General features: G+C 72.7%; 50 protein-coding genes (1 of these 50 cut by a window edge). 17 read left to right on the top strand and 33 right to left on the bottom strand.

The features are described 5' to 3' along the window. The 3 genes in view from L6241_RS13615 to L6241_RS13605 are tightly spaced (at most 32 nt apart) and all read right to left on the bottom strand, a layout consistent with a single transcriptional unit that may run on beyond the window. A protein-coding gene (locus L6241_RS13615) for a LamB/YcsF family protein (protein ID WP_368246711.1) crosses the window boundary here: on the bottom strand, positions 1-435 show its 5' portion. 354 nt of this gene lie to the left of the window's left edge; 435 of the gene's 789 nt are visible here — the first part of the coding sequence; it begins with the start codon at positions 433-435; its stop codon lies off the left edge, out of view. Next, positions 432-839, bottom strand: a complete 408-nt coding sequence (locus L6241_RS13610) for an MmcQ/YjbR family DNA-binding protein (protein WP_368246710.1) — start codon at positions 837-839, stop codon at positions 432-434. The genes L6241_RS13615 and L6241_RS13610 overlap by 4 nt, the downstream gene beginning before the upstream one ends. Before the next feature lie 32 nt (positions 840-871). Then, the gene (locus L6241_RS13605; protein WP_368246709.1) at positions 872-3,082 is read right to left on the bottom strand and encodes a DUF4185 domain-containing protein; all 2,211 of its coding nucleotides are present in this window, start codon (positions 3,080-3,082) and stop codon (positions 872-874) included. Between the two features lie 83 nt (positions 3,083-3,165). Here L6241_RS13605 and L6241_RS13600 point away from each other — a divergent pair, with 83 nt between their 5' ends. Beyond that, positions 3,166-4,023, top strand: a complete 858-nt coding sequence (locus L6241_RS13600; RefSeq protein WP_368246708.1) for a transglutaminase family protein — start codon at positions 3,166-3,168, stop codon at positions 4,021-4,023. A gap of 30 nt (positions 4,024-4,053) precedes the next feature. Here the strand turns inward: L6241_RS13600 and L6241_RS13595 are convergent, their stop codons facing one another. The 19 genes from L6241_RS13595 to L6241_RS13505 all read right to left on the bottom strand — a co-directional run bounded on the left by L6241_RS13595 (position 4,054) and on the right by L6241_RS13505 (position 25,830). Continuing rightward, positions 4,054-4,932, bottom strand: coding sequence for a DUF429 domain-containing protein (locus L6241_RS13595; RefSeq protein WP_368246707.1), 879 nt, complete (start codon positions 4,930-4,932; stop codon positions 4,054-4,056). Then, the gene (gene purB, locus L6241_RS13590; protein WP_368246706.1) at positions 4,932-6,341 is read right to left on the bottom strand and encodes an adenylosuccinate lyase; all 1,410 of its coding nucleotides are present in this window, start codon (positions 6,339-6,341) and stop codon (positions 4,932-4,934) included. Before purB ends, L6241_RS13595 begins: the two co-directional genes overlap by 1 nt. Before the next feature lie 48 nt (positions 6,342-6,389). Next, a complete protein-coding gene (locus tag L6241_RS13585) occupies positions 6,390-6,896 on the bottom strand; it encodes a low molecular weight protein-tyrosine-phosphatase (protein WP_368246705.1) in 507 nt (168 codons plus the stop codon). Next, positions 6,893-7,930, bottom strand: a complete 1,038-nt coding sequence (locus L6241_RS13580; RefSeq protein ID WP_251720356.1) for a 2-dehydropantoate 2-reductase — start codon at positions 7,928-7,930, stop codon at positions 6,893-6,895. Before L6241_RS13580 ends, L6241_RS13585 begins: the two co-directional genes overlap by 4 nt. A 93-nt stretch (positions 7,931-8,023) precedes the next feature. Continuing rightward, positions 8,024-9,625 (bottom strand): alkaline phosphatase, encoded by a 1,602-nt coding sequence (locus tag L6241_RS13575; protein WP_368246704.1) that lies wholly within the window; start codon positions 9,623-9,625, stop codon positions 8,024-8,026. 90 nt (positions 9,626-9,715) lie between these two features. After that, complete coding sequence (locus tag L6241_RS13570; protein WP_368246703.1) at positions 9,716-9,985, bottom strand: hypothetical protein; 270 nt, start codon at positions 9,983-9,985, stop codon at positions 9,716-9,718. Positions 9,986-10,088: 103 nt separating this feature from the next. Then, on the bottom strand, positions 10,089-10,805 hold the full coding sequence (locus L6241_RS13565) for an AIM24 family protein (protein WP_368246702.1): 717 nt from the start codon (positions 10,803-10,805) through the stop codon (positions 10,089-10,091). A gap of 137 nt (positions 10,806-10,942) precedes the next feature. Then, positions 10,943-13,294, bottom strand: a complete 2,352-nt coding sequence (locus L6241_RS13560; RefSeq protein ID WP_368246701.1) for an MMPL family transporter — start codon at positions 13,292-13,294, stop codon at positions 10,943-10,945. Positions 13,295-13,373: 79 nt separating this feature from the next. Continuing rightward, complete coding sequence (locus L6241_RS13555) at positions 13,374-13,925, bottom strand: TetR/AcrR family transcriptional regulator (protein WP_368246700.1); 552 nt, start codon at positions 13,923-13,925, stop codon at positions 13,374-13,376. Positions 13,926-14,160: 235 nt separating this feature from the next. After that, on the bottom strand, positions 14,161-15,009 hold the full coding sequence (locus tag L6241_RS13550) for a M56 family metallopeptidase (protein WP_368246699.1): 849 nt from the start codon (positions 15,007-15,009) through the stop codon (positions 14,161-14,163). Beyond that, complete coding sequence (locus L6241_RS13545) at positions 15,006-15,416, bottom strand: BlaI/MecI/CopY family transcriptional regulator (protein WP_068272040.1); 411 nt, start codon at positions 15,414-15,416, stop codon at positions 15,006-15,008. The genes L6241_RS13550 and L6241_RS13545 overlap by 4 nt, the downstream gene beginning before the upstream one ends. Further along, a complete protein-coding gene (gene cydC, locus L6241_RS13540) occupies positions 15,409-17,094 on the bottom strand; it encodes a thiol reductant ABC exporter subunit CydC (RefSeq protein WP_368246698.1) in 1,686 nt (561 codons plus the stop codon). The genes L6241_RS13545 and cydC overlap by 8 nt, the downstream gene beginning before the upstream one ends. Further along, positions 17,091-18,749 (bottom strand): thiol reductant ABC exporter subunit CydD, encoded by a 1,659-nt coding sequence (gene cydD, locus L6241_RS13535; protein ID WP_368246697.1) that lies wholly within the window; start codon positions 18,747-18,749, stop codon positions 17,091-17,093. The genes cydC and cydD overlap by 4 nt, the downstream gene beginning before the upstream one ends. A gap of 7 nt (positions 18,750-18,756) precedes the next feature. After that, complete coding sequence (gene cydB / locus L6241_RS13530) at positions 18,757-19,821, bottom strand: cytochrome d ubiquinol oxidase subunit II (RefSeq protein ID WP_191564346.1); 1,065 nt, start codon at positions 19,819-19,821, stop codon at positions 18,757-18,759. A gap of 21 nt (positions 19,822-19,842) precedes the next feature. Continuing rightward, the gene (locus tag L6241_RS13525) at positions 19,843-21,309 is read right to left on the bottom strand and encodes a cytochrome ubiquinol oxidase subunit I (protein WP_251720341.1); all 1,467 of its coding nucleotides are present in this window, start codon (positions 21,307-21,309) and stop codon (positions 19,843-19,845) included. 259 nt (positions 21,310-21,568) lie between these two features. After that, on the bottom strand, positions 21,569-22,840 hold the full coding sequence (locus L6241_RS13520) for an MFS transporter (protein WP_368246696.1): 1,272 nt from the start codon (positions 22,838-22,840) through the stop codon (positions 21,569-21,571). Positions 22,841-23,093: 253 nt separating this feature from the next. Further along, positions 23,094-23,918, bottom strand: a complete 825-nt coding sequence (locus L6241_RS13515; protein WP_368246695.1) for an amino acid ABC transporter ATP-binding protein — start codon at positions 23,916-23,918, stop codon at positions 23,094-23,096. After that, a complete protein-coding gene (locus tag L6241_RS13510) occupies positions 23,918-24,925 on the bottom strand; it encodes an amino acid ABC transporter permease (protein WP_368246694.1) in 1,008 nt (335 codons plus the stop codon). The genes L6241_RS13515 and L6241_RS13510 overlap by 1 nt, the downstream gene beginning before the upstream one ends. Next, positions 24,925-25,830, bottom strand: a complete 906-nt coding sequence (locus tag L6241_RS13505) for an ABC transporter substrate-binding protein (RefSeq protein ID WP_368246693.1) — start codon at positions 25,828-25,830, stop codon at positions 24,925-24,927. Before L6241_RS13505 ends, L6241_RS13510 begins: the two co-directional genes overlap by 1 nt. Before the next feature lie 223 nt (positions 25,831-26,053). Between L6241_RS13505 and L6241_RS13500 the strand changes: the two genes are divergently transcribed. The 6 genes from L6241_RS13500 (at position 26,054) to L6241_RS13475 (ending at position 32,093) form a co-directional block, all read left to right on the top strand. After that, entirely contained in the window at positions 26,054-26,446 is a 393-nt protein-coding gene (locus tag L6241_RS13500) for a phage holin family protein (RefSeq protein WP_068272060.1), read from the top strand. After that, positions 26,446-27,522: a histidinol-phosphate transaminase gene (hisC, locus tag L6241_RS13495; RefSeq protein ID WP_252975934.1), complete on the top strand. Its 1,077-nt coding sequence runs from the start codon at positions 26,446-26,448 to the stop codon at positions 27,520-27,522. The genes L6241_RS13500 and hisC overlap by 1 nt, the downstream gene beginning before the upstream one ends. A gap of 164 nt (positions 27,523-27,686) precedes the next feature. Continuing rightward, positions 27,687-28,925, top strand: a complete 1,239-nt coding sequence (locus L6241_RS13490; RefSeq protein WP_224767056.1) for a thiamine pyrophosphate-dependent dehydrogenase E1 component subunit alpha — start codon at positions 27,687-27,689, stop codon at positions 28,923-28,925. Further along, entirely contained in the window at positions 28,925-29,914 is a 990-nt protein-coding gene (locus L6241_RS13485) for an alpha-ketoacid dehydrogenase subunit beta (RefSeq protein ID WP_368246692.1), read from the top strand. Before L6241_RS13490 ends, L6241_RS13485 begins: the two co-directional genes overlap by 1 nt. A 1-nt stretch (position 29,915) precedes the next feature. Further along, on the top strand, positions 29,916-31,304 hold the full coding sequence (locus L6241_RS13480; protein WP_368246691.1) for a dihydrolipoamide acetyltransferase family protein: 1,389 nt from the start codon (positions 29,916-29,918) through the stop codon (positions 31,302-31,304). A gap of 120 nt (positions 31,305-31,424) precedes the next feature. Then, positions 31,425-32,093, top strand: coding sequence for a GPP34 family phosphoprotein (locus tag L6241_RS13475; RefSeq protein ID WP_368246690.1), 669 nt, complete (start codon positions 31,425-31,427; stop codon positions 32,091-32,093). 78 nt (positions 32,094-32,171) lie between these two features. On the opposite strand, the gene L6241_RS13470 is transcribed toward L6241_RS13475, so the two are convergent. From L6241_RS13470 to L6241_RS13460, 3 genes are all read right to left on the bottom strand, one after another. Beyond that, on the bottom strand, positions 32,172-33,860 hold the full coding sequence (locus L6241_RS13470) for an alpha/beta hydrolase (protein WP_368246689.1): 1,689 nt from the start codon (positions 33,858-33,860) through the stop codon (positions 32,172-32,174). A gap of 128 nt (positions 33,861-33,988) precedes the next feature. Further along, a complete protein-coding gene (locus L6241_RS13465; protein ID WP_368246688.1) occupies positions 33,989-34,897 on the bottom strand; it encodes a serine hydrolase in 909 nt (302 codons plus the stop codon). Then, positions 34,894-35,727: a LysR family transcriptional regulator gene (locus tag L6241_RS13460; protein ID WP_368246687.1), complete on the bottom strand. Its 834-nt coding sequence runs from the start codon at positions 35,725-35,727 to the stop codon at positions 34,894-34,896. The genes L6241_RS13465 and L6241_RS13460 overlap by 4 nt, the downstream gene beginning before the upstream one ends. A gap of 97 nt (positions 35,728-35,824) precedes the next feature. Here L6241_RS13460 and L6241_RS13455 point away from each other — a divergent pair, with 97 nt between their 5' ends. Together L6241_RS13455 and L6241_RS13450 are read left to right on the top strand one after the other, a co-directional pair. Next, entirely contained in the window at positions 35,825-37,786 is a 1,962-nt protein-coding gene (locus L6241_RS13455; RefSeq protein WP_368246686.1) for a penicillin-binding transpeptidase domain-containing protein, read from the top strand. Then, positions 37,783-38,520, top strand: coding sequence for a hypothetical protein (locus L6241_RS13450; RefSeq protein ID WP_368246685.1), 738 nt, complete (start codon positions 37,783-37,785; stop codon positions 38,518-38,520). The genes L6241_RS13455 and L6241_RS13450 overlap by 4 nt, the downstream gene beginning before the upstream one ends. A gap of 29 nt (positions 38,521-38,549) precedes the next feature. Here L6241_RS13450 and L6241_RS13445 read toward each other — a convergent pair whose 3' ends face one another. Next, positions 38,550-40,544 carry an FG-GAP-like repeat-containing protein gene (locus L6241_RS13445; RefSeq protein ID WP_368246684.1) on the bottom strand — a complete coding sequence of 665 codons (1,995 nt, stop codon included), beginning with the start codon at positions 40,542-40,544 and terminating at the stop codon, positions 38,550-38,552. A gap of 101 nt (positions 40,545-40,645) precedes the next feature. Between L6241_RS13445 and L6241_RS13440 the strand changes: the two genes are divergently transcribed. Beyond that, entirely contained in the window at positions 40,646-42,676 is a 2,031-nt protein-coding gene (locus tag L6241_RS13440; RefSeq protein ID WP_368246683.1) for a cytochrome c oxidase assembly protein, read from the top strand. Positions 42,677-42,683: 7 nt separating this feature from the next. Here the strand turns inward: L6241_RS13440 and L6241_RS13435 are convergent, their stop codons facing one another. Continuing rightward, a complete protein-coding gene (locus tag L6241_RS13435) occupies positions 42,684-43,415 on the bottom strand; it encodes a hypothetical protein (RefSeq protein ID WP_368246682.1) in 732 nt (243 codons plus the stop codon). Between the two features lie 135 nt (positions 43,416-43,550). On the opposite strand from L6241_RS13435, the gene L6241_RS13430 reads away from it, so the two are divergent. After that, positions 43,551-43,772 carry a hypothetical protein gene (locus L6241_RS13430; RefSeq protein ID WP_368246681.1) on the top strand — a complete coding sequence of 74 codons (222 nt, stop codon included), beginning with the start codon at positions 43,551-43,553 and terminating at the stop codon, positions 43,770-43,772. Between the two features lie 105 nt (positions 43,773-43,877). Then, positions 43,878-44,138 (top strand): DUF6458 family protein, encoded by a 261-nt coding sequence (locus L6241_RS13425; RefSeq protein ID WP_123092409.1) that lies wholly within the window; start codon positions 43,878-43,880, stop codon positions 44,136-44,138. 176 nt (positions 44,139-44,314) lie between these two features. Here L6241_RS13425 and L6241_RS13420 read toward each other — a convergent pair whose 3' ends face one another. Beyond that, positions 44,315-45,664 (bottom strand): 6-phospho-beta-glucosidase, encoded by a 1,350-nt coding sequence (locus L6241_RS13420; RefSeq protein WP_368246680.1) that lies wholly within the window; start codon positions 45,662-45,664, stop codon positions 44,315-44,317. A 103-nt stretch (positions 45,665-45,767) separates the two neighbouring features. Between L6241_RS13420 and L6241_RS13415 the strand changes: the two genes are divergently transcribed. The 4 genes from L6241_RS13415 (at position 45,768) to L6241_RS13400 (ending at position 49,994) form a co-directional block, all read left to right on the top strand. Continuing rightward, a complete protein-coding gene (locus tag L6241_RS13415) occupies positions 45,768-46,871 on the top strand; it encodes a carbohydrate kinase family protein (RefSeq protein WP_123092407.1) in 1,104 nt (367 codons plus the stop codon). Positions 46,872-46,937: 66 nt separating this feature from the next. After that, positions 46,938-48,293 carry an extracellular solute-binding protein gene (locus L6241_RS13410; RefSeq protein ID WP_368246679.1) on the top strand — a complete coding sequence of 452 codons (1,356 nt, stop codon included), beginning with the start codon at positions 46,938-46,940 and terminating at the stop codon, positions 48,291-48,293. A gap of 58 nt (positions 48,294-48,351) precedes the next feature. Continuing rightward, positions 48,352-49,194 (top strand): carbohydrate ABC transporter permease, encoded by an 843-nt coding sequence (locus tag L6241_RS13405; protein ID WP_191681497.1) that lies wholly within the window; start codon positions 48,352-48,354, stop codon positions 49,192-49,194. Further along, the gene (locus tag L6241_RS13400; protein WP_368246678.1) at positions 49,191-49,994 is read left to right on the top strand and encodes a carbohydrate ABC transporter permease; all 804 of its coding nucleotides are present in this window, start codon (positions 49,191-49,193) and stop codon (positions 49,992-49,994) included. Before L6241_RS13405 ends, L6241_RS13400 begins: the two co-directional genes overlap by 4 nt. A gap of 105 nt (positions 49,995-50,099) precedes the next feature. Here L6241_RS13400 and L6241_RS13395 read toward each other — a convergent pair whose 3' ends face one another. The 5 genes from L6241_RS13395 to L6241_RS13375 all read right to left on the bottom strand — a co-directional run bounded on the left by L6241_RS13395 (position 50,100) and on the right by L6241_RS13375 (position 54,330). Next, positions 50,100-50,612: a hypothetical protein gene (locus L6241_RS13395; RefSeq protein ID WP_368246677.1), complete on the bottom strand. Its 513-nt coding sequence runs from the start codon at positions 50,610-50,612 to the stop codon at positions 50,100-50,102. Positions 50,613-50,664: 52 nt separating this feature from the next. Next, positions 50,665-52,119, bottom strand: coding sequence for a hypothetical protein (locus L6241_RS13390; RefSeq protein ID WP_368246676.1), 1,455 nt, complete (start codon positions 52,117-52,119; stop codon positions 50,665-50,667). Positions 52,120-52,199: 80 nt separating this feature from the next. Then, positions 52,200-52,844: a hypothetical protein gene (locus L6241_RS13385; protein WP_368246675.1), complete on the bottom strand. Its 645-nt coding sequence runs from the start codon at positions 52,842-52,844 to the stop codon at positions 52,200-52,202. Positions 52,845-53,158: 314 nt separating this feature from the next. Next, positions 53,159-53,800: a hypothetical protein gene (locus L6241_RS13380; protein ID WP_368246674.1), complete on the bottom strand. Its 642-nt coding sequence runs from the start codon at positions 53,798-53,800 to the stop codon at positions 53,159-53,161. A 107-nt stretch (positions 53,801-53,907) separates the two neighbouring features. Further along, entirely contained in the window at positions 53,908-54,330 is a 423-nt protein-coding gene (locus L6241_RS13375; protein WP_368246673.1) for a MarR family winged helix-turn-helix transcriptional regulator, read from the bottom strand. A 71-nt stretch (positions 54,331-54,401) separates the two neighbouring features. On the opposite strand from L6241_RS13375, the gene L6241_RS13370 reads away from it, so the two are divergent. Beyond that, the gene (locus L6241_RS13370) at positions 54,402-56,222 is read left to right on the top strand and encodes an ABC transporter ATP-binding protein (protein WP_368246672.1); all 1,821 of its coding nucleotides are present in this window, start codon (positions 54,402-54,404) and stop codon (positions 56,220-56,222) included. The last annotated feature ends 335 nt before the right edge of the window (positions 56,223-56,557 follow it).

The raw sequence follows: 56,557 nt of genomic DNA, 5'->3' as shown, positions 1-56,557 counted from the left end.
CGCGACGACGGCGGCGACGACGGCGGCCGCCTGCCCCTCGTGGGTGACGACGGCGTTGTAGAGCGCCCCGTGCGGCTTGACGTAGCGCACCTGCGTTCCCTCCGCCCGGGCGACGCCCTGCAGCGCGGACAGCTGGTAGAGGACGCTGTCCTCGAGCTCCGCGGGGTCGATGTCGACGAAACGACGCCCGAAGCCCAGCAGGTCCGGGTAGGAGACCTGGGCGCCGACCGCGACCCCGCGCTCCGCGGCGCGGCGGCACACCCGCCGCATGTGCGTGGGGTCGCCGGCGTGGGCCCCGCACGCGACGTTGGCGCTGCTCACGACCTCGAGCAGGCCGTCGTCGTCGGTGAGCCGCCAGACGCCGAGCCCCTCGCCGAGGTCGGCGTTGAGGTCGACGGTTCGGCCTGCGGGCTGCGCCGCGGTCGGGGTGCTCATCGCCCGAGGTGCTCTCGCACGAGCCGGGCCGGTGCCCGGCTGGCCCAGGCGTCGGTGAGGACCTCCTCGAGCTCGGCGCGGGTCAGCCGGGGCAGGTCGCGCTCGCGGAGCAGGACGGTGCGCGGGCTGCGGTCGACGTGGGGCGTGGTGAAGAAGGGGGAGTCGTCGGCGACGAGCGCCCCCTTGTCCTGCTGCCCGGGCACCGAGATGGCCATGACGTCCTCCATGAGCGCGCCGGTCTCGGGGTCGACGGCATCGCGCTGCTCACCGCGCCAGATGACGAAGCCCTTGTCGCGCACCTTGTACGTCGGCTTGTCCCCCCACGACGTGCCGAGGGTGACCTCGGGCAGCGCGCTCGCGATGTCGTGCACGTCCTGCACGCCGGCCGGCTCGTCCCCGCTCATGCGCTCGACGCTACCGCTGCGGACCGACGCCCTCACCGCGGCAGACGGACCCTCACGAAGTGCGGGCGGTAGCGCAGCGGGTCGGCGAGCACGCGCCCGACGTCGGTGTCGTTCGTGCTGTAGGAGGCCACCACGCTGCCCGACGCCGGGAAGAGGGTCGGGTGGGCGAGCGGCATGTAGCGCAGCTGCCCGGTCGCGCCCTGCGCGACCGGGGCGACCACGGTGCCCGACGACCACGGGCCGGTGGGTGCGTCGGCGGTCCACACGGTGATGTCGCTGCCGAGCAGGTCGTTGCGCTTGCTCAGCGCGTACCAGCGCTCGTCCTGGGTGAAGACGCTCAGCGTCTGCGAGACCCCGTCGCGCGCCGGGATCATCTCGCGAGCGTCGTCCTCGCGCACCGACCACCCCGAGCCGTCCCAGTAGCGCCAGCGCGCCTGGTGGAGGAGGTCGTCGGGCCGGACCCGGGCGACGCGGAGGGAGTACCCCCACGCCTGGTCCGTGCCCGGGTTGGCCGTGCCGAAGACGTACAGCCACCGGTCGTCGCCGCTGCCCACGAGCGTCGTGGCGGCGCCCCACGTCGGGTGCTCGCGGCCGGCGCGGTCCGGCCCGATGTCGCGCTGCTCGAGCAGCTGCGGGGTCCCGCCGAGCGGCACGACGAAGACGGCGACCGACAGACCGAGGTTCTCGAAGTCGAAGGCGTCCGACCCCGTCGTGCGCACCCGCTGGGTCGTCACGTAGAGCAGGTCGTACCCGGTGCGGTGGTCCACGACCGTCGACATCGGCCAGTAGCCGACCGGGCTCTCGCCGGGTCGGGCCCGGTCGGGTACGAGCGCTCCGCCGGCCTCGGGCACGACCGCCCGGATGCAGCGCTTGTCGGTGACGAGCATCGAGTTGCGCACGTACCTCGGCCCCGCCGGACCCTCGCGCAGCGTGTCGCCGAAGAGCCACGCCCGCCGGCCGTCCTGGAGCAGCGCGTCGGCCCCGACGTCCCCACCGCGGAAGTCGTCGGTGCCGCGCAGCCCGGCGATCCGGTTGAGGTCGGCCACCGACGTCACCGGTCCCGAGCGCACGCAGTCCGCGCTCGCGGCGAGCGAGGCGAGGCGGGGTGCGGCGGCGACCTCGGAGCGCGGCACGACGACGGCGAGCGCGAGCATCGCGGCGGTGAGCGGCACGACGACGCCGAGGACGCGCACCCGCCACCCTCGGACCCCGCCGACCTGGCGCAGCCCCTCACCGCCGACCGGCGCCGGCACGTCATGACGTCGCCGGACCACCCGGGCGAGGGTGATGACGAGCAGCGACGCGACGAGCCAGACGAGGACGACCGTCACGGGGACGACCGCGAGCTCGCGGTGCAGGCTCACCGCGGTCGCCGCATCGACCCCGGCCCCGGGCACGCCGAGGGCGGCGAGGTCCGACCACGGCCGGCCGACGAGGGTCGGGTCGACGCGGGCGAGCACCGGGGCGCCGGTGGCGAAGAAGGCGACGACGGCCAGCCCGAGCCCCGCCCACCCGAAGAGCGCCTCGAGGGCGAAGGTGAGGGCCGCGCCCGTCCCGGCGACCGCGGCCGGCACGAGGACCTCGGCCCACGTCCCGCCGCGCAGCGCGAGCTGGCCGATGACCGCGCCGCCGACGACGGAGAGCGCCCCGACGACGAGCGTGCGCCGCAGCCCGTGCCGCAGGTCGCGGGCGACGGGACCGTCACGCAGGCTCGTGCCGACGGCGAGGACGAAGCCGAGGAGCAGGGCGAGCGCCACGGCGAGGCGGGCGGCCCCCTGGCGCTCGTCCGCGTCGGCGGGGCCGACGACGTCGACGGCGACGAGGCGGTCGATGCGCCGCTCGACCTCCTCGACCCGGTCGCGGATCGCGGCGTCGAGGAGGTCGTCGTTGCTCGACGCGAGGAGCAGGCGGTCGGTCGACCCGTCGAGGTCGACGACGAGGGCCGCGCGAGCGGACCCGTCGGCCAGGGCCGCACGGGCGCTCTCCTCGTCGGCCACGGCGTGCAGGTCGAAGGGGTCGCCCGGCAGGTCGTCGTACTGGCGGGCGACGCTCTCGGCGACGACCGGGTCGCCGACGACGACGGCGGGCACGGCGTGGGGGACGAGGTCGTCGGACCCGGCGAGGACGAGCGCGGCCCAGGCCACCTCGGCGACGACGACGAGCGCGAGGAGCGCGGAGACGACGGGCGGCGAGATCTGCCGCCAGCGCGGGCGGTCTGGTGCCGTGCTCGCGATCGTCGTCACCCCCTTCGCCTTCGTCCGGTCCCGCGAAGCCTAGGCGGGACACGGCTTTGACCAGGCCCCCGCTGCTGGGGGAGGCTCGCGCCATGACGCAGACCCCCCTGGCAGCATCGAGCGACCCCACCCCGATGATCGCCAGGGTCGGTGCGAAGTTCGCCTACGCGACGACGTCCGTCGACGCCGCGCTCATGTCCTTCGCCGTCTCCGACGCGCACGTCGTGCTCGACGAGACGATCCTCGTCCACGCGGCCGGCGAGCAGGTCGAGCCGGTCGAGCTGCGCGGCGACCACGGCACGCGCCTGCACCTCGTCGAGGGCGTGGGTACCGGCTGGCTCGAGGTCACCTACGAGGCGACCGTCGACATCACCCGGCCGACCGACGCGCCCACAGGCCTCGGTGTCGAGCTGGACCGCTGGCTGTACACGCGGCCCAGCCGGTACGCCGAGTCCGACCGCCTCGGGGCGGTCGCCGCCCGGAGCTTCACCGGTGTGCGGGGTCGTGACCTCGTCGACGCCGTCGCGGCGTACGTCTACGACAACTTCGCCTACGTCTCCGGCAGCTCCCGGGGCACCGACGGCGCGGTCGACACCCTCCTCGCCGGTCGCGGCGTGTGCCGCGACTTCGCCCACGTCGTCGTCGCCCTGCTGCGCGCCCGGGGCGTGCCCGCCCGCCTGGTCTCGGTCTACGCGCCGGGACTGGAGCCGATGGACTTCCACGCGGTGGCCGAGGCCTGGGTCGAGGGCGCGTGGCACGTCGTCGACGCGACCCGCCTCGCCCCCCGTCAGTCGCTCGTGCGCATCGCGACCGGTCGCGACGCCGCAGACACGGCCTTCCTCACGACGAGCAACGGCACGATGCGCTTCAACCGCCAGGAGGTCACCGCCGCGCTCGTCGAGGGTGACCTGCCCACGGACGACCACACCAAGGGCGTGCGCCTGGCCTGAGCCGCCCGCCGGGAGCGCCCGGTGGCTCGGTCAGACCCAGATCGCCGCGGCGATCCCGTCGCTCGCCGTCTCGGGCGGGTCCGGCAGGCTGTGCGCCGCGCCGGTCGCGTACCGGTGCGCGGTCCAGGCGACGGCGACGGCGTCCAGGACGTCGTCCGTGCCGTACCCGCTGCCCGAGAGCACGCTCGGGGGGAGCAGACCGACCTGGCGGAGCACGTCGAGCCGGGCGGCGACGCCCTCCTCGGTGCGCTTGCCCGGTTGCACCGGCGCGCCCGCCATCGCCGCGAAGCTCACCTCGGGGTGCACCTCGAGCACGCGCACGGTGGGGCGCGAGCGCACGTAGCGGTCGGCCTCGAGCACCTTGGGCGTGAGGGCGAAGGACTGGGCCGAGACGCCCTGCCCGGTGAGCGGGCGGTTGATCGCGTCGGCGGCGGCCCGGTCCGGCGCCGACCAGGCAGGCCGGGTCATCGTCGTGAAGACGCTCGACGCCTTGCCCGGCAGCGCCTGGCGCGCGAGGCGGTCGGCGGCGCGCAGCCCGGAGTCCGGCAGCCCGATGGGGATGTCGACACCGACGACGACGAGCTCGGGGTGCTGCTCACGGACGGTCTCGACGAGCGCCTCGAGCGAGCCGGCGACGACGACGGAGGGTCGGGGGCGACCCGGTGCGAGGACGGCGCCGACCCACCCGGAGCGGCAGCCGTCGACGCCGAGGACGGCGGTCGTCACCTCGAGCGGGGCGAAGGGGGACTCGACGTCGGCGTCCTCGAGGGCCGCGACGGCCCCGGCGTCGCCCCCTTCGTCCGGCGCGTCCACGAAGACCGGCCGCAGGTCGACGCCCAGGGCGTCGGCGAGCCGGCGCAGGGCGCGGGCGGCCTCGACGAGCTCGACCGCCGGGTCGCCCGCCACCATCAGCGCAGGTGGTCGACGAGCTCGGGCGCCAGGCCGACGTAGGTCGCCGGGGTCATCGCCGCGATCCGCTCCTCGACCTCGGGCGGCAGGCCGAGCCCGCGCACGAAGGTCACGAGGTCCTCCTGGCCGATCCGGCGGCCGCGCGTCAGCTCCTTGAGGCGCTCGTACGGCTCGTCCATGCCGGGCACGCCCTGGGCGCCGAGGGCCCGCATCGCCGACTGGACCGGCTCGCCGAGCACCTCCCAGTTCGCGTCGAGGTCGGCGGCCATCGCCTCGGGCACGGCGTCGAGACCGGCGAGCCCGCGGGCGACGTTGTCGAGGGCGAGGATCGAGTGGCCGAGCGCGGTGCCGATGTTGCGCTGCATCGAGGAGTCGGTGAGGTCGCGCTGGAGGCGGCTCTGCACGAGCGTCGTCGCGAGGACGTCGAGCAGGGCGTTGCTCACCTCGAGGTTGGCCTCGGCGTTCTCGAAGCGGATGGGGTTGACCTTGTGCGGCATCGTCGAGGAGCCGACCGTGCCCTGGCCGCGCACCTGGGCGAAGTAGCCCATGGAGATGTAGGTCCAGACGTCGGTGCACAGGTTGTGCAGGATGCGGTTGAAGCGGGCGATGTCGGCGTAGAGCTCGGCCTGCCAGTCGTGGCTCTCGATCTGCGTCGTCAGCGGGTTCCACGTCAGGCCCAGGCCCTCGACGAAGGTCCGGCTGATGTCCTGCCAGTCGGCCTCGGGCACGGCCGCGAGGTGCGCGCCGTAGGTGCCCGTCGCGCCGTTGATCTTGCCGAGGTGCTCGGCGCCGGCGACCCGGGTGACCTGACGGCGCAGGCGGTGGGCGAGGACGGCGAGCTCCTTGCCCATCGTCGTCGGGGTCGCGGGCTGGCCGTGGGTGTGCGCGAGCAGCGGCAGGTCGCGCAGGTCCTGGGCCATCGTCGTCAGCGCGGCGAGGAGCGACTCGGCGCGGGGGAGCCAGACCTGCTCGACGGCGCCCTTGACCATGAGGGCGTAGGAGAGGTTGTTGACGTCCTCGCTCGTGCAGCAGAAGTGGATGAGCTCGGCGAGACCGCGGTCGGCCTCGGCGGGCGTGATCTGGCGCAGCCGTGCCTTGAGGAAGTACTCGACGGCCTTGACGTCGTGCTGCGTGACCTTCTCGGTCGCCGCCATCTCGTCGATCTCGTCGGGCCCGAAGGTCTGCACGACCTCGCGCAGCGCGGTGACCTCGTCGTCGGTCAGGCGGCGCACGCCGGGCACGACCTGGCGCTCGGTGAGGTGGATGAGCCACTCGACCTCGACGTGCGTGCGCATCCGGTTGAGCGCGGGCTCCGAGAGGTGGTCGACGAGGGGGGCGACGACGGGGCGGTAGCGCCCGTCGAGGGCTCCGAGGGCGATCGGCGGGGTCGCTGCGGCGAGGCTCTGCATGGGGTCATCCTCCCAGGACGTCGCGGTGGGGGCGACGCGGTGTCCGCGCTAGCGGTCGAGCTCGCGGCGCACGTGCTCGACGACGCCGCGCGCGGCCGGGACGACCTCGGCGTACGTCCGCTCGAAGTCGGCGTCGTCGCCGTACCAGGGGTCGGCCATCTCCTGCGCGGCCTCGGCGAGCCCGGCGGCGTCGAAGGAGCGCAGCATCCTCACCTTCGCCTTGTCCTGGGGCGTCGGCGCCAGGCGGCGCAGCGTCGAGTAGTGGCCGTGGTCGGCGGCGAGGACGAGGTCGAGCTCGGCGAACCACCGCCGCTCGAAGGCCCGGGCGCGGTGCAGCGCGTGGCTCGGGTGGTCGTGGCCGTGGCGGCGCAGCACCTCCAGGGTGCGCGGGTCGGCGGGGTTGCCGACCTCCCAGGCGGTCGTGCCGGCGGAGTCGACGACGACCGCCTCGCCGAGGCCCTCGTCCTCGAGCAGCTCGCGCAGCACGAGCTCGGCCATGGGAGAGCGGCAGATGTTGCCGGTGCACACGACGCAGATGCGGTAGGCGCGGCTCACAGCCCGACCGCCGCGCGCAGCTCGCCACCGGTGTACGTGCGGTGCTCGCCGTCGGAGATCGACTGGCCCTCGGCGGCGACGACGAGCTCGACGAGCCGCTCGCTCACGGGGGTGGCGATCCCGTAGCGCTCGCCGAGCGCGACGACCATGCCCTGCAGCTCGTCGATCTCCGTGCGCCGGTGGCGGCCGAGGTCGTCGGCCATCGAGCTGCGCGCCTGCGGCGTCACCGCGAGCGAGGTGCGGGCCAGCCCGGCGAAGACGGGGGTCGGGCTGCGCAGCACCGTGGGCATGAGGGCGGCGGGCAGGGGGCCCATCCGTGAGGGGGTCACCCCGGCGGCCTTGCTCACGGCGAGCGCCTCGGCCTGGCAGGCGGCGAGCACGCGGCGGTAGTCGGGGTCGCGCAGCTCGTCGCGCAGGGGCCGCCCGGACAGGGCGTTGACCGCGTTGTTGAGGTTGAGCAGCAGCTTGTTCATGAGCACCGGGCGCATGTCCGGCTCGACGGCGACGGAGAGCCCGCCGCGTCGCGCGGTCCGCACGAAGGGGTCGACCCTCGGGTGGTCCTTGACGGTGATGCCGCCGCTCGTCGTCGCGAGGTAGACCGCGTCGTCCGTCGCGACGACGTTGTGGTGCACGACCGCCGAGAGCACGAGCGGACGGCTGGCCCGCGAGGGGAAGGCGCGCTGCAGGCCCTCGTCGAGGACCTGGGCGTTGCGCACGCCGTTCTGCAGCGAGATGACGACGGTGTCGGTCGTGAGGTACGGCCCGATCTGGGCCGCGATGTCGTGGTTGGTCACCGTCTTCGTCGTCACGAGGACGACCTCGGCGCCGGAGACGGCGCTCACCTCGGTGTCGAGGTGCAGCCGGTCGGCGGGCACGTGCCAGGCGGCGCCGCGCATCGTCGTCGCCGTGAGCCCCCGCTCGCAGATCGCGTCGACGACCCGGGCCCGGCCGACGAGGGTGACGTCGGCGACCGACGCGAGGTGGGCCCCGACGTAGCAGCCGATGCTGCCTGCGCCGACGACCGCGATGCGCACCCGTGCTCACCCCCTGCCGTCGGCGTCATGACGCCGTGCGGCGCCGCGGCCGATCCTAGCCGCGGCGCCGCACCGCGCCGGTGAGGCGGGGTCTCAGCGCGTGCGCTGCAGCCCGCGCTGCCCGTCGTGCAGCTCGAAGGACGCCTGCGTGTACGCGGCGGCGTCCGTCGACGTCACGCTCGGCAGCGAGCGGTAGTCGACGCTCATCTTCTCCTTGGTGATCGCGGTGCGCACGTACCCGCGCTGGTCGGCGGAGAAGCGCAGGTGCGGGTTGAGCGCCATGTTCGGGCTCTGCCACGTCGGGCTGCCGTTGCCCGTCGAGGTGATCGAGCTGCACACGAGCTCGGAGCCGACGACCGGCGAGTCGGTGTCCTGGTAGTCCAGACGCAGGTCGTTGGCCCAGTGCTTGTGCACGTCGCCGGTGAGCACGACGGGGTTGCGCACCCCGGCGTCGACCCAGCCCTGGGTGATCCGCCGGCGCGAGGGCACGTAGCCGTCCCACCCGTCCATCGAGGTGCGGTACGACGGGCCGGCGAGCGCGTCCTGCTCGGCGAAGAAGACCTGCTGGCCGAGCACGTCCCAGCGGGCCCGCGAGCGCTCGAAGCCGTCGAGCAGCCAGCACTCCTGCGCCATGCCGGGCAGCGACCGGGTCTCGTCGAGGCGCTCGTCGCAGTCGGTCGTCCAGCCGTCGCCGCAGGCCTGGTCGTCGCGGTACTGGCGCGTGTCCATCATGTGGAAGGTCGCCAGACGGCCCCAGTGCAGGCGGCGGTAGATCTTCATGTCCGCACCGCGCGGCACGGAGGCCCGGCGCAGCGGCATGTTCTCGTAGTACGCCTGGAAGGCCTGGGCGCGGCGCCGCACGAAGCGGGCGGTCGTGTCGTTCCACTGCGCGGCGTCGGAGTTCTCCGGCACGTCGTCGGCCCAGTTGTTGTCGACCTCGTGGTCGTCCCACACGACGAGCCACGGCGCGGTGGCGTGGGCGAGCTGCAGGTCGGGGTCGGACTTGTACTGGGCGTGGCGCTGGCGGTAGCTCGCGAGGTCGACCGTCTCGGGGCCGTCGTGGTCACGGACGTTGCCCGTGGGGGAGAGGTAGGACTGCTTCGTGTACTCGTACTGGTAGTCGCCGAGGTGGAGCACGAGATCGGGCTGGTCCTGCGCCAGACGCCGGTACGCGGTGAAGTACCCGTGCTCGTACTGGCTGCAGCTGGCGAAGGACATCGCGAGCACGGCCGGCATCTCGTGCCGGGCGGGGGCGGTCATGGTGCGCCCGACGGGGCTGAGGTGGCCGCCGACCCGGAAGCGGTACCAGTACTCGCGACCGGACTGCAGCCCCCGCGGCTCGACGTGCACCGCGTAGCCGCTCTCGGCGCGCGCCTCGACGACGCCGCGCTCGACGACGCGGCGCATCTGCGGGTCGCGGGCGATCTCCCACCGCACCGCGTACGGGCGGCGGGCCATCCCGCCCAGCCCGTCCTCGGCGGTGGGGTCGACGGCGAGCCGGGTCCACAGGACGACGCTGTCGGGGAGGGGGTCGCCGGAGGCGACGCCGAGCTCGAAGGGGGACACCCGCGGGCTCGCCGAGCGGGCGAGCGGGCGGGTGCCGGGGGCGCCGGTGGCGCTGCCGGGGGCGGCGAGGACGGTGAGGGCTCCGGCGGCGGCGCCACCGGACAGGACGGTGCGGCGGGTGATCTCCATGACCGCGATGCTCGTGCGCCGGGGTGCACCCCTGGCGCCCTGCTGATGACCACCGCGTGAGCGGCTGGTCAGGGTTTCGTCAACTGCGGCTCAGGCCGCGACGCTCCCGCTGCTCTCTCCGTGCTTCTTGCACGTGGCGGTCCACTGCTGCCCCTCGCTGGTCACCGTGAGCTCGCGGCGGCAGGTCGTGCAGTACGTGGGCGGGGTGGTGGCCAGGGCCTGGGTGCAGGCGGAGTGGCCGGACTTGTTCGCGCTGCGGCCGCAGTGGGCGCAGTACGTGGCGGCGACGACCGGGGGGATGGCCCCGAGAGTGTCGGGGTCGGAGTAGCCGGAGTCGGCCGCGTACGGGATGTCGGACATCTCGTCCTCTCGTGTGTCGGTAGGGCCCGGCCAGCGTACGTCGCCCCTCGGGCGGCGCCTACCCGCGTGCTGCGGGGGCGCCGCCCAGGGCGGGCCGACCGGGTCAGCCGCCGAGGATGTCCCCGAGCGAGCTGCTGCTGCTCTTGTGCCCGCCGTCGACGACGGACTCGGCCGGCTGCACGAGGACGTAGCCCTGGCCGCCGAAGGCCATCTGGAAGGTCTCCCCGGTGCCGCCGCGCACCATCGACTTGAAGCCGCCCGTGTCGACGCGGATGTCCATCGACACCCCGGCCGTCCACAGGACGACCGCCTGGGCGTCGCCGAAGGTCGGCGCCGTCGCGACGTCGAGGGCGACGGGCTCCCCCTTCGTCGTGATCGCGACGTACCCGGTGCCGCGCAGGGTGACGTTGTACAGACCGCCCGTCATCGCCGCGCCGCGGGCCTGGATGCGGTGGATGTCCCACTGGATCGAGTCGGAGAAGGCGAGGATGTTCGAGCCGTTGACGGAGATCATGTCGTTCTCGAGGTACATGACCTGGACCTCGGAGGCGGCGTCGGCGACGAAGAGCTCGCCGGCTCCGGTGGCCCGCATCATCTTCACGCCCTCGCCGGTGGCGGCGGCCTTGAACATCTTGCCCAGCCCGCCGGAACCGGTGTTCTCGAAGCGGATGTCGCCCTGGTAGGCGACCATCGAGCCGGTCTTGGCCCAGACCGGCCCGTAGCCCATCTGGATCTTCAGCAGCTTCTTGTTCTGCAGCGAGAACTGGTCCTGCGTCTTCTGCTCCTTGAAGTCCGTGAAGAGCGAGCCGTGGATGGGCATGAGGGCGACCCCTTGTGTGCGTGAGAGGCGGCCCCTGCGGCCGCCGGAGGTCAGCCTAGGACCCCCTTCGGTCCCCCGGTAGGGGGAGCGCTGCCCGGTCGAAGGGGTGGCTGACCCCACCCCTTCGACCGGTCGGCTCAGTCGCCGTGGCGGGGGGAGTAGCCCCCGCCCGCGGTCTCCAGCTCGCTCTCGTCCTCGTCGGCCACCGGGCCGGCGTGCCGACCGCCCTCACGGGCGAGCGACTCGCCCTCGACGTCGACGTTCGGCAGGACCTTGTCGAGCCAGCGCGGCAGCCACCACGCCTTGTCGCCGAGGATGAACATCGTCGCGGGGATGAGGACCTGGCGCACGAGGAAGGCGTCGAGCAGGACCGCGACCGCGAGCGCGAAGCCGATGGACTTCACGAGGGTGTCGTCCTGCAGGACGAAGGCGGCGAAGACCGAGATCATGATCGCCGCCGCGGCGGTGACCACCCGGGCGCCGAAGCGGAAGCCCTCGACGACCGCGGCCGGGGCGCTCTCGCCGTGCACGTAGGCCTCGCGCATCCGGGTGACGAGGAAGACCTGGTAGTCCATCGCCAGCCCGAAGACGATGCCGACGACGAGCATCGGCAAGAAGCTCATGAGCGGGGCCGGGTCGACGAGCCCGAAGAGGCCCTCCTGGAAGACGAGGACGGTCGCGCCGAGGGTGCCGAGCACCGAGAGCAGGAAGCCCAGGGTCGCGGTGAGCGGCACGAGGACCGAGCGGAAGACCATCATGAGCAGGACGAAGGCGAGCCCGACGACGACCGCGAGGTAGGGCACGAGTGCGTCGAGCAGGCGCTCGGAGACGTCGACCTGGATCGCGGTGAGGCCGGTGACGCCGACGGTCGCGCCCGTCTGGTCCTCGATGCCGCCCTGGCCGTCGCGCAGCGAGTGCAGCAGGTCCTCGGTGGCGACGTCGTCGCCGCTCGTCGTCGGGGTGACGAGCACCATCGCGCCGGTGCCGTCCTCGTTGACCTGGGCGACCTGGGCGTTCTCGACGCCCTCCTGCCCGGCGGCCCACTGGGTGACGGCGCCGAAGGACTCCTGCGCCGCCTTCGGGTCGGCGACGTCGCGGGCGTCGACGACGACGAGCAGCGGCGACTGGCGGCCGGCGCCGAAGCCCTCGGTGACGAGGTCGGCGGCCTTGCGCTGGGTCGTGTCCGTCGGGGCGGTCGAGTCGGTCGGCAGACCGAGGTGGATGTCCTTCATCGGCACCGCGAGGGCGACGAGGAGGGCGACGACGGCCAGCGCCATGACGACCGGCTTGCGCTGGACGACGTGCGCCCAGCGGGTGCCGTTGTTGACGATCTCGCCCTCGGTGACCATGTGGTCCTGGCGGACGCGGCCGGCGAAGGCCTTGCCCTTGAGGGCGCCCATGAGGGCGGGGATGAAGGTCAGCGAGACGAGCACGGCGACGAGCACGGTCCCGGCCGCGGCCAGACCCATCGAGGTGAGGAAGGGGATGCCGACGACCGAGAAGGCGGCCAGCGCGATGATCACCGTGAGACCGGCGAAGACGACGGCGGAGCCGGCGCGGCCGACGGCCAGGCCGATGGCCTCCTCGCGGTCGGCGTGCCGCAGCTCGGCGCGGTAGCGCGAGAGGATGAAGAGCGAGTAGTCGATGCCGACGGCCAGGCCGAGCATCGTGGCCAGGATCGGGGTCGTCGTGCCGATCTCGGTGAAGACCGTGGCGATCGAGACGCCGAGGACGCCGATGCCGACGCCGACGAGGGCCGAGAGGATCGGCATGCCCGCGGCGACGATCGAGCCGAAGGTCAGCACGAGGACGACGAGCGCGAAGGCGATGCCGATGAGCTCGCTCGTGCCGCCGGTCTCGGGGATGCCCTGCATCGCCGAGCCGTTGACCTCGGCCTGCAGGCCGGCGTCGCGGGCGGTCTGCAGGTCGGCCTCGATGGCGTCGCGGGTGGACTGCTCGACGTCACCGACGGAGTCGACGTCGAGGTCCCACGACAGGGTGCCGATCCGGCCGTCCTCGCTGAGCGGCGAGACCGCCCTGAGGTTGGCGTCGGTGACGGCCTGCGGGGTGCGGTTCTGCTTGCCCGCGTCGGTGAGCTGCTTCTCGACGCCCGCGGCGGCGTCGACGGGGGAGACGATCGCCTCCTTCGCGGTCTGCGCGTCGGTCTGCGGGGTCTCGCGCAGGTCGGCGAGGAGGGCGTCGAGCGCCTTCGCGTTCGCCGGGTCGGTGAGCTTCTCGCCCTCCGGAGCGGCGACGACGACGGTGACCGTGGCCTCGTCGAGGGCGTCGCCGGAGCCGGGGAAGAGCTCGTTCTGCAGGTCCATGGCCTGCTCGGAGGGGATGCCGGGGATCGAGAAGGTGTCGACCATCGGCTTGCTCTGGGTCGCGGCGACGGCGCCGAGGGCGACGACGAGCGCGATCCAGATCGCGAAGACGGCGGGCCAGCGGCGATAGGCCGCCTTGCCGAGCCGGTAGAGGGCGTGGGCCATGGGTGGGTCTCCTGATGTCGAGCGGTGGACTGAGGTCCGTGGCGGCGACGTCGGCGCTACGGCGGGGGGCGAAGGGGGGTTACGAGTCCGCGGTCTGCGGGTGCGGGTGCGGGGCGACGATCTCGTCGACGAGGGGGAGCAGCTCGCGCAGGCGGGTGTTGAGCGTCGTCGTCGAGCTCTCGCCCGTCGTCTCCTCGCCGGCGTGCCGGACGAGGCCGAGGGTGAGGTCGAATGCGAGACGAGCGGTCTCGGGGGTGATCCCCGGACGGTCGGCGCTGCGCAGGACGAGGTCTTCGAGGACCTCGGCGAGACCGCGCATGGCGGCCTCGGCGAGAGCCGGGTCGGAGAGCAGGACGCGCTGGAAGCGGCGCAGATCTGCTGGGCCGGGCTCGTTGGCGGAGATGAGCGACATGGCGAGGTGCACCGCGTCGTGGAGGAGGCGGCCGGTGGGACCGCCCTGACGGAAGAGGACGAGCGCGTCCTCGTCGACGACCGGGCGCGGGCCGAGGACGGCCTGCTCCTTGGACTCGACGTGGTTGAAGAGGGTGCGTCGCGAGACGCCGACCCGCTCGGCGAGATCGGCGAGCGTCCACCCGTGGTAGCCGTGCTCGAGGGTCAGCTCCTGCGCCACGTCGTGGATCTGACACGGCCGTGCCGACCGCCGCCTGCTTGCACTCTCGCTCACAAGGTGCAATTTTGCACCCTCATCCCCGAAGTGCAAAATCCTGTCCACCCTCCCGCCCTGTGCCGGTCGAGGCGCGGAGGAGGACGTGTCGCTGGTCGAGGTGCGAAGGGGGAAGCCTCCTTCGCTGGTCGAGGTGCGAAGGGCGCCCCGCGCCCGAGCCTCGAGACCCCCGACCGGACGCTCAGAGCGTCGTGACGAGCACCACGAGCGGCATCAGGTACACGAGCGTGACCAGCGCGTAGACCCCGGCGGCGTGCCACTGCGGGGCCGGGTCGTCAGCGAGCAGCTCCATCCGGGCCTGCACGAGCCCGTGCTCGGCGACCCCGAGCATGGCCTCGGGGGTGCGGGACCCGGCGAGGCGCACGAGCGCCCGGGCGAGCGGCACGTCGCCGACGTGCTGCCGGGCGGCGCGGTCGGCGAGCACCTCGACGAGGAGCCGCACCTCGGTGAGCGCGCGGCTCGAGCGCAGCCACCGAGGGGCCGTGCTGTGGGTGACGGTGAAGTACTCCAGCAGCAGGTCGTGCCGCTCGGCGAGGTGCGCCCGCTCGTGCGCGAGCACCGCCTCGAGCTCGTCCTGCGGCAGCTCGCGCAGGGTCGCGCTCGACAGCACGACGCGGCGGTGCCGGCCGGGCACGCAGTAGGCCGTCGGCGTGTGGTGCTCGACGACCGTCACCCTGCGGTCGAGCTCGTCGCCGACGAGGTCGAGCAGGTCCTCGTGCCGGCGGCGCGCGGCCCGCAGCGTGGTCCCGACGACGTGCCCGTTGACGAGCAGCATGCTCAGGGTCAGCGCGCTCGCGACGAGCGCCAGCAGGGCGGCCGCCGTGTCGAGCCCGTGCCGGGTGAGCGGCCACAGCGTGACCGCCGCGATCGGCCCGGCGGCGACGACGCAGATGACACCGGCGAGCGCGGTGGCCTGCCACAGCATGAGAGCCGGTCGGGGCGAGCGGCGCAGCCCGGGGTGGGCGCTGAGCACCCGGGGGGCGGCGGTGACGAGAAGCACCCCCAGCGCGACGAGCAGGATCGCGGTCATCGCCCTCGTCGAGGCCCCTTCGTCGCCCGCTCCTCGACGGCGTCGAGCGCGGCCCGCAGGCTCGCGAGCTCGCCCGGCGAGGCCTCCTCGATGAAGTGCAGGATCGCGGTCGTCCGCTCCTCGTGGGGCAGCCCGTCGAGCGGGCCGCGCATCGCGTCGGCGGTCATCTGCTCGCGGCTCGACGCCGCGCGGTAGCGCCAGGCGCGGCCGTCCTGCTCGCGCTCGAGCGCCCCCTTCTCGGTGAGCCGGGTGAGCACGGTCATCACGGTCGTGTACGCGAGGGTCTTGCCGGTCTCGACCCGGTCGAGGACCTCTCGCACGGTGAGCCCGTGCTCGCCGTCGTGCGCCCAGAGGACGTCCATGACCGATCGCTCCAGCGATCCCAACGAGCTGCGCGAGCTAGGCATGTGCAGCCACCTTCTCTCTCGTCGTGGGGCGGTCGAGCTCGACCACCCGGCCGGCGAGGTCGACGCCGGTCCCGTGGTGCGAGACGAGCACCACGGTACGTCCTGCGGCTGCGCTCATGAGATCGGCCAGGACCGCCCGGGCCGTGGGGTGGTCGAGGTGAGCGCCGGGCTCGTCGAGGAGCAGCACGGGCCGCTCGGAGAGCAGGGCCCGCGCGATCGCCAGGCGGGTGCGCTCGCCGCCGGAGATCCCGTGCCCGGAGGTGCCGAGGCGGGTGTCGAGCCCGTCGGTCAGGGCGGCGACCCAGTCGCCGAGACCGGCGGAGCGAAGGGCGAGCAGCAGCTCCCCGTCGTCGGGGGCGGGCTCGTCGGGGCGGCGGGCCAGCCGCAGGTTCTCGCGCAGCGTCGTCGCGAAGACGTGGGGCTCGTCGTCGACGACCGCGACGAGCGAGCGCACGGCGGCCGCGGGCAGCTCGGCGACGTCGCGGCCGTCGACGAGGTAGCGCCCCTGCACCGGGTCGAGGTGCCGGGCGAGGACGGCGAGGAGCGTGGACTTGCCGCTGCCGTTGGCGCCGACGAGGGCGACGTGCTCGCCGGGCTCGACGACGAGGTCGACCGGCCCGAGATGGGTCCGGCCCGCCGCCCACGACGCCGCGACGCCGCGCAGCTCGAGACGGGGTGCCCGTCCTGCGTCGGCGAGCACGGCGCCCGCGGCGGCGTCTGCGTCGTCGGCGTCGCGCACGGCGGGGGCCTGGTCGAGCACCGCGTCGAGCCGGCGCTCGGCGGCGCGCGAGCGGGCCAGCGCGCGGACGGCGTCCGCGAGCACGCCGAGCGCCTCCCCGGTCGCGACGGGGGTGAGCACGAGCAGCGCCTGCACCGGCGGGGGGACGTCGCTGGCCGCGGCGACGAGCGCGCAGCCCAGGGTGCCCGCGGCCGTGACGAGCAGGACGGCTCCCGTGACGAGACCGCGCCCCCGCGCCTGGCGCACGACGACCCGTCGCAGGGTGCCGTGCGCGTCGCGCAGCCACTGCGCGGCGTCGCCCTCGCCCCCGACGGCACGCAGCTCGTCGGCACGCCGGGTCGCGAGGTGCGCGACCCGGGCCACCTCGGCGCGAGCCTGCAGCACCTCGTCCTGCGAGGCGGCCTCGAGACGGTGCCCGAGGGGGACGAGCGCGGCGCACGCGAGCAGCATGGCGACGAGGACGAGCCCTGAGGCCGGCTCCAGCGCGGCGGTGAGCACGCTCGCGAGCACTCCCGCGGCCAGCGCCCCGAGCAGGGGCACGGTGACCCGGACCGGGGCCTCTGTGACGTCGGTCAGGTCGTCGACGACCCCGGTGAGCAGGTCGGCCCGCCCTCGGCGGCCGAGCCGGGCGGGGGTGAGCGGCACGAGCCGCGCGTACGTCTCGGCGCGCCTGCGGGCGAGGTCGTCGAGGGCGGCGTCGTGGCTGCGCAGCCGCTCGAGGTAGCGGAAGACGGGTCGCCCCAGCCCGAAGGTGCGCACGGCGACGACGGCGGTGAGCAGCAGCATGATCTGCGGCCGCTCGTCGGCCCGCACGACCAGCCAGCCCGACGTCGCGGTGAGGGCGACCCCGCAGGCGGAGGCCGCGCCGCCGAGCAGGCCCGCGACGACGAGTCGCCGGTCGACACGGACGATGCGGTTGATGCGGTTGATGCCGCTCACGTGAGCGCACCCCCCTTCGCCGAGGTATGGGTATCTGCCTCCCGGGCCCCCTCCTGGGGCACCAATTGCCATACCTCGGCGGGAGGGCGAAGGGGGGAGAGCTCGACGTGGTGGTCGGCGAGGGCCAGCAGCTCGGGTCGGTGGGTCACGGCGACGACGGTGCGCTCCTGCGCGAGGAGGGTGATCGCGGCGTGCACTGCGGCGGTCGCCTCGTCGTCGAGGTGGGCGGTCGGCTCGTCGAGCAGGACGACGCCGGCGGGAGAGAGCAGCGCCCGGGCGAGGACGAGCCGGGCCCGCTGGCCCGCCGACAGCCCGAAGCCGTCGTCGCCCACGGGGGTGTCGAGCCCGTCGGGCAGCGCGGCCACGACACCCTCCATCCCGACGGCCCGCAGCGCCGCCCATGCCTCGGCATCGCTCGCGTCGCTGCCAAGCACGAGGTTGCCGCGCACCGTCGGGGCCGCGAAGAACGGCCGTTGGGTGACGAGGTGGCTCGAGAGCGCGTCCACGGAGCCCGAGGTCGGGGTGCGCAGCCCGGCGAGCAGCTCGAGCAGGGTCGTCTTGCCCGTGCCCGACGCGCCGGTGACCACCGTGAGCCCGCGGCCCGCGTCGAGATCCAGGCCCCGCAGCACGTCGCGCTCGCTGCCGGGGTAGCGGTAGCCGAGCCCACGGGCCCGTACGTCGCCCCCGGTCGTGAGCGCCGGCGTGGCGGTGGTTGCCGACCCGCCCTCGAGCTGGTCGACGACGTCGCGCAGCGCCTCGGCCCCGTCGGCCGCGCTGTGGTACTCCGTGCCGACGCGGCGCACCGGCCAGTACGCCTCGGGCGCGAGGAGGATCGCGAGCAGGCCGGCGGACAGCTCGATGCTGCCGTGCGTGAGCCTCAGCCCGACGAGGACGGCGACGATCGCCACGGAGATCGTCGCGAGGAGCTCGAGCGCGGCGGAGGAGAGGAAGGCGAGCCGCAGGGTCTGCATCGTCGCCAGGCGGTGGCGCCGGCTCACCTGCTCGATGCTCGCGACCTGGCGCTCGCCGCGTCCGTACCCCACGAGGGTCGGCAGGCCCGACATGACGTCGAGGAAGTGGCCCGACAGGTCGCTCAGCGCCCGCCACCGGCGCTGCGTGTCCTCGGCGGTCGTCATCCCGATGAGGGCGGCGAAGAGCGGGAGCAACGGGAGCGTGAGCACGACGACGAGGGCGCTCGGCCAGTCGGTGAGGACGAGCGCGACGAGCGCCATCGGCGGCACGACCGCGGCGCTCACGAGCGTCGGCAGGTACCTCGCGACGTACGGCTCGACGCTCGCCGCCCCCTGCGCGGCGAGCGTGAGCGCGGTGCCCGAGGCCGGGCGCTGCTCGGCCGGGCGGGTCAGCCAGACCCCGACGAGCTGCTCGCGCAGCGCGGTGCTCACCGTCGCCCCGGCCCGGGCGGCGACCTGCTCGCCCATGGCGGCCAGCCCCGCGCGTGCCGCCAGGGTCACCCCCACGGCGAGGGCCGGCGCGCCGAGCGGCTGGTCGCGCACGACGGCGACGACGAGCGCGGTGACCGCCCAGGCCGTCCCGATCGTCGCGAGCCCGGTGAGCACGCCGATGCCCGCGAGCAGGGCGACCGGGCCGCGTGCCCGGGGCACGAGACGCAGGAGACGGGGGTCGAAGGGGGCCATCGTCGCCTCAGTGCACCGACGCCGCGGCGGCCGGGATGTGGTGGGTGCTGATCCGCTTGCGGAAGACCCAGTACGTCCATGCCGTGTACGCGAGGACGACGGGGGTGAAGATCAGTGCCGCCCACGTCATGATCTGCAGCGTCAGCGGCGAGCTGGCGGCTGCGTCGAGCGTCAGGGCCGGGTCGTCGCCGCGGCCGTTGATGGCGTTGGGGAAGAGCATGAGGAAGTACGTCGCGACCGTGAGCACGATCGTCGTGGCGGTCCCGACGAAGGCCCAGCCCTCCCGGCCGCGGGCGTTGGCGGCCAGGGCCGCGAGCAGCGCGACCGCGGCGACCACGGTCGTCACCCATGAGACGGTCGAGCCGCGCTCGGCGCCGAGCCAGCCGAGCAGCACGACCGCGAGCACCGCGGCGAGGACGCCAGCGCGAGCGGCGACGGCGCGGGCGCCCTCGCGCACCTCTCCCTGCGTCTTCAGCGCGAGGAAGTGCGCGCCGTGGGTGAGGCAGAGGACGGTGATGGTGATGCCGCCGAGGAGGCTGACGGGGTTGAGCAGGCTGAGGAGGGTGCCCGAGAACTCGGTGTAGGTCGTCGAGCCGGCCAGGTGGGCGGTCATCGGCAGGCCGTGGACGAGGTTGGTCAGGCCGGTGCCCAGGAGCAGCGGCGCGGCCACCGAGCCGCCGACGATGCAGGCGTCCCACCCCCTTCGCCAGGCCTCCGAGTCCCGCTTGTGGCGGTACTCGAAGCCCATGTTGCGCACGATGAGGCCGACGAGGACGAGGAGGAGGGCGAGGTACATGCCCGAGAACATCGTCGCGTACCAGTGGGGGAAGGCGGCGAAGGTCGCGCCGCCGGCGGTGAGCAGCCACACCTCGTTGCCGTCCCAGAAGGGGCCGATCGAGGTGAGCAGGACGCGGCGGCGCTTCTCCTGCTCGGGGGCGCCCGGCGCGTCGCCGCGCGCGGTCCCGCCGAGGACGGGCACGAGCATGCCGACGCCGAAGTCGAAGCCCTCGAGGACGAAGTAGCCCGTCCACAGGACGCCGAGGAGGATGAACCAGAAGGTCGTGAGTTCCATGGTGAGAGTCCCTGGGTGCGATCAGTAGGCGAAGGCGAGCTCGTCGTCGTCCTCGAGCTGTCGTGGCTCCTCGAAGGGCTCGGCGCCCTTCGCGATGTAGGCGAGGAGGAGCTTGACCTCGATGACGGCGAGGGCGCCGTAGAGGAGGGTGAAGACGGTCATCGAGATCCACACGTCCGCGGTCCCGACGGAGGGCGAGACGCCCTGGGCGGTCGTCATCTCGCCGTGGACGACCCACGGCTGCCGGCCGACCTCGGTGAAGATCCAGCCGAAGCTGTGCCCGACGACGGTGGCGACCGGGGCGAGCACGAGGAGCGGTTTCCACCAGCGCTGCATCGGCACGCCGGCCGCCCGCCGACGGGTCGCGACGAGGACGAGCGCGGCGACCCCGGCGGCGAAGAGCCCGGCGCCGATCATGAGCCGGAAGTTCCAGTAGGACATGGCGATCGGCGGGATGTAGGTGTCGGCCTGGGTGAGCTCGCCGTCGGCGAAACGGGCCCGGTACTCCTGCTCGAGCTCGGTCATGCCCTGCACCTGGCCGTCCCAGCTGCCCGTGCCGAGGTAGGACAGCAGGCAGGGGATCTCGATGACGTGCTTCGGGTTCTCACCGCCGAGCCCGGCGATCGTCAGCACCGAGAAGGGGGCGCACTGACCGTCCGGCGGGGTCTCGTAGAGCGCCTCCGCGGCGGCCATCTTCATCGGCTGCACCTCGGTCATCACCTTGCCCTGGAGGTCGCCGGACACGGCGACGCCGAGACCGGCGACGAGGGTGACGACCGCGCCGAGGCGGGTGGCGCGGCGCCACATCGGGATCTCGCCGGGCCCGCCGACGCCGGGCAGCGTCGAGGCCTCGCCGCGGTGCGCCTGGCGCATCTTGTGCAGCGCGACGGCCATGACGACGGCGCCGCCGACCATGTAGCTGGCCGCGATGACGTGGGGGAAGGTGACGAGCTGCACCTCGTTGGTGAGCACCGCGACGAAGTCGGCCATCTCGGCCCGCCCGGTCTCGGGGTTGTAGCGGTAGCCCACGGGGTTCTGCATGAAGGAGTTCGCCGCGAGGATGAAGTACGCGGAGAGCAGCGTGCCGATGTGCACGAGCCAGATGCACGCGACGTGGAGGCGCTCGGGGATCTTGCCCCAGCCGAAGATCCACAGCCCGAGGAAGGTCGACTCGAGGAAGAAGGCGAGCAGCGCCTCGAGCGCGAGCGGGGCGCCGAAGATGTCACCGACGAAGCGGCTGTAGCTGCTCCAGTTCATCCCGAACTGGAACTCCTGGACGATGCCGGTGACGAGACCGAGCGCGAAGTTGATCGTGAAGAGCTTGCCGAAGAACTTCGCCAGCCTCATGTCGTCCTCGTCGCGCTTGCGCAGCCATCGGCTGTGGAACCACGCGACGAGCGCGGAGAGACCGATGGTGATCGGCACGAAGAAGAAGTGGTAGACGGTCGTGATGGCGAACTGCCACCGCGCGAGGTCCACGGTGTCCACGGGCTCCCCTTGTCCTACGACGGAGTAGTACTACATGTCGTCGTACACACTACGACATGACGTAGTAGTCGCCCAACCGACCCGCCTACCACGCCGTACGTGGGGTGATCACGACCCGTACGGCGTGGTAGCCCGCGACGAAGGGGGAGGGGTAGCCGGGTCGGCCGGGTCGAGGTGCGAAGGGGGGCGTGATGGTCGAGGTGCGACGCGCCCTCAGGGCCCGGGCCTCGAGACCACCACCCCCCACGCCCCCACGCACCTACGCCCGAGGCGCGACGTACCGCACGAAGGCCGATCCCGGCCGCGCGAGCACCAGCGTGAGCACGACGACGAGCCCACCGCCGAGCGCGGTCGTCGCACCGGCTCCCAGCGCCGGCGACACCGCCCCGTGCAGCACGTCGGCGACCCGCGGCCCGCCCGCGACGACGACGAGGAAGACCCCTTGGATCCGGCCGCGCATCGCGTCCGTCGCCGCGCTCTGCATCATCGCGGTCCGGAAGGCCGCCGAGACGACATCGGCAGCACCGCCGAGCGCGAAGAACCCCGCCGCGACCCACAGCATCGGCCCCAGGCGCCCGCCGGCGGACATGACCGCCAGCCCCATCCCGACCATCGCGCCGCCCCACACGACGACCGCGGCCGCGACCGCCACGCCGTGCCGCTCGACCCGGGAGACCCATCCGGAGAAGACCCCGCCGAGGAAGGCCCCGACCGGCATCGCGGCGAAGAGGACGGCGAAGGCGAGCCCCCCTTCGCTCGGTCCGCCGAAGTCGAGGTGCGCCATCTCGGGCACGAGCGCGCGGGGCATCCCGAAGACCATCGCGACGAGGTCGAGGACGAAGGACATGAGCAGCACCGGGTGCCCGCGCAGGTAGACCAGGCCGTCCCACACCGAGCGCAGCCCCGGGCTGGACGGCAGCGCGTCGGCCTCGCGCTCGACCGGCAGCGGCGGCAGCCCGACGACCGCCCACAGCGTCGCGAAGAGCGTGATCGTGTCGAGCAGGTAGAGCCACGCGTAGCCGATGAGGGGGATGAGCGCGCCGCCCATGAGCGGGCCCGCGATGGCCCCGGCCATGAAGACCGTCATCGACAGCGAGCTGGCGGCCGGGCGAAGGGGGGCCGGCACGAGCCGCGCGATCGCGGCACCTCGGGTGGGCTGGTTGACGGCGAAGAAGGACTGCTGGAGCGCGTAGATCGTGAGGAGCAGCCAGACGTCGGTGCTCCCCGCGAGCGCCTGGAGCCACAGGGCGGCGGAGGTGAGGATGAGCCCCCACGTCGTGATCGTCAGCAGCAGCCGGCGGTCCATGTGGTCGGCGAGCGAGCCGCCCCACAGCCCGAAGACGAGCAGCGGGACGAGCCCGAAGAGGCCGGTGAGCCCGACGTAGGCCGAGCTGCCGGTCATGCCGTAGATCTGCGCCGGCACCGCGACGACGGTCAGCTGGGCCCCCACGACGGTGACCGCCTGCCCGACGAAGAGCCGCCGGTACTCCGGGATCTGCAACGGCCGCGTGTCCGCCAGCAGCCCCCTCACCCGTCGCACCGCAGCACCCTACGTGTCACCTCGAGGGCCCCGGCCCTTCGAGGCTCGCTGGCGCTCGCACCTCAGGGACCGAGCTGTCGCTGGTCGAGGTGCGACGCGCCCTCTGGGCGCGAGCCTCGAGACCACCGGCGCGAAGGGGGGGCTCGCCCTTCGTCGCGCCCCGGGACCGAGACGCCGGCCCGGCAGACGCGAGTCGCCGCCACCCACGGCGGGGTGACGGCGACTCGGGTCGGTCGGTGACCGGTCAGACGACGAGGTCGCGGGCGGCGGCGGCCACCTGCTCGTGCTCGCTGCGCAGCCGGGACAAGAAGGCCTTGGTCCGGTTGTGCTGGGGGTTGTTGATGACCGTCGTGGGGTCGCCCTGCTCGACGACGACACCGCCGTCCATGAAGACGACGCGGTCGGCGACGTCGCGCGCGAAGGCCATCTCGTGGGTGACGACGATCATCGTCATGCCCTGGGCGGCGAGGTCGCGCATGACCTGGAGCACCTCGCCCACGAGCTCGGGGTCGAGCGCCGAGGTCGGCTCGTCGAAGAGCATGAGCTTGGGCTTCATCGCAAGCGCCCGGGCGATCGCCACGCGCTGCTGCTGGCCGCCGGAGAGCTGGGCCGGGTAGGCCGACTCCTTGTCGGAGAGGCCGACCGTGTCGAGCAGCTCGATCGCCTCGGCGCGCACCTCCGCCTTCTTGCGGCCCTGCACCTTGACCGGCGCCTCCATGACGTTCTCGATCGCCGTCATGTGCGGGAAGAGGTTGAAGCGCTGGAAGACCATGCCGATCTCGCGCCGTTGGGCCGCGACCTGCTTGTCCTTGAGCCGGTGGAGCTTGCCGTTCTTCTCCGTGTACCCCGCGAGGTCTCCGTCGACCCAGATGCGGCCGGCCTGGATGTCCTCGAGCTGGTTGATGCACCGCAGGAAGGTCGTCTTGCCCGAGCCGGACGGCCCGAGCAGGCAGACGACCTCGCCCTCGTCGACGTCGATGTCGATGCCCTTGAGCACCTCGTTGCGACCGAAGGCCTTGTGCACGTTGACCGCGTGGACGAGAGGCATGGTGCGTGCGCTGCTGGTCATCAGGCGCCCTTCCCGAGGATCCGGTTCTTCGCCAGGGTGGTCTTGGCCTGGGTGCGCGTCGCGCCGTACCCGCGGCTGTAGTGACGCTCGATGTAGTGCTGGGCGACCATGAGGACGCTCGTGAGGATGAGGTACCACAGGCAGGCCGCGACGATCGTCGGCATGATCTTCAGGGTCCGGTTCCCGATGGCCTGGGTCTGGAAGAACAGCTCGGTCGTCAGCGGCAGGAACGCCAGCAACGACGTGTCCTTGAGCATCGCGATCGTCTCGTTGCCCGTGGGCGGGATGATGACGCGCATCGCCTGGGGGAGCACGACGCGACGCATCGACAGGCTCGGGCTCATGCCGAGCGCTGCGGCGGCCTCACGCTGGCCGTCGTCGACCGAGAGGATGCCGGCACGGGCGATCTCGGCCATGTAGGCCGCCTCTGACAGGCCCATCGCGATGATGCCCCAGATGAGGGTCGAGGAGATCTGGTTGACGTTGAGGGTGAGGATCGTCAGGTCGCTGGAGAGCCCGAGGAAGCCGGCGAGCTGCTGGCTGAAGGGGAAGGGCCCGATGTCGAAGCGCGGGTAGAGGTAACCGATGCCCGTGCCGAAGAGGGTCACGAGGACCAGGCGCGGGACGCCGCGGAAGAACCACGTGTAGAGGAACCCGACCAACTTCAGCACAGGGTTGCTCGAGAGCCGCATGATGCCGACGACGACGCCGAGGCTGACGCCGATGAGCATCGAGCCGACCGTCGCGATGATCGTGCCCTTGAGCAGGCCCTCGAGGACGGGGTTGAAGTTCATCACCTGGAAGGCGAAGGGGAAGTCCCACCGCTCGTTGGTGACGAAGCTCGAGATGACCATCGCCCCCACGACCGCGATGACGAGGATCGCCACCCAGCGGCCGGGGTGCCGCACGGGCACCGCGTCGATCGTGCCGGGCCGGCCGTCGTCGCTCGTGGCGACGCCGCCCCCCTCGGGCGAAGGGGGCGGCGTGCTGCTCGAGGTCGAGGTCATCAGGGGTTGACGGCGAAGTCGTCGATGGCGCCGGACTCGTTGCCCCAGTTCTTCAGGACGGTCTCGTAGGCGCCGTCCTCCTGGATCGCCTTGAGCGCCTCGGCGATGGCGTCGGCGAACTCGGCGTCGTCCTTCGGCACGACGATGCCGTAGGGGGCGGAGTCGTAGACGTCGCCGAGCGCCTCGAGGGTGTCGCCCTGCTGCTTGACGGCGTACAGCGCGATGGGGGAGTCGGCGAGCATCGCGTCGACCTTGCCCGAGGCCAGGCTCGCGGTGACCTTGCTCTGCTCCTGCTCGACGACGGCCTTGATCGGCTCCTCGCCGGCCTTCTGGCACTCCTTGTTGCGCGCCTTGAGGTCGTCGACCTGCACCGTGCCGCGCTGGACGCCGATGTTCAGCCCGCACGCGTTGTCGGGGTCGACCTTCTTCGGGTTGCCCTTCGTCGTCACCCACTGGGTGCCGGCGTCGAAGTAGCTGATCATGTTGACCTCCTTCTTGCGCTCGTCGTTGATCGTGAAGGAGCTGACCGAGACGTCGTACTTGCCGCCGGTGACGCCGAGGATCAGCGCGTCGAACTGGGCGTTGCTCCACTTCGTCTTCAGACCGAGCTTGGCGGCGACGGCGTCGAAGAGGTCGACGTCCATGCCCTCGACGGTCTTGCCGTCGTCGGCGAGGAACTCGTTCGGCGCGTAGGACGCGTCGGAGCCGACGGAGATCGTGCCCTTCTCCCTGATCTCGGTGGGGACCATGGCGGCGAGCTCCTCGTCGACCGCGACGTCGACGGACTCGGTGGCCGAGCTCGACGAGCCGCTGGCGCCCGGGTCCTCGAGGGAGTCCGACCCGCACGCGGCGAGCGAGGTGGTCAGGGCGAAGCAGGCCGCCAGGGCGAGGGGGGCACGACGCATGAGGGTTCCTCCGTGTATCCGAGGGCGCGGGTGGCGCCCGGTGGGGTCATGGTGCCACCAGCGGGCACGGGGGGTCAGGCGTGCTCCCGCGGTCGAGACCCATCCGCAACCTGTGGTGGCCCGCCCGTGCGGACTGGCGTCGGCAGACCCTCCCGCAGCACGCCTGCGTGTCGACGACCCGCGACAGGGTGATCCCCCCTTCGCTCACTGCCACACTGACCCCATGGCCAACTTCCTCATCAAGGTCGTCGTCAACGGCATCGCGCTGTGGGTCGCGGCGTTCCTCGTCGACGGCATCACGCTCGGCGAGGACGGCTCGACCTTCGCCTCGAAGTTCACGACGGTCCTGCTCGTCGCCCTCCTCTTCGGCGTGATCAACGCCGTCGTCAAGCCGATCGCGAAGGTCCTGTCCTTCCCGGCGATCGTCCTCACGCTCGGGCTCTTCACCTTCGTCGTCAACGCCTTCATGCTGCAGATCACCGAGTGGATCAGCGAGCCGCTCGGGCTGTCCTTCGCCATCCGCGACTTCTGGTGGGACGCCGTGCTCGGGGCGGTCATCATCACGGTCGTCTCGATGGTGCTCGGCTGGGTCCTGCCCGACGGGGACGACGACTGATGACCGACACCCCGGTGCGCCTGCGCGGCGCGCTCGACGCCGTGCCCGCCTACGTCGCCGGCAAGCCCCCGGTGGCCCGCGAGGGCCTCACCGTCTACAAGGTCTCCTCGAACGAGAACCCCTACCCGCCGCTGCCGTCGGTCCTCGACGTCGTGCGCGACGCCGCCGCGACGATGAACCGCTACCCCGACATGGGTGTCAGCGCGCTCACCGACGCCCTCGCCGCCCACCTCGACGTGCCCCGCGAGCGCATCGCGACCGGCACCGGGTCGGTCGGCGTGCTCGGCCAGATCATGCAGGCGACGTGCGACGCCGGCGACGAGGTCGTCTACGCGTGGCGCTCCTTCGAGGCCTACCCGATCGTCGTCGCGCTCTCCGGCGCCACCTCGGTGCAGGTGCCGCTCACCGCCGAGCACCGCCACGACCTCCCGGCGATGCTCGCCGCGATCACCGAGCGCACCAAGGTCGTCATGGTGTGCACGCCCAACAACCCGACCGGCCCGAGCGTCGGGCACGACGAGCTCGTCGGCTTCGTCGACGCTGTGCCCACCGACGTCCTCGTCGTCGTCGACGAGGCCTACCTGGAGTTCGTGCAGGACGAGGACCCGGTGCGAGCGCTCGAGATCTTGCGCGACCGGCCGAACGTCGTCGTGCTGCGCACCTTCTCCAAGGCGTACGGCCTCGCCGGGCTGCGGGTCGGCTACGCCGTGGCCCACGAGCCGGTCGCCGAGGCGCTGCGCAAGACCGCGACCCCCTTCGGCGTCAACACCCTCGCCCAGGTGGCTGCCGTCGCCTCCCTCCAGGCCGCCGACGAGCTCGAGATCCGCGTCAAGGAGCTCGTCGCCGAGCGCTCGCGCGTCGTCGCCGGTCTCGCCGAGGCCGGGTGGGACGTGCCGCAGAGCGGGGCGAACTTCGTGTGGTTCCCGGTCGGGGAGCGCACGCCCGAGCTCGTCGCGGCATGCACCGAGGCCGGGCTGTCGGTGCGGCCCTACGGCACCGACGGCGTGCGGGTGACGATCGGCGAGACCGAGGCCAACGACCGTCTGCTGCAGGTGGCCCGGGACTTCCGGGCCTGACCCGCACCGCGGCGTTGGGCCCCCTGCCGGGGAGGCGCTAGCGTGTGGCCCGCACCTACGTGCGCCACCGCTCACCCCGCGGTGGCCACGCCCGTCGCGCGCCATGGCGGCGCGTCAGCAGCCCCGGTGGGTCACCCCCAGCGCCAGGGCCGAAGGAGTAGCAGATGAGCGACAACGACGTCGTGCCGGAGCGCAGCGCCGGCGCCGACATGGCCGGGGCCTTCGAGCCCTCGCCGGAGCACGGGCCGACCCCGCCGTCGATGATCACCGGGCACTTCTCGGACGACAACCCCGAGATGGTCCAGTTCGTCGACGCGAACGGCACCCGGCTGGGCATCACCCCCGCCAACGAGCCGTACGCCTCGATCGTCGAGGAGATGACGAGCGAGGACGCGCGGATGATCTACCGCGACCTCGTCCTCGTGCGCCGCATCGACGCCGAGGGCCACGCGCTCCAGCGCCAGGGCGAGCTCGGGCTGTGGCCCTCGCTCCTCGGCCAGGAGGCCGCGCAGGTCGGCGCCGGGCGCGCGCTGCGCGACCAGGACTACGCCTTCCCCGGCTACCGCGAGCACGGCGTCGCCTGGTGCCGCGGGGTCCCGCCGGAGAACCTCCTCGGCATGTTCCGCGGGGTCAACAACGGCGGCTGGGACTCCAACGCCAACAACTTCCACCTCTACACGATCGTCATCGGCAACCAGATGCTCCACGCGGCGGGCTACGCCATGGGCGTCAAGGCCGACGGCGCGGTCGGCACCGGTGACCCGGAGCGCGACACCGCGGTCATGGCCTTCACCGGCGACGGCGGCACCGCCCAGGGCGACTACAACGAGGCGCTCGTCTTCGCCTCGGTCACCTCCGCCCCCCTCGTGTTCTTCATCCAGAACAACCAGTGGGCGATCTCGGAGCCGAACGACAAGCAGTTCACCATCCCGCCCTACCAGCGCTCGCGCGGCTTCGGCATCCCGGGTGTGCTCGTCGACGGCAACGACCCGCTCGCGACCTACGCCGTGTGCCGCAAGGCGCTCGACGACGCCCGCTCGGGCCAGGGCCCGACGCTCATCGAGGCCTACACCTACCGGATGGGCGCGCACACGACCTCGGACGACCCGACGAAGTACCGCAGCTCGGCCGAGGTCGAGATCTGGCGCGACAAGGACCCGATCAAGCGCATGCGCGGCTTCATGGAGGAGCACGGGCACGGCGACGACGAGTTCTTCGCGGCCGTCGACGCGGAGGCCGACGAGGTCGCCGCCCGCATCCGCCACGCCTGCCAGACGATGCCCGACCCGGAGCTGCCCACGATGTTCGACGACATCTACGTCGACGACCACCCGGTCGTCGCCGCCGAGAAGGCGGAGTTCGTCGCCTACCACGAGTCCTTCGTCGGGGAGGGTGGTCACTGATGGCCGGCACCAAGCTCACCCTCGCGAAGGGGCTCAACGCGGGCCTGCGCAAGGCGATGGAGGACGACCCGAAGGTCGTCCTCATGGGCGAGGACGTCGGCAAGCTCGGCGGCGTCTTCCGCATCACCGAGGGCCTGCAGAAGGACTTCGGCGAGGACCGGGTCATCGACACCCCGCTCGCCGAGTCCGGCATCGTCGGCTCCGCGATCGGGCTGGCCCTGCGCGGCTACCGCCCGGTCGTCGAGATCCAGTTCGACGGCTTCGTCTACCCGGCCTTCGACCAGATCGTCAGCCAGGTCGCGAAGATGCACGCCCGCTCCCTGGGCCACCTGCGTCTGCCGATGGTCATCCGCATCCCCTGTGGCGGCGGCATCGGCGCGGTCGAGCACCACAGCGAGTCCAACGAGGCCTACTTCGCGCACACCGCCGGTCTGCGCGTCGTCACCTGCTCCGACGCCGCCGACGGCTACTGGATGATGCAGCAGGCCATCGCCAGCGACGACCCGGTGATCTTCTTCGAGCCCAAGCGGCGCTACCACGAGTGCGGCACGGTCGAGATCGACGAGGCCGCCGGCCCCGTCCTCGGCCTCCACGACGCCCGCGTCCTGCGCGAGGGCACCGACGCGACGCTGCTCTGCTACGGACCCATGGTCAAGGTCTGCCTGGCCGCGGCCGAGGCCGCCGAGCAGGAGGGGCGCAGCCTCGAGGTGCTCGACCTGCGCAGCCTCAGCCCGCTGGACCTGCCGCGCATCCTCGAGTCGGTGCGCAAGACCGGCCGGGCCGTCGTCGTCCACGAGGCGTCGACCTTCCTCGGGCTCGGCGCGGAGATCGCCGCCCTCGTGCAGCAGGAGGCCTTCTACCACCTCGAGGCGCCCGTCCTGCGGGTCGGCGGCTACAACATCCCCTACCCGCCGAGCCGCTTCGAGGAGCACTTCCTGCCCGACCTCGACCGGGTCCTCGACGCCGTCGACCGATCGCTGGGGTACTGACATGGCGCTGCAGAAGTTCAACCTCCCCGACCCCGGCGAGGGCCTGAACGAGGCCGACCTCGTCACCTGGCGGGTCGCCGTCGGCGACGAGGTCAAGGTCAACGACATGGTCGTCGAGGTCGAGACCGCGAAGTCGCTCGTCGAGCTGCCCATCCCCTTCGCCGGCCGGGTCGTCGAGCTGCTCGCCGCCGAGGGCGACACGGTCGACGTCGGTGCGCCGATCATCGTCGTCGACACCGGGGGCGAGGCGGCCCCGGCCGCCGCGCCGTCGGCCGGCTCCGCCACGGCGGAGGAGCCGGACGAGTCCAGCGGGCCCAACCTCGTCGGCTACGGCGCGAAGGCGGGGTCCACCCGTCGTCGGGCACGCCGCGGGGAGCCCGCCCAGGCCTCGCTGCCGACCGAGCAGCCGGTCGCCTACTCGCCGGCACCGCCGGTCGAGACGACCCCGCAGCCCGAGCCCGCCCCGGCCCCGCCCGCCCCGGTCACCGGTCAGCGTGCCCGCGCGCTCGCCAAGCCGCCGGTGCGCAAGATGGCCAAGGACCTCGGCGTCGACCTCACGTCCGTGACCCCGAGCGGTCCCGGCGGCGTCGTCACCCGTGAGGACGTTCAGGCCGCGGCCTCGGGTGCCTCGGGTGGTCTCGAGGGTCGTCCCGCGCAGCTCGACCAACAGGCCGGCCCCGCCGAGCGCCGTGTCCCCATCAAGGGCGTGCGCAAGGTGACCGCCCAGGCGATGGTCGACTCGGCCTTCACCGCGCCGCATGTCACCGAGTTCGTCACGATCGACGTCACGGCGACGATGGACCTCGTCGACCGGCTCAAGAAGGACCGGGCCTTCCGCGACGTCAAGGTCACCCCGCTGCTCGTCGTCGCGAAGGCGCTGTGCCTGGCGATCCGGCGCAACCCCGACGTCAACGCCAGCTGGGACGAGGCCGCGCAGGAGATCGTCTACCGGCGCGACGTCAACCTCGGCATCGCCGCGGCGACCCCCCGCGGGCTCGTCGTGCCGAACATCAAGGGCGCGGACTCGATGCCGATGCGCGAGCTCGCCGACGCGATGGCCCAGCTCGTCGCGACGGCGCGCGAGGGTCGCACCCCGCCGGCGGACTTTGCCGGCGGCACGGTGACGATCACCAACGTCGGCGTCTTCGGCGTCGACACCGGCACCCCGATCCTCAACCCCGGCGAGGCGGCGATCCTCGCCTTCGGCGCGGTGCGGCGGATGCCGTGGGTCGTCGAGCGCGACGGCGTCGAGAGCATCGAGCCGCGCTGGGTGACCCAGCTCGCGCTCTCCTTCGACCACCGGATGGTCGACGGCGAGCTCGGCAGCAAGGTCCTCGCCGACGTCGCCGCCCTCCTGCACGACCCCGGTCAGGCGCTCGTCTGGGCCTGACCCGGGAGCGACGGCGAAGGGGGAGCCCGCGGGCTCCCCCTTCGCTCGTCCCCACGGCGGAGAGCGGGTCATCCGGCAGAGGGAGGTGCGCCGCCCCGTCCCCTCGCTAACGTCGAGGTCATGAGGACGACAGACGAGCTCTTCCTGCTGCTCACCACCGACGACGGCCGTGTCGAGGGCATGTCGCAGCGCGGCTTCGGTCTCACCGCCTCCCTCCTCGCCGATCTCGTCGAGGCGGGCCGGCTCCACCTCAGCGACGACCGCGACCCGAAGGCGCACCTCGTCGACTCCGCTCCGACGGGCGACCCGGTCCTCGACCACGGGGTCCTGCGGCTCGTCCAGAAGCGGCCCGGGACCCGGCTGTCCAGCCTCGTCGCCGACCGCAAGCTCAACCCCGAGCCCCTCGTCGTCGTCCGCCTGCAGGGAGCGGGCGTCGTCGGCCACGAGCCGAAGCGGATGCTCGGCCTCGTCCCCGACCGCTACCCGACCCTCGACCCCGGTCCCGAGGCGCACGTGCGCAGCCGGCTGGCCGCGGTGCTCGCCGGCGCGCAGGCGCCCTCGCGTGGTGACGCGACGATCCTCTCCGTGCTCCAGGGCCTCGGGGTCGCCCACCGCGTGCTGAAGGCCGAGGCGTCCGGGCGCAGCTCGCGCGAGCTGAAGAAGCGCGTCGAGGAGGTCGTGGCGAGCACCCCGGCCGGCGACGCCGTCGGCCGGGCCGTGAGCGCGCTCAACACCGCGATGATCACCGCGGTCGTCATCCCCGTCGTCGTCGCCGGCGGGTCGAGCTGACCTCGAGCGCATGACGAAGGGGGAGGGACCGGCGAGCCGGCCCTCCCCCTTCGCGGTGGTGGTGCTGCGCGTCTGCGATCAGAAGCCGCGGGCCCCGTCGAGCAGCTCGCGCAGCTCGCGGTTCTTGATCCCGACGGACTTCTCGGTCGGCTGACCGCTCTTGCGGGCGGCCGCGGTGACGCTCGGCTCGGGAGCCGGGACCGGCGCGCACTTGACGTCGGACAGCACGCCCGAGCGACGCGTCGGCAGCGTGCCCGACTTCAGGTACGCGGCGATCTTGTCGTCGGTGCAGGCGACACCGGACAGCGAGCCCGAGTGGGTGCTGCCGCCGACGCCCTCGATGAGGACCGACTTCGGGAAGCGACGACGGACCTCGATGGCGCCGGAGAAGGGCGTCGCCGCGTCGTTGGTCTCGCCGATGAGGAGCATCGCCGGGGCCTTGCTGCCGTTGATGTACGGGTCCTGCTGGGACTGCGCCGGCCACCAGTGGCACGGGGCGTTGAACCACGTGTTGCCCCACGTCTCGAAGGGCGCGGACTTGTTGAGCTGCCACGCGTCCTCACGCCACGTCGACCACTTCGCGGGCCAGATGGCGTCGGTGCACTGCACCGCCGCGTAGACGGCGTAGCCGTTGTCGGCGCCCGGACCGGTCGGGTTGCCCTCGACGTAGGTCTGCTCGGCGGGGGAGAAGTTGCCCTCCTGCGCCGCGGCGAAGACCTGGGCGAGGTAGTCCCAGTCGTAGACGTAGTAGCCCGCGGAGAGGAAGACGTCGGTGAACTCCGACGGCCCGAGCTTGCCCTGCGGGTTGTAGTACAGCTTCGAGCGGAGCTTGTACCACGCCGCTCGGACGTCCTGGCCGTCCGTGCCGAGGCCGTACGAGGCGTCGTTGTCGGCCACCCAGTTGAAGAACTGGCGCATCGACTTCTCGAAGGCGATGTTCTGGTCGAGGTTGGCCTTGTACCAGACGCGACGCGGGTCGACGACGCCGTCGAGGACGAAGCGGCGCACCTGGTTCGGGTACTTGCTGGCGTACATCTGGCCGAGGTAGGTGCCGTAGGAGAAGCCGTAGAGGTTGATCTGGTGCCGACCTAGGGCCCGGCGCAGCGACTCCATGTCGGCCACGGTCGCCGACGTGCGCATGTGCTTGAGGATCGACCCGTTCTTCGCGCACTTGTTGGCGTAGTCCTTCGAGCGGTTGATCCACTGCGTGTAGATCGTGCTCTTGAAGGGCGTGTAGTACGGGCGCGGGGCGGCCGTGACGTTGCCGTCGCAGGTGAGCGCGGGCTGGGAGCTGCCGACCCCGCGGGGGTCGAATCCGATCCAGTCGTAGCCGGCACCGGCGCCGTCGGGGACGAACTCGCCGAGGACCGCGAGGCCGAGACCGGAGCCGCCGGGGCCACCGGGGTTGACGAGCATGGCCCCCTGGTAGCGCACGGACGGGTCGGCCTTGACCCGCGAGACCGCGAGCTTGATCTTCGTGCCGGTCGGACGGGTGTAGTCCATCGGGACGGTGAGCATGCCGCACTCGGCGCCGGCCTGCTGGAGGCGCTCGGTCTTGCACGAGCCCCAGCGGATGGGCGGCGGGGTGTAGCGGTGGACCTGCGTGGCGGTGGCGTCCGGCACGACCGGCGCGGTGGCGACGGACGGTGCGGCGATGGTCGACGGCGTGGCCGCGACCTCAGGCGCGGCGTTCGCCGCACCCGTGGCGTACGACCCGAGTCCGGCGGCCAGGGCCACCGTCGTCAGTGCCGTGAGAGTTCTCCTCATGCGAAATGTCCTCCCTCGGGGATGCGCCTCGGACGAGGCGCAGGAGACACCTTCCTCCTCCCGGGCGGATTGCGCACCCCCTTCGGGTGACCAGTTCACGGCGACCTGGCGAAGGGGGTGTCCCCAGGTCAGCCGCGGTGGTCGTCTCCGGGGGAGGCCGGTCGGCGCAAGGGGTGCACGGCGGTGCGAGCGATGACGCCGATCGCGGTGTCGACCCGCGGCTGGTGGGACTCCGGCCGCAGCGACCGGGTGAGCACGCTGACAGCGACGGGCACCTCGCCCGGGATCTCCACGACGGCGATCTCGTGACGCAGCCGGCCGAGCGTGCCGGTCTTGCCCGCGACGACGACGTCGTCGTGCGGGAAGCCCGAGGCCACCCGGTGGCGCCACGCCTGCCGGCGCATCGCCTCGCGCACCGGCAGCGCCGACTCCTCGCGCCACAGGTGGGCGAGCATCGTCGTGAGGTCGCGTGCCGTGGAGCTGCTCGTCAGGGCGGGGTCGTACTCGCTCGTCGTCCGGTCCGCGGCCGGGTCGGCGAGCAGGGCGAGGGCCTGGCCGAGGTCGCGGCCTCCGGTCTCGGCGACGACCGCGCGCATGGCGTCGGCGGTCCCGCGTCGCGCGTCGGTGGAGCGGCACCCGGCCGCCACGAGCCAGGTCTGGACCGCGTCGGCACCGACGAGCGACAGGACGGCCGCGGCGCAGGCGTTGTCCGACGCCGCCAGGGCGAGGCGCACGCAGTCACGCTGCGTGAGCACGACGCGGTCCTGCAGCGCGCTGACCCCCGTCGGGCCGGCGGTGCGGTCCGTGGGGTCGAGGACGACGTCCGCGAGGGGGTCGAGCTCTCCCGCGGCGACGAGAGCCGACCACGTCCCGGCGACCGCCACCTTGTACAGCGAGGCCATGGGCACGGCGACGTCTGCCCCGACGGCGATCTCGTCCTCGACGTCGTCGACCCGACGGGCGTGGACGTGCGCGGTGATGCCGGCGTCCTGGGCCGTCCGCTCGACGGCCCGGGCGGCCTGTGCGAGACGAGTCATCGCAGGGCCTCGTGCAGGGCCGAGACGACCGCTGCGTGGTCGAGGTCGGGCCGCTGCTCGGAGATCACCGGCACCGCGGCGCGGTACCTCAGCGGCACCAGGTCTGCGCCCCCCTCCTGCACGTCCCCCTCCTGCACGTCCCCCTCCTGCGTCGGGAGCGCCGGCCGCAGCCCGCAGGCCAGGCCGGCCTCGACCCGGACGGACCGCTCGTGCGCGGAGGCGATCTCGTGCACCGGCGCCAGGCGGCCGAGCCTGAGCAGGGCGTCGACGACCTGGTCGTGGGCGGCCGGGTGGTGGCTGCGTGGCGGGAGCACGAGCGGCAGGTCGTCATGATCGGGGACGACGGCGGCCGAGACGGTGATGACGTCTCTGGTGAGCAGGCCGTCGAGGGCCACCGGGTGCCGCACCAGGACGACGTCGAGGTCGCCGTCGCGCAGCCTCCCGACGAGCTCGGTGCTCCCGGCGAGGACGGGCTCGACGTCGATGCCGGTGCCGACGAGGTGCGCGAGGACAGGCCCGGCGAGGGCGTCGAGGTCAGCTGCGAGCCCGAGACGCACGCAGCGCCGCTCGGACCACCGACGCGAGCTCTCGACGAGGGCGTCGGCATCGGCGAGCAGCTGGCGGGCCGCGGGGAGCAGGGCGGACCCGGGAGCGGTGAGCGCGACCCGACGGGCATCCCGGTCGAAGAGCCGCTGGCCGAGGTGGCGCTCGAGGCGCTGGACCCCCTGCGAGAGCGGGGGCTGGGCCATCGACAGGCTGGCGGCCGCACGACCGAAGTGGCGGTGCTCCGCGACGGCGACGAAGAGCCGGAGGTGGCGCACGAGGTCCATGTGGGCAGAGGTTAGCCCCTTGTCGATATCCGTCGGATATCGAACGCCGCTTCCCATAGTCTTTGACTCTCGACCAGTGTCAGGCGACGGTGGACCCATGCGCAGGGGCGAGGACGAGACGACGACCGGTCGCGCCGGTCACGGGCGGCGCCGACGGGGCACGGCGGTGGCCGTCGTGCTGGCCCTGGTCCTCGCCGCCGGGACGGGGTGGTGGTGGCAGGACAGGCGCCGCAGCGCGGCAGCCGTCGGTGCGGCCCAGGAGCACGCCGAGCAGGTCGCGCAGGACCTCGCTGCCGGGCGACCCCCGTCGCTCGACGGCGCACCGTCCGAGGACGAGATGGGCGAGGTGCTCGAGGGGATGGGCGAGATCGCCCACACCGTGACCGCGGGCGAGGTCAGCCTCGACGACGACGCCCGACGAGGCACCGTCACCTTCGAGCACACGTGGCGCATCCACGAGGACAAGCAGCCGTGGACCTACGAGACGACTCTGGCCGTGCGGCGGGACGGCGAGCGCTGGTCGGGCACCTGGGAGCCGGGTCTCCTCGCGCCGGACCTCGAGGCGGGAGAGGGGTTGCAGGCGCGCCGGCTGAGCGCCGAGCGGGGCGAGGTCCTCGGCGACGGCGGGCGGGCCCTGGTCACCGACCGTGCGGTCGTGCGCGTGGGCGTCGACCGCTCGCAGACGTCGTCCCTCGGCCAGGCACGACGCAGCGCACGCGATCTCGCCGAGCTCGTCGACGTCGAGGTCGGGCCCTTCGTCGACGCCGTCGAGGCCGCCGGTCCCCAGGCCTTCGTCGAGGCGATCGTCCTGCGCGCCCAGGCCCCCGAGCTCGACGAGGTCTCGCGCGGCATCGCCGAGATCCCGGGCGCGCGCGGCGTCGATGACACCATGCCGCTCGCACCGACGAGCACCTTCGCCCGCGCGGTGCTCGGCAGCGTCGGCCCGGCGACGGCGGAGCAGGTCGAGGGCTCGAAGGGGGCGATCCGCACCGGTGACGTCGTCGGCACGAGCGGGCTGCAGCTCGCCCAGGACGACCGGCTGCGCGGGACGGCCGGCTACGTCGTCGAGGCGATCGACCTCGAGGGGTCGGCGGAGCCGCGCGAGCTGCGCTCGGTGCCGGCCGTCGACGGCCGGTCCGTGCGCACGACGCTGAGCCAGACCCATCAGGAGCAGGCCGAGGCGGTGCTCGAGGACATCGGGCCGCCGAGCGCGGTCGTCGCGATCCGTCCGTCGGACGGCCATGTCCTCGCCGCGGCGAGCGGGCCGGGCAGCGAGGGGACCTCGACGGCGACCCTCGGCCAGTACGCGCCCGGCTCGACCTTCAAGACCGTCACCGCGCTCGCGCTCCTGCGCAGCGGGATCACCCCGCAGACCCGCGTGCCCTGCGCGACGACCACGACGGTCGAGGGGCGCTCCTTCACCAACTACGACGACTACCCGAGCAGCGCGACCGGAGACGTCCCCTTCGCCACCGCCTTCGCCAGCTCGTGCAACACTGCGCTCATCTCGCAGCGCGACCGTCTCGGCGACGGAGCGCTCGACGAGGCCGCCGAGGCGCTGGGTCTCACCCTCGACCCCTCCCTCGGCGTGCCGGCAGAGCTCGGTGACGTGCCCGACCCGAAGGCCGACGTCGACCTGGCCGCCGCGACGATCGGGCAGGGCACGGTCCTGTCGACCCCCATGGGCATGGCGACCGTCGCCGCCAGCGTGGCGAAGGGGGCAGCGGTCTCGCCGGTCCTCGTGCTCGACGGCGGGTCGCGCCGGCCCGCGAGTCCCGCACGACCGCTCACGGCGGCCGAGAGCGAGCAGCTGAGGAGCCTCATGCGTGGTGTGGTCACCGACGGGTCGGCGCGCTTCCTCGCCGACGTGCCGGGCGGGCCCGTGGGTGCGAAGACCGGCACGGCCGAGTACGGCACCGACGAGCCCCCGCGCACCCACGCGTGGATGATCGGCACCCAGGGCGACCTCGCGGTCGCGGTCTTCGTCGCGGACGGTCCCGGTGGCGCGTCGACCGCCGGCCCGGTCCTCGAGGACTACCTGCGCCGCCTCCAGCGGTGAGCCGACGGCGCAGCGGTCTCCTCGCGCTGGCCGCCCCGGTGCTCGGCGTCGCGCTCGTCGCCGGGTGCTCGTCCAGGCAGGCCGAGGCAGACGCGCGGGCCGAGGAGGGCGTGGCCCAGGTCGTCGCGCTGCTCGAGAGGGTGCCGAGGCAGCAGTGGGCGCGCCCGTCGGCAGCGGTCCGCGAGCAGCTCGCCGCGAACGCCGTCTCCTACCGGGTGCTGGAGCTGGAGGCCGACGGGACGGTCGACCTCGCCGTGTGGCGCGTCGACACCGGGGCAGACCCCTTCACGGACGACACCGTGCGCACGGGGGTGGCCTGCGCGCAGGTCGAGCCGGACGGCGTCTCGCGCGCCACCGCCTGCCCGCCGCGCCTGGCGCCCGAGGCGCCGGCGACCTCCGTCGACTGGTCCGACGCCTCGGCCGCCCACGACGCAGCGCTCGTCGACATCTCCGGTGCGCTGGACCGCACCCAGGAGGAGGTCCGGCGGGGGCGGGTCGTGGACCGGCGTCAGGCGGAAGCAGAGCTCACGCGCAGAGGTCTCGTCGTGCGGGTCCTGCCGAGCGACGACCCGACGACCCTGCGCGCGACGGTGCAGCGCACCGGGCGCTCCGAGCGGATTGGCGACACGAGCCGCTCGGTCTCGGCGACGTCGTGCACGACCGTCACCGTGTCCGTCGACCCGGCGGCGCCGTACTGCAGCAGCGTCGACGGGCGGGCGTGCTCGCCGCGCTGAGGGGCACGCCCGTCCGCCGAGCCGTCGCGTCAGAAGAGGTGGACCATCCCGTAGCCGCTCGGGCCGAGGCGGACCGGCCCGGAGGTGTCGCCGTCGGAGGTGCCCCACCACGCGTGCAGCTCGCGACCCTCGAGACCGATGACGTCGGCCTGCCCGGTGGACGAGCCGTTGACGTCGCCCGGTGACGCGACGACCGAGTAGCGGTCCCAGCCCAGCGTGGTCCCCGAGAGCTGGCTCCACGTCGTACCGGTCGAGCGCCACGCGCGCATCCGACCGCCGGTGGCGACCCCACGGATGTCGCCGCGTCCGTCGCCGTCGAGATCGGTCGTCGCGAGGATCGTCGGGTACCAGACGAAGGGCTTGCCCATCGTGCGGACCGTCGTGAGCCGACCGGAGTCGCTGATCGAGTGCAGGGTCGCACCGCCCCCGACGCTGCGGGTCACGAGGTCGAGCGTGCCGTTGCCGTCGACGTCGGTGCCGCTCGCGATGCTCGTGTACGAGCCCCAGGACGTCGCGATCGTGCGGGGCGAGGCGTACCCGGTGCTGCCCGAGCTCATCCACAGCTGGAGGCGCCCGTCGCCGCGGCGCACGAGCAGGTCGGCGCGCTTGTCGCGGTTGAGATCACCCGCGCTGCCGTACCAGGTGGCGTCCTTCGGCCCGGTCTTGAGCCGGACCTTGTCGGCGAAGGAGCCCCGCCCGTCGCCCCGGTAGAGGTACATCGTGCCGCTGGCGCTCGTGCCGACGAGATCGGCCCGTCCGTCGCCGTCGACGTCGCCGAAGGTCCCGCGGGCCGGGGGGGTCGGCGGCGGGGTCGAGGGGACGAGCCGGTCCTTGTACTTGTGGATGATCCGCGACACCCCCTCGATCGTCGTGATCTGGGTGCCGAAGGCTCCCGGGTCGTCGTGCGTGAGCACGCCGATCGTGTAGTCCTGCCCGCTCGTGCTGTAGCCGATGCTGTTGACGTGCCAGCCGTCGGTGCGCGGGAGCCACCCGTTCTTCAGCGCGACCGTCCCGGCGGGCGCGCCGGCGGTGACGCCCCAGTCCTGGTCGGAGGAGATGCTGCGCATCTGGGTCAGCCCGTAGTCGCGGTTGGTCTGCGACAGCACACCCGTCGCCCGGGCGAAGTGCTCCATGAGCCGGGCCTGGTCCTGCGGCACGGTCGAGGTCAGGCCCCACCGGCCGCCCGAGTCGGCGTAGGTCGCCGTCATCCCGAGCCGGGCCGAGGCGCGGTCGAGGGCGGCGCGGCCGCCGATGCTGTTGAAGAGATCCGTCGTCGCGCCGTTGTCGCTGTAGCGGATCATCGGGACGATCTTGCTCTTCTCCCAGTCGGTGAGCCCCCGCCCGGCGTCCTGCGCGCGCATCATCACCGCCGCCATGATCTCGGTCTTGACGATGCTCGCCGTGACGTTGCGGGCGTTCGTCTTCGTGTACGTGTAGACGCGCGACGTGCCGGGGATGCGCACGGCGACACCGACCGCGCCCGGACGTCCCGCGAGGTAGGTGCGCAGCGTGTACTCGAAGGGGAAGGCGCCCGCCGCGGCCGTCGTCGTCTCGCCCGAGGCCTCGGCGCGGCGCGCCGCCGCCGTGTTGACCGAGTCCGCGTCGACGGTCACGGTGAAGGTCAGCCGGCCGGTCACGGAGGAGGAGGTCGCCCCCTTCGCCGCCTGGGTGGAGGGCAGGACCTGGCGAAGGGAGCCCGCGCTCACCGTCGAGCGGGCGGTGCAGGTGACCCCGTCGCCTGTCGGGTCGACCGTCACGGCGCGTCCCGAGGCGTCGGTGCCGGTGAAGCCGGGTCGGCCGACGACGGTCAGCGGGCCCGAGGCGATCGCGGCGGTGCCGCCGGAGGCGAGGTCGCCGGTCACGGTGACCGTGTCCTCGCCGACGCCGTCGCAGACGACCTGGACGTCGACGGGGTCGGAGTCGGCGGCGCTGGCCGGTCCGGCGGTGCTCAGGGCGGTGGCGGCGACGGCCGCCCCCGCCACGGTCAGGCCGGCGCGGGACCGCCAGGTGCTTCGGACGGACATGGCGGATCTCCCTGCGCTCGCGACGTGGTCGGGCCCATCCTGGCACCGTCGTCGATCCCCGTCTCGGCGACTGCCCAGCCGCGCTCATTACAGTTGAGCCCATGTCCACCGCCCCGGGTCGTTCCCTCGCCCGGACGACGCTGACCCTCGGTCCCGCCCTCGTCCTCGCGCTCGCCGTCGTCGTGACGACCGTCATCGGTGTCCTCGTGGGCCGGGCTGCCGTGCCCTACGCCGCCGGCGACCCCGGGGCGCTCGTGCGCTGGGGGCTGCCGGTCCTGCAGGGGGTCCACGACCTCGCCGCCGCCGTCACCGTCGGCTTCCTGCTCCTCGGGGCCTTCGTGCTGCCCGAGACGACGCGCACGCGGCGCCGGTGGACCGCCGGCCGGGTCGCCGCGACCTCCGGCACGCTGTGGCTCGTCAGCCTCCTGCTGCTCATCGTCCTCACCTTCGCCGACCTCGCCGGGGTGCCGGTGGGCCAGCCCGGCTTCGCCACCCAGCTCGCGGCTGTCCTGTGGGACCTGCCCACGCTGCGGATGAACCTCATCAGCGCCGTCGTCGTGCTCGTCGTCGTCATGGCGTGCGCCGGGTCGGAGAGCAAGGCGGTCCTCGGGTGGGGCTGGGCCGGGTCGCTGCTCGCCCTGCTGCCGCTCGCGCTCACCGGCCACTCCTCGGCGGCGCTCGACCACATGAGCGGGGTCAACGCCCTGGCGATCCACCTCGTCTCGGCCACCGTGTGGGTCGGCGGGCTCGTCGCCCTCGCCTGCTTCCAGCGCGGGCTCGGCGCCCACCTCGGGCCGACGATCCGGCGCTACTCCGTCGTCGCCGGGTGGGGCTTCGCGGGGGTCATGGCCTCCGGTCTGCTCCTCGCGTGGACCAACATCGGGGCGCTGGAGAATCTCCTCAGCCGCTACGGCGCGCTCCTCGGGGTCAAGCTCGCGCTCGGCGTCGTCCTCGGCGGGTTCGGCTGGTGGCACCGCCGGCGCTTCGTCCAGCAGCTCGACGAGGGCGGCACCCCGTCCTTCGTGCGCTTCGTGCTCGCCGAGCTCGTCGTCATGGGCTCCGCCTTCGGCATCGGCGCGGCGATCAGCCGCACCCCGTCGCCGACCAACGCCGTCGTCACCCCGCCCGACACCGTCGTCTACGCGCTGTCGGGCTACCCCGACCCCGGCGCGCCGACGTCGTCGAGCTGGTTCACCGCGTGGCAGACCGAGTGGCTGTGGCTCACCGTCGCGCTCGTCGCCTGCGTCGTCTACATGCGGTGGGTGCTGCGTCTGCGCCGCCGCGGCGACAGCTGGTCGCTGCTGCGCACGGTCTCGTGGGTCCTCGGCTGGGCGGTCTTCGTCTACGCGACGAGCGGGGCGCCCGGCGTCTACGGGCGCGTCTCCTTCAGCTGGCACATGATCGAGCACATGACGGTGGCGATGGTCGTGCCGCTGCTCCTCGTGCCCGCCGCCCCGATCACCCTCGCCCTGCGGGCCCTGCCCGCCCGGCGGGACCGCACGCTCGGCCCGCGCGAGCTCGTCCTCGCGTCCGTGCACGCGCCCTACCTGCGCGTCGTCGCCAACCCCGCCGTCGCCTCCGCGATCTTTTTCTTCAGCCTGGCGATCTTCTACTACAGCCCGCTCTTCGGGCTGTCGATGAGCACCCACACCGGGCACGTGCTCATGATGGTGCACTTCCTGCTCAGCGGGTACCTCTTCGTCTGGGTCCTCATCGGCGTCGACCCGGGCCCGACACGCTGGTCGCCCCTCGCGCTGCTCGTCATCCTCTTCACGACGATCAGCTTCCACGCGTTCTTCGGCGTCATCCTCACCCAGAGCACGACCCTGCTCGCGCCGGACTTCTTCGGGGTGCTCGACCTGCCGTGGGTGCCCGACCCGGTCGCCGACCAGCGCACCGGCGGCGAGATCGCATGGGGCGTCGGCGAGGCCCCGACCCTCGTCCTCGCCGTGGCGGTCGCCGTGCAGTGGATGCGCTCGGACGAGCGGGAGTCCCGTCGCCGCGACCGCTCGGCGGAGCGCGACGGCGACCGCGAGCTCGAGGCCTACAACGCCCACCTCGCCTCGCTCGGGCAGGGCGGCGCCGCGTCGGGCACGGACCGCGAGCAGGTCCGCTCGACGACGGAGCGCTAGGCGCCGATCAGGTGCAGCTGCTCCAGCTCGCGAGCGTGCTCTTGGGCGCCCACGTGCTGTTGCCCTTGTAGATCGCGCGGTAGCGGTAGCACTGCTTCGGCGAGACCGAGGTCTTCCACGTGTAGTACCCGTGGCGGTTGGTCTTCGCGGTGCCGGCGGGGGAGAAGGAGTTCGAGTAGGCCTTCGCCGACTCGATGGTGATGTTGGCCCCCCACAGCGGGCGGGTCGTGCTGCTCCACAGCTTCGTCGCGCGTCCGTTGACCCGGGCCCCGGTGCCGTCGGCCTTGAGCGTCGCGCTGACCCGGACCTTCGTGCCGGCCTTCGCGGTCTGGCCGACCCAGTTGCTCTGGTCGGGGTAGTACCAGGAGTTGCCGGCGTACACGGCCCGGTAGGTCCGCGAGCGGTCGGCGGTGCGCACGAGGCGGAAGCTGCCCGACGAGCCGGTCTCGACGGTGGCGAGTCGGGTCCACGTCGTGGTGCCGGCCGGCTTGGACTCGAGCCGGATGACGCGGTTGGGCAGCGCGCGGTAGGTGTCGCGGTCGTACGCCTCTCCGCTCAGCTCGATCTGCTCGCCGGTGCCGGACCACAGGGGTTCGGCCCGCAGGATGACCTCGGAGTACTTCTTCGCGGCGGCGGGCGCGCTCGGCCCGCCGGGTGCAGCGCCCGCGGGCGCTGCACCCGGCAGGGCGAGGGCCGAGGTGACGAGGGCGGTCAGGGGGAGTGCGGCGGTGCGTCGCATGATCGCGTCCATCTGCTCAGGGGGTGTGACGGGTGGGTCCAGTGTGACGTAGACCGATCGGCGCCTCAACGTCCGCCGCGGTGCGTCGGCCCGTCGGTAGAGTCGTCGCCGAAGACCTGAGCCGAAGGGGGAGCCATGCTCCAGGAGTCGTTGAGCACCACCGAGCTCGTCGTGTGGGGGCTCGTCATCCTCGCCCTCGCCGTGGTCATCCTCGTCGCCTTCGTCCTCGTCGAGCGCCCGCCCCGTCGGGGCCAGGTGCGGGTGCGCCGGCGCCCCGAGGGCGACGTCCGCGACCCCCGTGGGCGCTGGGACCAGGCCGAGCGCGTCGACCGCGAGCGCGACCGCACACGGCGCTGACCAGCCACGACGAAGGGGTGCCCCGTAGCCCCCGCTGGACCTCGCGCAGCCCTACTGTCTGACTCCGAGACGCGGACCCTGCCGCGTCAGCACAGGAGGTACGCCATGTACATCGGACTCGGCATCGCGCTGCTCGTCATCGGGGCGATCCTCTCCTTCGCCATCGGGCCGGACGCCATCGAGGGAGTCAACCTCGAGATGATCGGCTACATCTTCATGGCCGGTGGCGTCCTCGCCATCCTGCTCAGCCTCGTCCTGGGTCGTCCCCGCGGCCCGCGGGGCTACACCTCGCGCCGGGTGAGCCACACCGACCCGCGCACCGGCGAGGCCTACGACGAGGTCCAGGTGGACCCCGACCGCCGCTGAGCGACGGGACGACGAAGGGGGCGTGGCCGGGCACCGGCCACGCCCCCTTCGCCATGCCTGGGCTGGGCTGGGCTGGGCTGACAAAACCCTGCCAGCAGGGTCTTGACGAGCCAGGACCCTCTCGAGACCCGGCTGGCTCGTCGAAGGGCAGCCAGCAGGGTTTTGTCGGCGATCGGTCAGGGGATGCCGAGCAGGGCGCCGATCTGCGGGCTGCGGCGGCGGAAGCCGTCGAGCATCTCGCGGGCGGTCGTCACCGACGGCACGAGGGGGTGCAGGGCGAGCGCCTCGAGGGCGAGGGCGGGGGAGCGCTCGAGCGAGGCCCGGATCGTCAGCTGCTCGACCTCCTTGACCTGGGCCATGAGCCCGAGGCGGTGGCCGGTCGGCGCGGTGACGCGCAGGGGGTGCGGCCCGTCCGCGTCGACGCGGCAGGGGATCTCGACGACGGCCCCGACGGGCAGGCCGGGCACGGTGCCGTCGTTGCGCACGCCGAGGATGAGGTCGGCCGCCTCGCCGCGGCTGATCGCGGCCATGATCGCCAGGGCCACGCCCTCGTACCCGCCGCCCTCGATGTCGGCGGCGTCGCGGGCCTCGTCCTCCTCGCGGGCCTCGCGCATGTACGTCGCGTCGCGCTCCTCGCGCACCCGCCGCCAGGTCGCGAGCGCGTCGTCGGGCCGCGCCGCGAGCTCGGCGTAGAAGGCGTCCTGCTGCTGCAGGAGGAACTCGCCGCGGGTCTGCTCGGCCTCGAGGATCGAGGCGACCGCGTCCCGGGTGAAGTAGTAGTAGTAGAGGTACTCGTTGGGGATCGTGCCGAGCGCACCGAGCCACTCCGGCCCGAAGAGCCGGCCCTCCTCGATGGTCGCGAGCCGCTGCGGGTCGGCGACGAGCTCGGGCAGGAGGTCGGTGCCGTCGGTGCGCAGGCCCTGCAGCCAGCCGAGGTGGTTGAGCCCGACGTAGTCGACGTCGAGCACCGTCGTCGTCGGGTCGACGCCGCACGCACGGGCGGCACGACGGGCGAGGGCGATGGGAGAGTCGCAGATGCCGACGACCCGGTCGCCGAGCACCGCCGACATCGCCTCGGTGACGATGCCAGCGGGGTTGGTGAAGTTGATCGTCCACGCGTCGGGCGCGAGCTCATGGATGCGCTCGGCGATGTGCACGGCGACGGGGACGGTGCGCAGCGCGTAGGCGAGACCGCCCGGTCCGGTCGTCTCCTGGCCGAGCACCCCGCACGACAGCGGCACCCGCTCGTCGACGGTGCGCCCCTGCGTGCCCCCGACCCGGATCGCGGAGAAGACGAAGTCGGCGCCCGCGATCGCCTCGTCGAGGTCGGTGCTCGCCCGCACGCGCGGCGGGTCGTCGTGGTCGGCGCCCATCTGCTGCAGCACGCGCTCGATGCTCGCAAGCCGGGTCGCGTCGGTGTCGTGGAGGAAGACCTCGCGCACCCGGTCGGGGTGGTCGTCGGTGAGGAGCGCCCCGTAGACGAGAGGGACGCGGAAGCCACCACCCCCGAGGATCGTCAGCTGCATGCCTGGCACCTTCCTCGCACGGACGTCACGACGAGCAGGCTAGTCGCGCCCCCTCGCGCGTCGGGCGGGGCCGGGCCCGGGGGCGCCGGTGCACAATGCACGGGTGACCGCACCTCCCTTCGACCCGCTCTCGCACCTGCGCGAGTCCGCCGACACCCCGGCGGTCGAGCCCGAGGCCGACGTCCTGCTCTACGGGACCGTCTTCCTCGACCTCGTCCTCACCGGCATCGACGGGGGCGTGACGCCGGGCACCGAGGTGTGGGCGTCGGGGATGGGCTCCTCTCCCGGCGGCATCGCCAACCTCGCCGTCGCGACGTCACGGCTCGGCCTGCGCACGACGCTGGCGGCGGCCTTCGGCGACGACGCGTACGGCGACTTCTGCTGGCGCACCCTCGAGGAGCAGGAGGGCGTGGCCCTCACCCGCTCGCGCCGCTACCCCGACTGGCACACCCCGGTGACCGTCTCGCTCGCCGTCGACGGCGACCGCTCGATGATCAGCCACGGCCACCCGAGCCCGGAGCCCGCGAGCGCGCTCATCGGCGACCCGCCACGCACCCGGATCGCGCTGCTCGACCTGCACGCCGACGACCTCACCTGGACGACGAAGGCCCGTCAGCAGGGGGCGCTCCTCTTCGCCGACGCCGGGTGGGACGCGACGGGGGAGTGGTCGACCGAGCTGCTCGACCGGCTCGACGGCATCCACGCCTTCACCCCCAACGCCGTCGAGGCGATGGCGTACACGCGCTCGCGGACCCCGCACGAGGCGATGTACGCGCTCGCCGACCGCGTGCCGCTCGTCGTCGTCACGAACGGCGCCGAGGGTGCGCTGGCCATCGACTCCTCGACGGGCGAGGAGGAGCACGTCCCGGCGCTGCACGTCGAGGCCGTCGACGCGACCGGCGCGGGCGACGTCTTCCACGCCGCGATCGCTCTCGGCACCCTCGCCGGCTGGCCGCTGCGCGACCGGCTCGCCTTCGCCACGCTGTGCTCCGGGCTGGCCGTCCAGCACGTCGGCGGCTCGCTCGCCGCTCCCGGCTGGGGCGACATCGTGGACTGGTGGCGCCGGGTGAAGGCTGACCCCTCCGGCACCGCACGGTGCGCCTCGGTGCGCCGTCGCTTCGCCTTCCTCGACGAGATCGTCCCCGACGTCCCGCAGCACGCCGTGCGTCGCGCGCAGGCAACGATCGCGCGACAGTCCGATGTCTGAGGCACTCCGCCGGCCCGCACGAGGCAGGCTCCAGCTCAGCAGCACCGCACCCATCGAGGAGACACCATGACCCGCAGGTACACCACGGTCGCCGTCCTGGTCGGCGCGAGCCTGACCGCCGCCGCGTGCGCCCCCGGCGGCTCCGGCGGCGAGGAGTCGACGACGAGCAAGGCCGCCTCGCAGGTCGAGACCGACCCCGCCGCCATGGGCGACATCGAGCTCACCGTCTGGGACCAGGAGGTCCGCGGCGGTCAGGACAAGCAGATGAAGGCGCTCAACGCCGCCTTCGAGAAGAAGTACCCGAACATCACCATCAAGCGGGTCTCGCGCTCCTTCGACGACCTGACGAAGACGCTGCGCCTGGCCCTCACCGGTGACGACGCCCCCGACGTCGTCCAGGCCAACAACACGCGCTCGCAGATGGGTCAGTTCGTGGGGGCCAAGCAGATCATCAACCTCGACCCCTACGCCGAGGCGTACGGCTGGCGCGATCGCTACCCGGAGTCGGTGCAGTCCGTCGTCTCCTACTCCCCGGACGCGAAGACCTTCGGCGAGGGCAGCATCTTCGGCCTGCCGCAGGTCGGCGAGGTCGTCGGCATCTTCTACGACAAGAAGATGATGGAGGACCTCGGCATCGAGCAGCCGAAGACCTGGGCGCAGTTCGAGGAGGCGCTCGCGACGGCCAAGGAGGCCGGCGAGACCCCGCTCGTGCTCGGCAACATCGAGAAGTGGCCGGCGGTGCACGTCTTCGGCGCGCTCCAGGGTCGCTACACCGACGCCGAGACCATCCGCACGCTCGGCTACGGCCGGCCCGGCGCGAGCTGGACCGACGAGGGCAACGAGCAGACCGGCGCCACGCTCGTCGACTGGGTCGACAAGGGCTACTTCAACGAGGGCTTCAACGGCGAGGGATACGACGCCGCCTGGCAGTCCTTCAGCAAGGGCGACGGCCTCTTCCTCATCGCCGGCTCCTGGCTGCAGTCCGACCTCTACGCCGCGATGAAGGACGACGTCGGCTTCATGCTCCCGCCGGTGGAGAAGGAGGGCGACACCCCCGTGACGACCGGTGGCTCGGGGCTCCCCTTCGCCGTCACCTCGAAGGCCGAGAACCCCGACGCCGCTGCCGCGTACATCGACTTCATCACCAACGACGACGCGATGGCCGTCCTCGCCGAGAACGGCAACATGCCGGTCGTCGGGACCGCCGAGCGCAAGGCGGCCGACCCCCTCGGCGACGAGATCTTCGCCGCCTTCGGCGAGGTCAGCGAGAAGGACGGGCTCACCCCCTACCTCGACTGGGCCACCCCGACGATGGGCGACACCATGGGCGCCGGGCTGCAGGACATGCTCGCCGGCAAGAAGGACCCCAAGGCCGCGATGGAGACCATCGAGGCCGACTACGCCGAGTTCACCAAGGAGTAGGCAGCAGGTGGCGGCGCAGAAGGTACGGCAGAGCGGCCCTCCCGGCGAACCGCGGAGGGTGGCCTGGCTGTACCTCCTGCCCGCCCTGCTCGTCTACGGGGCCTTCGCCCTCTACCCGCTGCTACGGGCCGGCTGGATCTCGCTCTACGACTGGGACGGGCTGTCCGTCGGGTCGTGGGCGGGCCTGTCGAACTACACCGAGGTCCTCACCGACGAGCGGCTGCGCGCGGCCCTGCTCCACGCGCTCGTGCTCATGGTCTTCTACGCCGTGCTCCCGCTGCTCATCGGCCTCGTGCTCGCGGGCATCATGCACCGCTCGCGGGTGCGGGGGCTGGGCTTCTTCCGCACCGTGGTCTTCCTGCCGCAGGTCGTCGCGATGGTCGTCATCGCGGTCGCCTGGCGCCGGGTCTACGCCTCCGAGGGCTCGCTGAACTCGTTGCTCTCGGCGATCGGCCTGGACTCGCTGACCCGCGGGTGGCTCGGCGACTACACCTTCGCCCTGCCCTCGGTCGGCGTCATCGGCACGTGGTTCGAGACCGGTCTGGTCACCGTGCTCCTCCTCGCGGGGCTGAGCCAGGTGCCCAAGGACCTCTACGAGGCCGCGCGCCTCGACGGCGCCGGCCCGATCCGCGAGTTCCTCGCGGTGTCGCTGCCCTCGATCCGCGGCGAGATCGCCGTCGCCCTCACGCTCACCGTCATCGCGTCGCTGAAGACCTTCGACCTCATCTTCATGACGACGAAGGGGGGACCCGGCCACTCGACGACGGTGCCGAGCTACGAGGTCTACCGGCAGGGCTTCGAGCAGGGGGCGGTCGGGCTGGCGAGCGCGGTCGGCGTCGTGCTCACCCTCATCATCTTCGCCATCAGCTTCGTCATCACCCGGCTCGGTGACCGCGCATGAGGGTGCGGGCCCGCGAGACCCTGGGCAGCTACGTCGTCCTCGTCGTCTTCGCGCTCTTCGCGATCGCGCCGCTCGCCGGCATCGTCGGGGCGGCGCTGCAGACCGACTCCGGGGCGCCGGGTGGTCTGGCCAACTTCGGCGAGGCGTGGCGGGTGGGGCGCTTCGGCACCTACCTGCGCAACTCGGTGCTCGTCTCGGTCTTCGTCGTCTCCGTGAGCACGGTCCTGTCGATCCTCGCCGGGTACGCGCTGGGGACGATGCGCTTCCGCGGCTCGACGGTGATCTTCTACGTCATGCTCGTCGGCATCATGATGCCGGCGGAGGCGATCGTCGTGCCGCTCTTCTACGACCTGCGCACGATCGGTCTCACCGACACCTTCTGGGCCGTGACCCTGCCCCAGGTCGCGCAGTCGGTGGCCTTCGGCACCTTCTGGATGCGCTCGTTCTTCCGCTCCACCAACCGCTCGCTCATCGAGGCGGCCCGTCTCGACGGGGCGGGGCACGTGCGGATCCTGTGGCAGGTGCTCGTGCCGCTCGCCCGGCCCGCGATCATCACCCTCGTCGTGCTCACCTTCATGTGGACGTGGAACGAGTTCCTCATCCCGCTCGTCATGGCCCCGACGAACGAGGCCATCCGCACCGCGCCGCTGGGCCTGGGCTTCTTCTCCGGGCAGTACACGCAGGGCTTCGCCCTGCTCGCGGCGGGCGCGACGATCATCGCCGTGCCGGTGGTCGTCGTGTACCTCTTCCTGCAGCGGCACTTCATCGCCGGGATGCTCGAGGGCGCGGTCAAGGACTGAGGGGTTCAGGGACGCAGGAGAGCCCGGCGGCCAGGCCGCCGGGCTCGTGGGGTCTCCCCGGACCGAAGGGGGACGGGTCCCCCTTCGGTCGAGATCCCCCTTCGCTCAGGCCTGGGGTCGCAGCGCCCGGTGCACGGCCTCGACGCGGAGCAGCTCGATGCGCTCCTCCTGGTCGAGCGCCCGCTCGAGCAGCGTCATGACGTGACGCTGGTCGAGGCGGGGGTCGGAGAGCTCCTGCAGCGTGCGGAAGCCGAGGATGCGGGCGTTCGTCGCGGCCTTCATCGCCTCGAGCTCGATGACGTCGGTGAGCGGCGAGCGTCTGAGCAGGGTGCCGGCGGGGTGGAGCCGGCCGAGCTGCTGACCGATGCGGGTGATCGTCTCCTGCACCTGCGGCTGGGTGACGCCGACACTCTTGGCGATGTCGAGCAGGCCGCGGCGGTCGGCGGCGACGTCGTCGGCGAGGCGGACGACCTCGTCTCGGGCGAAGGCGGGGATGCTGCCGGCGACGCGGCGGAAGAGGTCGACACCGCCGGCCGACGCGGCGAGGTGCCGGCGCAGGTAGACCTTCAGCAGCTCGTCGGGGTCGGGACGGGCCTCGGACGTGTCGTCGGTGCTCATCGCCCCACTCTGCCGGGCGCACCTGCGCCCGTCACCACCCCCGAGGGTGCGCTCAGCCGGTGACGTCGTCCCCGACGAGGATGGGACGGGCGATCTGCGGGTCGGCGAGCAGCTCGCCCATCGTGCGCGCCGGGCCGGACTCGACGGCGGCGTCGAGCCGGTCGGGGTCGACGAGGTGGGCCCGCACGAGCTGGTCGTCGAAGAGCTGGACCATCGTCCCGACGGGCAGCGCGAGGTAGGGCGCGAGCCACCGGGCGTAGGAGTGCACCTCTCCGGCGTCGACGTTCAGCACCGCTCGCTGGTCCTCGGTGAGTTCCGTGCTGGCGTTGGCCCACACGAACCACCCCGAGCGCCGGGTGCCGTCGTCGAGCCGGTCGGCGTCGCCGAGGGCCATGCGGTCGAGGACGACCCCGATGCGCTGCCCGTCGGCGAGGGCGTCGACGACCGCACGCTGGATGCCGATGGTGTCGTCGACGTGGGTGGGCTCTGCCTCGACACCCGCCCGGCCGACGAGGGTCTGCTGCTGCACATGGGCGAAGACGGCCTCGGTGAGGTCGACGGTGGTGCCGGAGCGGTAGGCCAGCGGGTGCGAGAAGTCCGGTGACGTCACGTCGAGCACGTCCGGCTCGGCCTGCTCGAGCCGGTAGGTGACGTAGTCGGTCTGCAGGGCGGCACCGGGGACGAGGCGATCGCGGCCGCCCGCGGCCGCGGTCCTCAGCAGGGTGCGGGCGACCTCGACGAGAGCGGGGGCGATGGTGGCCCGCACCGTGAGCCCGTCGACGTGCTCCTCGACGGTCACCCGCTCGCCGGCGGCGAAGGGGGTGCCCCCCGTCGTCGTGCGACGCGGGGCCTCTCCGGTGGTGACGTCGAGGACCCGGGTGGTCGTCAGGCGGGCCGTGGTGCCGACGGGCAGAGGGAGGAGGGCGACGACGGCGGGCGCTCCTCGGACGAGGAGCCCGGCGAGGACGTCGCTCTCGCGACGCCCGATGAGACCGGCCTTGGCGGCGGTGCTCAGGTGCCAGCCCGAGCTGCTCTCGGACGTGGGAGCGTGGCGGGCGAGGACGAGCTCGTCGTCGCCGCCGGACTCGACGACCTTGAGCGCGGCACGGGTGCACATGACACCGGAGGAGAGGTCGACGACGTCGCCGTCGACGTCGAGCTGGCGCAAGACGTCGTCGTGCATGGCCTCGACCCACAGCGCGGTGGTGAGGTCGTCGGTCGTGTCCTCGGTGAGGTCGGGGTCGGAGCTGAGGTAGCTCGGGGCCTGGATCGTCATGCGGCCGGGGGAGGACTGCCGCAGCTGCCACATGCTGAAGCCCACCATCGTGCGCAGGCCGTCGTGGTGCTGGCCGTCCTCGTGGTAGCGCATGAAGCGCTCGACGACCGGGGCCGCGTACGACGCGACGCTCGGCGCGCAGCAGAGGTCAAGGGCGAAGCCCCCGAGGTCGACCGGTGCCTGCAGGACGGGAGCGTCGACGGGGTGGGGCGGCAGCTCGAGCGCAGTCATGCGGCGACGCTAGTGACGGGTCCGACACCGGCGACACCCACGGATTCCGTGGAATCCACCGGCGCCGAAGGGGGATCCGCTCACCCCGTCGGGTCGGCCTGCAGCCTGTTCTTCGCCTCGACGACCTCGTAGGTCGCGGCCGGCTCGTCCTGGAGGTCGGCGACGGTCTCGATGTCCTGCCAGGCCCCGCCGTCGACCCGGTAGCTGCCGGTGAGCCGGGCGTCGACCCTCACGTCGACCGACCCGGTGTCGCGGTAGGCGTGGGTGATGTCGCCGTCGGGGTAGCCACCCCCGGTCGACGTCGTCCACCCGCTCGACGCGCCGTCGCCGTAGCTGAAGCGGTAGTCGCGAGCCTCGACCGCGAACTCGACGCTCCACGACAGGAGCTGGACCTTCGCGCTCGTCTCGCCGGGGGAGAGGCAGGCCCCGTCGGGCCAGCCGGCCTCGTAGTAGGTGGCGAGGTTGACCACTGTCTTGCCCCCGACGGGCTGCATGCTCGGGCTGGGCTTGCAGAAGGGCAGCTCGCGGAAGGCCTGCTGGATCTGCCCGAAGGTGGGCACGGGCGGAGCCGCGACGACGGCTGGGCCGGGCTGGCCCGGGGTCGCGCCGCAGTCGTACCCCTCGAGCTGACCGCCCGGCTGCCGGATGATCGCGACCGGTCCCTCGCTGTCCGGCGAGGTCGCGGCGCACGTCCCCGCCGCGGCCTGGCACTGCAGCTCGGCCATCCGCCCGGCGCACGACTCGCTGACGAGCTGCGAGCCGTCGTCACCGGCCCGCGGACCACGCCCGACCCGATTGCTAGACGGGGTTTGAGAGTCCCCGCTGCTTGCCTTCTGTGACGCGTTCTGGACCGGTTGCGGGGCGCCTGGTGCGTCCCCGCCGCATTGACCCGAACTACCTGCGGCGCCCAGCCCAGCATCACCGACTGTGCCCTCTAATCGCGGAGGGGGACAGGTCCTCGACGCGTCCGCATCAGCGATCGCGTTGATGCCCAACAACACGATCAGCGTTGCGAGGCACGCTGCGAGAAGGCGTCGCATCACGCCTCACCATCCCTATACGCGAGCGTGAACTCGGATGCCGCCCAGCGGTCTCCGGCGCGCTCCAACCGCATCGCGAACGCCGCCTTCTCGGCTCGAACCGTCGCCTCCTTCTGTCCGGCATCGTTGAGCAGGCTGTGCCTAGGAACGGCGAAGTCAACCTGGAAGGTGGGCTGGCTACCCCACTTGAGAACCTTCACCCTGGTGACCTGTTGATACGGATTGATCGATGGGTGCTGAACGCCCTTGCGGCCATCAGCGAGGGCGGCCATGTCCTCGCACTTCACGCATCCCGACGTCGACTGCTCTCGGATGAGATCGCCGTCCATGAGGTGCTGGGCCGCGCCGGTCACCTGGGTGTACCACTTGGCGAACTCCTGGGCTCCCTGGCGGGTGTTCGCCCTGGCCGCCTCAGGTGGCGACGCCCATCGGGCAGCGTCGTCGGTCGAGCTGCTGGTCGTGGCTTCTCCCGAGCTCGTCGTCGACCCGCCGCTGCTCGAGGGAGTTGACGGGGTCGAGGACGAGGCGCTCGTCGGGGTGGCGATGCTCGCCGACGTCGTCTCGGGGTCCTCTCCGCCCCCGGTGCAGCCGGCGAGCGTGACGGCCCCCACCGCCAGCAGTCCCAGGGTGCGTGTGCCCATGCGTCCGAGCCCCTCCCTCGCGGCGACCGACCCGCCCGGACGCCTCATCGCTGCCTTCCAAGTTAGCGAAGCAGCGGCCCGGCGCCACCGGACGATCCACAGGCGGCTCAGCCGACGAGGTCGCGCAGGATCCGCTCGAGGTGAGCGCGGTCCCCCTTCGACAGGCCGGCGAAGATCTCCCGGCTGGCCGCCCGCCGCACCTGCTCGACCTCGGCGGCCATCGTCCGACCCGCGGCGGTGACGTCGATGACGGTGGCGCGGCGGTCTGCGGGGTCGGGGGAGCGCTCGACCCAGCCGGACTCCGTGAGGTGGTCGACGACGTCGGTCACCGTGCGCGGCGCGACGTGCAGGGCCTCGGCGAGCTGACCGAGCCGCATGGGGCCGTCCCGCTCGACGGCCCTCAGCGCTCGTGCGTGGTGAGGCGTGATGCCCAGCGGGGTGAGCGCATGAGCCGTGCCCCTGCGCAGCCGCCGGGTGACGGCGAGCATGAGCTCGCCGAGCCCGTCCGCCGCGGGGGGTGTCGTCGCCATGCGGGAATGCTATCGACACCCCTGTGGTTACCTCATACTGAGTCAACCTCAGCAATCGAAGGAGGGCGCCCATGACAGACGCACCCACCCCCCACGTCGGCGGCCGCGGCCCCGGCGGTCCGCGCCGCATCTCGAAGGAGGACCGCGCCCAGCTCGAGGCGCGCCCCGTCCCCTTCGCCCGGGTCGCCGCGCTCTTCGGCCCCCACCGACGCACGCTCGGCGTCGTCGTCGCGATCATCGTCGCGACCTCCGTCGTCTCCATGGCCTCGCCCTTCCTCGTGCGCGAGGTCGTCGACGTCGCCATCCCGCAGCAGGACGTCTCGCTCCTGCTCTGGGTCGTCGGCGGCATGGTCGCCGTCGCCGTCGTCACCTCTCTGCTCGGTGTCGTCCAGACGTGGATGTCGGCCCAGGTGGGCCAACGCGTCATGCACGGGCTGCGCACCCAGCTCTTCGGCCACCTCCAGCGCCAGTCGCTCGGCTTCTTCACGCGCTCTCGGGCCGGCGAGGTCCAGTCGCGCCTCATCAACGACGTCGGGGGCATGCAGGGCGTCGTCACGACGACGGCCACCTCGATCGCCAGCAACCTCACGACAGCCGTGGCGACCGCGGTGGCGATGGTCGCCCTGTCGTGGCGGCTCTCCCTCATCTCGCTCGTCGTCGTCCCACCGGCCATCTGGCTCACGCGCAAGGTCGCGCTGCTGCGCCGCGAGATCACGGCCCGCCAGCAGTCAGCGCTGGCGGACCTGCACGTGCGCATCGAGGAAGGGCTGTCGATCAGCGGCATCCGTCTCGCGAAGACGATGGGGACGACCCGTCGCGACTCGCAGCGCTTCGCCCAGGTGAGCCACGACCTCATCGACCTCGAGCTGCGCAGCCAGCTCGCCGGACGCTGGCGGATGGCGACGATGCAGGTCGTCTTCGCTGCGGTGCCGGCCGCGATCTACCTCGCCGCCGGCCTCCCGGCCACCTCCGGGGGGATGACGATCGGCACCCTCATCGCCTTCACCACGCTGCAGGCCGGGATCTTCCGTCCGCTCATGGGTCTGCTCAACGTGGGCGCCCAGTGGGTCAGCTCGATGGCGCTCTTCAGCCGGGTCTTCGAGTACCTCGACCTCGAGCCGGAGATCACGGCACCGGAGCACCCGGTCCGCCTCGACCTCGAGTCGGTCCGTGGTGAGGTCCGGCTCGAAGGGGTGAGCTTCCGCTACACGGGGGCGGAGAGGGACGCGCTGCACGAGGTGTCCCTCGACGTGCCGGCCGGCACCTCGCTCGCCCTCGTCGGGCACACCGGGTCGGGCAAGTCCACGCTCGCCGCGCTCGTCTCGCGTCTGTACGACCCCACGCAGGGGCGGGTGACCGTCGACGGGGTGGACATCAGGGACCTCGACCCCGAGGACCTCGCGTCGGTGGTCGGGGTCGTCAGCCAGGAGACCTACCTCGTCCACGCGTCGATCCGCGAGAACCTCCTGCTCGCCCGACCCGACGCCGACGAGGCCAGGCTGTGGCAGTCGCTCGCTGCGGCCCAGGTGGCCGACCTCGTCGCGAGCCTCCCCGACGGGCTGGACACCGTGGTGGGCTCACGGGGCTACCGCTTCTCCGGGGGAGAGCAGCAGCGCATCGCCATCGCACGCACTCTCCTGCGCGACCCGAGGGTCCTCGTGCTCGATGAGGCGACCAGTGCGCTCGACAACGAGACCGAGCGCGAGCTGCAGGCGGCGATCGAGACCCTGGCGAAGGGGCGCACGACGATCACCATCGCCCACAGGCTCTCGACGGTCGAGGGAGCCGACCAGATCGTCGTCCTCGACGGCGGGGTAGTGGCCGAGCAGGGGACGCACGACGAGCTCCTCCAGCAGGCCGGCGCCTACGCAGGACTGGCCCTCGCGGCCTGACCTGGCGGGGCCGAAGGGTGCGGGCGGCCCTGCGCCGCAGCCGAGTTGGAGGTTGCCCAGATCGGGTGCTACCTTTGCGGAGCACACCGCAGAGATCCAAGCGCGATGCAGTTCGGCCGCTCCGAGAGCGGATCACGGATTTGTCGCCCAAGCTGAGATGCGGTAGGCTGGAGAAGTTGCCCCCGGAGCTTCGCACGAGAGTGCTGAGTGATGGTGCGCGTCCGAACCTTGAGAACTCAACAGCGTGTCAAAAATCGATGCCAATACCTCGTCTTCAGAAGGTGCGGCGCACTCGCTTGATGGTGGGTGTGTGGTGCTGATGAAACGATATTTTA

This window comes from Janibacter sp. Y6 (assembly GCF_040900765.1).
In the GTDB taxonomy this organism is placed as follows: domain Bacteria; phylum Actinomycetota; class Actinomycetes; order Actinomycetales; family Dermatophilaceae; genus Marihabitans; species Marihabitans melonis.
This window is presented reverse-complemented; position numbering and strand designations above follow the sequence as displayed.

Bases quoted from the DNA above. Each gene is read 5' to 3' on its own strand.
- L6241_RS13510 (WP_368246694.1), bottom strand. From the start codon at position 24,925: ATGACCTCGACCTCGAGCAGCACGCCGCCCCCTTCGCCCGAGGGGGGC.
- L6241_RS13430 (WP_368246681.1), top strand. From the start codon at position 43,551: ATGCTCCAGGAGTCGTTGAGCACCACCGAGCTCGTCGTGTGGGGGCTC.
- L6241_RS13470 (WP_368246689.1), bottom strand. From the start codon at position 33,860: ATGAGGAGAACTCTCACGGCACTGACGACGGTGGCCCTGGCCGCCGGA.
- L6241_RS13575 (WP_368246704.1), bottom strand. From the start codon at position 9,625: ATGGAGATCACCCGCCGCACCGTCCTGTCCGGTGGCGCCGCCGCCGGA.
- L6241_RS13570 (WP_368246703.1), bottom strand. From the start codon at position 9,985: ATGTCCGACATCCCGTACGCGGCCGACTCCGGCTACTCCGACCCCGAC.
- L6241_RS13475 (WP_368246690.1), top strand. From the start codon at position 31,425: ATGAGGACGACAGACGAGCTCTTCCTGCTGCTCACCACCGACGACGGC.
- L6241_RS13545 (WP_068272040.1), bottom strand. From the start codon at position 15,416: ATGCCTAGCTCGCGCAGCTCGTTGGGATCGCTGGAGCGATCGGTCATG.
- L6241_RS13595 (WP_368246707.1), bottom strand. From the start codon at position 4,932: ATGGTGGCGGGCGACCCGGCGGTCGAGCTCGTCGAGGCCGCCCGCGCC.
- L6241_RS13420 (WP_368246680.1), bottom strand. From the start codon at position 45,664: ATGCAGCTGACGATCCTCGGGGGTGGTGGCTTCCGCGTCCCTCTCGTC.
- L6241_RS13485 (WP_368246692.1), top strand. From the start codon at position 28,925: ATGGCCGGCACCAAGCTCACCCTCGCGAAGGGGCTCAACGCGGGCCTG.
- L6241_RS13440 (WP_368246683.1), top strand. From the start codon at position 40,646: ATGTCCACCGCCCCGGGTCGTTCCCTCGCCCGGACGACGCTGACCCTC.
- L6241_RS13410 (WP_368246679.1), top strand. From the start codon at position 46,938: ATGACCCGCAGGTACACCACGGTCGCCGTCCTGGTCGGCGCGAGCCTG.
- L6241_RS13465 (WP_368246688.1), bottom strand. From the start codon at position 34,897: ATGACTCGTCTCGCACAGGCCGCCCGGGCCGTCGAGCGGACGGCCCAG.
- L6241_RS13550 (WP_368246699.1), bottom strand. From the start codon at position 15,009: ATGACCGCGATCCTGCTCGTCGCGCTGGGGGTGCTTCTCGTCACCGCC.
- hisC (WP_252975934.1), top strand. From the start codon at position 26,446: ATGACCGACACCCCGGTGCGCCTGCGCGGCGCGCTCGACGCCGTGCCC.
- purB (WP_368246706.1), bottom strand. From the start codon at position 6,341: ATGCAGAGCCTCGCCGCAGCGACCCCGCCGATCGCCCTCGGAGCCCTC.
- L6241_RS13505 (WP_368246693.1), bottom strand. From the start codon at position 25,830: ATGCGTCGTGCCCCCCTCGCCCTGGCGGCCTGCTTCGCCCTGACCACC.
- L6241_RS13380 (WP_368246674.1), bottom strand. From the start codon at position 53,800: ATGGGCACACGCACCCTGGGACTGCTGGCGGTGGGGGCCGTCACGCTC.
- L6241_RS13455 (WP_368246686.1), top strand. From the start codon at position 35,825: ATGCGCAGGGGCGAGGACGAGACGACGACCGGTCGCGCCGGTCACGGG.
- L6241_RS13600 (WP_368246708.1), top strand. From the start codon at position 3,166: ATGACGCAGACCCCCCTGGCAGCATCGAGCGACCCCACCCCGATGATC.
- L6241_RS13480 (WP_368246691.1), top strand. From the start codon at position 29,916: ATGGCGCTGCAGAAGTTCAACCTCCCCGACCCCGGCGAGGGCCTGAAC.
- L6241_RS13500 (WP_068272060.1), top strand. From the start codon at position 26,054: ATGGCCAACTTCCTCATCAAGGTCGTCGTCAACGGCATCGCGCTGTGG.
- L6241_RS13435 (WP_368246682.1), bottom strand. From the start codon at position 43,415: ATGCGACGCACCGCCGCACTCCCCCTGACCGCCCTCGTCACCTCGGCC.
- L6241_RS13490 (WP_224767056.1), top strand. From the start codon at position 27,687: ATGAGCGACAACGACGTCGTGCCGGAGCGCAGCGCCGGCGCCGACATG.
- L6241_RS13395 (WP_368246677.1), bottom strand. From the start codon at position 50,612: ATGAGCACCGACGACACGTCCGAGGCCCGTCCCGACCCCGACGAGCTG.
- L6241_RS13515 (WP_368246695.1), bottom strand. From the start codon at position 23,918: ATGACCAGCAGCGCACGCACCATGCCTCTCGTCCACGCGGTCAACGTG.
- L6241_RS13565 (WP_368246702.1), bottom strand. From the start codon at position 10,805: ATGCCCATCCACGGCTCGCTCTTCACGGACTTCAAGGAGCAGAAGACG.
- cydB (WP_191564346.1), bottom strand. From the start codon at position 19,821: ATGGAACTCACGACCTTCTGGTTCATCCTCCTCGGCGTCCTGTGGACG.
- L6241_RS13425 (WP_123092409.1), top strand. From the start codon at position 43,878: ATGTACATCGGACTCGGCATCGCGCTGCTCGTCATCGGGGCGATCCTC.
- L6241_RS13400 (WP_368246678.1), top strand. From the start codon at position 49,191: ATGAGGGTGCGGGCCCGCGAGACCCTGGGCAGCTACGTCGTCCTCGTC.
- L6241_RS13385 (WP_368246675.1), bottom strand. From the start codon at position 52,844: ATGGCCGAGCTGCAGTGCCAGGCCGCGGCGGGGACGTGCGCCGCGACC.
- L6241_RS13560 (WP_368246701.1), bottom strand. From the start codon at position 13,294: ATGGCCCACGCCCTCTACCGGCTCGGCAAGGCGGCCTATCGCCGCTGG.
- L6241_RS13390 (WP_368246676.1), bottom strand. From the start codon at position 52,119: ATGACTGCGCTCGAGCTGCCGCCCCACCCCGTCGACGCTCCCGTCCTG.
- L6241_RS13370 (WP_368246672.1), top strand. From the start codon at position 54,402: ATGACAGACGCACCCACCCCCCACGTCGGCGGCCGCGGCCCCGGCGGT.
- L6241_RS13460 (WP_368246687.1), bottom strand. From the start codon at position 35,727: ATGGACCTCGTGCGCCACCTCCGGCTCTTCGTCGCCGTCGCGGAGCAC.
- cydD (WP_368246697.1), bottom strand. From the start codon at position 18,749: ATGGCCCCCTTCGACCCCCGTCTCCTGCGTCTCGTGCCCCGGGCACGC.
- L6241_RS13610 (WP_368246710.1), bottom strand. From the start codon at position 839: ATGAGCGGGGACGAGCCGGCCGGCGTGCAGGACGTGCACGACATCGCG.
- L6241_RS13445 (WP_368246684.1), bottom strand. From the start codon at position 40,544: ATGTCCGTCCGAAGCACCTGGCGGTCCCGCGCCGGCCTGACCGTGGCG.
- L6241_RS13375 (WP_368246673.1), bottom strand. From the start codon at position 54,330: ATGGCGACGACACCCCCCGCGGCGGACGGGCTCGGCGAGCTCATGCTC.